The organism is Vibrio sp. MM46 (assembly GCF_027587135.1).
Taxonomy (GTDB): Bacteria; Pseudomonadota; Gammaproteobacteria; order Enterobacterales; family Vibrionaceae; genus Vibrio; species Vibrio harveyi.
In genome coordinates this window covers 1-57671 of record NZ_JAPPTO010000006.1, presented here as the reverse complement: position 1 = coordinate 57671, position 57671 = coordinate 1, and the positions used below count along the sequence as shown (strand labels likewise).

The following is a 57671-nucleotide window of genomic DNA, read 5'->3' as shown; positions in this document are numbered from 1 at the left end:
GCTACGAAGGTCCATGTCTTTTTCTGTACGTACTAGCTCACCACGTAGTGAGTTAGCAAATACATCCGTAATCTTCACGTCAACGAACTGACCGATTAGATCTGCGCTACCTTCAAAGTTTACTACACGGTTGTTTTCTGTACGAGCACGAAGCTCCATTAGGTTCTTCTTAGAAGGACCTTCAACCAGAACGCGTTGCTCAGTGCCTAGCATTAGGCGAGAGTAGCGCATTGCTTGTGCGTTTACGGTTTGTTGTAGCTCGTATAGACGCTCTTTCTTCACTTGCTCTGATAGGTCACAAGGGTAATCTGCCGCTGGCGTACCTGGACGTGGAGAGAAGATGAAGCTGAAGCTCATGTCAAAGTCTACGTCTTTGATTAGCTTCATTGTGTCTTGGAAATCTTTGTCTGTTTCACCAGGGAAACCAACGATAAAGTCTGAACTGATTTGGATATCAGGACGAGCTTTACGCAGTTTACGGATGATCGACTTGTACTCAATCCCAGTGTGAGGACGTTTCATCATAGTCAGCACTCGGTCACTACCACTTTGTACCGGTAGGTGAAGGAAGCTTACTAGCTCAGGTGTGTCTTCGTATACTGCGATGATGTCATCAGTAAACTCTAATGGGTGGCTTGTTGTAAAGCGGATACGATCAATACCATCGATAGACGCAACCAAACGAAGCAGTTCTGCAAATGAACAGATTTCGCCGTCGTGCATAGGACCACGGTATGCGTTTACGTTTTGACCCAGTAGGTTTACTTCACGTACGCCTTGATCTGCTAGCTGTGCGATTTCGAACAGTACGTCATCCATTGGACGGCTTACTTCTTCACCACGAGTGTACGGTACTACACAGTAAGTACAGTACTTAGAACAGCCTTCCATAATAGAAACGAATGCTGTTGCACCTTCAGCACGAGGCTCTGGTAGACGGTCAAACTTTTCGATTTCTGGGAATGAAATGTCCATTACTGGTGCTTCATCCGATTGAGATTGTTTAATCATCTCAGGAAGACGGTGAAGAGTTTGTGGACCAAAAATTACGTCAACGTATGGAGCACGCTGACGGATGTGATCACCTTCTTGAGTTGCTACACAACCACCTACGCCGATAACTACGCCAGGTTTTTTATCTTTTAGTGTCTTCCAACGACCAAGCTGGTGGAAAACTTTCTCTTGCGCTTTTTCACGGATCGAACAGGTGTTAAGTAGAAGTACGTCTGCTTCCTCTGGCTCTTCGGTCAGCTCATAGCCGTTTGCAGCATTAAGCAGGTCGGCCATTTTTGATGAATCGTATTCGTTCATCTGGCAGCCCCAGGTTTTAATTAGCAGTTTCTTACTCATCTCACTTTCGCTCGTTCAGTTGTACTTAAATCGGAGAGCTATTGCTCAAATTATAGCCGCCATCTCGGCGGTAAGCGGCGTATTGTACTGCTTTAAAAAGCACCTGACTAGTGATCTGACGAATTCTCTGCAAACCCTGATGAAATCTAGTTTTTTGCCCTATATACAGCAAGGTTTTTTGTTAAACAATTTTGTAAAAATAGCCATGGAACGTACAATTAAAAAACGCCAATTAATCAATATGATGAAGAGCAAAAAATGAACAAGTATGACATCGCCGTAATCGGTGGCGGCATGGTCGGGGCAGCGGTGGCTGTTGGGTTTGCCAAGCAAGGCAGAAGCGTTGTAATGGTAGAAGGCGCAGAGCCAAAGGCGTTTGAGTCTTCTCAAGCGTTGGATATTCGCGTTTCCGCGATTTCTCATCAGTCGGTGAAGCTACTTGATTCATTAGGTGCATGGTCCGCGATTGAAAGCATGCGTGTGTGCCCTTATCGTCGTTTGGAAACGTGGGAACATCCTGAGTGCCGTACTCGTTTTCACTCTGATGAACTGTCATTGGAGCAGTTAGGATACATTGTTGAAAACCGCCTAATCCAACTGGGGCTTTGGCAAACTTTCGCACAATACGACAACTTAACGGTGATGTGCCCAGAGCGATTGAAAGATATTCAATTTGCCGAAGTAAACTGTGTAACGCTAGAAAGCGGCGAGCAGTTTGAAGCTAATTGGGTGATTGGTGCCGATGGCGCGAACTCGAAAGTTCGTCAATTGGCGGGTATTGGTGTAACCGCATGGGATTACCGTCAACACTGCATGTTGATCAACGTAAAAACCGAACTCCCTCAACAAGACATCACTTGGCAGCAATTTACTCCCTCAGGTCCACGTTCGTTCTTGCCGTTATGTTCACTAACTGAGGATGGTAAAGAAGTCGGGCAGGGGTCGCTGGTGTGGTATGACTCTCCAAAACGCATTAAACAATTGTGTGCGATGACGAAACCTCAGTTAAAAGAGGAGATCCTACGTCATTTCCCTGCTGAGTTAGGCGATATTGAAGTTTTACAATTTGGCTCATTCCCACTCACTCGTCGCCATGCCCAAAGCTATTCAAACAAGAATTGCGTGTTAGTGGGGGATTCTGCTCATACAATCAACCCACTTGCTGGGCAAGGTGTGAATCTCGGCTTCAAAGATGTTGATGTTCTGCTTTCGGTTACCAATCAGCAAGAGCAACTTAATGATGCTTTGCTCGCCAAGTATGAGCGCGCCCGTCGACCAGATAACTTATTAATGCAAACGGGCATGGATGTGTTCTACAAAGGCTTTAGTAATGATTTAGGTCCATTGAAGTTCGCTCGTAATGCAGCATTGAAGCTGGCGGAAAACTCAGGACCGATCAAAGCGCAAGTATTGAAGTATGCGCTAGGTATGTAAAAGACTTCTGATCACATAGAAAGCGGTCGATAGGAAAGCAATAGATAGAAAAAAAGCGAGCCATGAGCTCGCTTTTTTAATTCGATAAATCAGAGATCTACCGAGTCCAGAATCAGAAAAAAGAAAAAACCCAGCAAACTAATGCTGGGTTTCTTAAGAATGGTGCGGAAGGAGAGACTTGAACTCTCACACCTTGCGGCGCCAGAACCTAAATCTGGTGCGTCTACCAATTCCGCCACTTCCGCAACTTATTCTGTAGTTATCAAGGTAATTGGTAAAACCTCAACAACGTTGTGTAATGGCAGGGCTACCTGGATTCGAACCAGGGAATGGCGGCATCAAAAGCCGCTGCCTTACCGCTTGGCGATAGCCCTACTAGTCTTAGCCTTTCAACTAAGTGCTTTCCGATAAAGGAAAGTATGGTGCGGAAAGAGAGACTTGAACTCTCACACCTTGCGGCGCCAGAACCTAAATCTGGTGCGTCTACCAATTCCGCCATTTCCGCAAAGTATAGATTATTTTTAGATGGTGCGGAAGGAGAGACTTGAACTCTCACACCTTGCGGCGCCAGAACCTAAATCTGGTGCGTCTACCAATTCCGCCACTTCCGCATCTAAAATCTATATTAATGGTGGCTACGACGGGATTCGAACCTGTGACCCCATCATTATGAGTGATGTGCTCTAACCAGCTGAGCTACGTAGCCATTCTATATTCTTTAATCAAGTATGGTGCGGAAGGAGAGACTTGAACTCTCACACCTTGCGGCGCCAGAACCTAAATCTGGTGCGTCTACCAATTCCGCCACTTCCGCAACTTGATCTGTAGTTATTGATGTAATTGGTAAAACATCAATAGCATTGAATATGGCAGGTCTACCTGGATTCGAACCAGGGAATGGCGGCATCAAAAGCCGCTGCCTTACCGCTTGGCGATAGACCTACGGGCGATAGTCCTAAGACATATCAAATAATGGTGCGGAAGGAGAGACTTGAACTCTCACACCTTGCGGCGCCAGAACCTAAATCTGGTGCGTCTACCAATTCCGCCACTTCCGCATAATTACTGAGTAAACTCAATAATCAAAATAGTGGCAGGTCTACCTGGATTCGAACCAGGGAATGGCGGCATCAAAAGCCGCTGCCTTACCGCTTGGCGATAGACCTGCAGGCGATAGTCATAAAGACTAATCAAGTTAGAAAAGTATGGTGCGGAAGGAGAGACTTGAACTCTCACACCTTGCGGCGCCAGAACCTAAATCTGGTGCGTCTACCAATTCCGCCACTTCCGCAACTTTTCTGTCGTCATAAAGGTAATTGGTAAAACCTAAACAACGAAATAAATGGTGGCTACGACGGGATTCGAACCTGTGACCCCATCATTATGAGTGATGTGCTCTAACCAGCTGAGCTACGTAGCCAACACAATATTCTTTAAATCAAGATGGTGCGGAAGGAGAGACTTGAACTCTCACACCTTGCGGCGCCAGAACCTAAATCTGGTGCGTCTACCAATTCCGCCACTTCCGCAACTTGATTTGTCGTTACTGATATAATTGGTAAAACATCAATAACATTCCTATGTTTCAAGGAAGAATAATGGCAGGTCTACCTGGATTCGAACCAGGGAATGGCGGCATCAAAAGCCGCTGCCTTACCGCTTGGCGATAGACCTACGGGCGATAGTCCTAAGACATATCAAATAATGGTGCGGAAGGAGAGACTTGAACTCTCACACCTTGCGGCGCCAGAACCTAAATCTGGTGCGTCTACCAATTCCGCCACTTCCGCATAATTACTGAGTAAACTCAATAATCAAAATAGTGGCAGGTCTACCTGGATTCGAACCAGGGAATGGCGGCATCAAAAGCCGCTGCCTTACCGCTTGGCGATAGACCTGCAGGCAATAGTCAAAAGACTATTCAATATATGGTGCGGAAAGAGAGACTTGAACTCTCACACCTTGCGGCGCCAGAACCTAAATCTGGTGCGTCTACCAATTCCGCCATTTCCGCATATATTGTTTAGAGCATTTCAAGATGGTGCGGAAGGAGAGACTTGAACTCTCACACCTTGCGGCGCCAGAACCTAAATCTGGTGCGTCTACCAATTCCGCCACTTCCGCATCTTGAACTCTATAAGTTGTCAGTTAATTGGTAAAAACTAACAACTAAATTTTGTCTTTCAAAAGAAAGAATGGTGGCTACGACGGGATTCGAACCTGTGACCCCATCATTATGAGTGATGTGCTCTAACCAGCTGAGCTACGTAGCCATCTTTTTGAGCGAGACAATATAAACCTTCACGCTCTAAGTGACAACCCTTTTTGTCAAAGGAATCCCACTTTAAATAATGGCAGGTCTACCTGGATTCGAACCAGGGAATGGCGGCATCAAAAGCCGCTGCCTTACCGCTTGGCGATAGACCTGCAGACAGTAGTCGTAAAACTACTTAAAACATGGTGCGGAAGGAGAGACTTGAACTCTCACACCTTGCGGCGCCAGAACCTAAATCTGGTGCGTCTACCAATTCCGCCACTTCCGCATCTATTCCTAATTGCTCTTAAAAAAGAACCTTTAGGAATGGTGGCTACGACGGGATTCGAACCTGTGACCCCATCATTATGAGTGATGTGCTCTAACCAGCTGAGCTACGTAGCCAAAACCATGTTTTCTCGTTCTCGTCGCTAAGTTGCCTTGTCGTCGGGAACGGCGCGCATTATGCGAAGTTGAGTGAGATCCGTCAACAGTTTTTTTCAATAAATCCTGCAAAATCCATCGTTCGCTTCCTTTTTAAACAAAGAGGCGCGTTTATGATCTAAAACTGGAAATAAAATGGCTTGCATTAAGGGACTTAATTTCTTGTTGTTTTAGAAAGGTATAAAAAAAGCCAGCGCTATGGCCGGCTTTTTATGTAAATGAAGTGTTTAGAATTCATTCACTTAATTATACGTTGAAGCGGAAGTGTACAACATCACCATCTTTAACGATGTATTCTTTACCTTCTAGACGCCATTTACCTGCGTCTTTCGCGCCGCTTTCACCGTTGAATTGGATGAAATCGTCGTAACCAACAACTTCAGCACGGATAAAGCCTTTTTCGAAGTCTGTGTGGATCTTCGCTGCCGCTTTTGGTGCCGTAGCGCCAACAGGGATAGTCCATGCACGAACTTCTTTCACGCCAGCTGTGAAGTAAGTTTGTAGGTTCAGTAGTTCGTAACCTGCGCGGATAACGCGGTTTAGACCTGGTTCTTCGATACCTAGGTCTGCTAGGAACTCTTCACGCTCGTCGTCTTCTAGTTCAGCCATTTCTGATTCGATAGCTGCACATACAGGAACAACAACGTTGTTTTCTTTCGCTGCAAACTCACGTACTGCATCTAGGTATGCGTTGTCTTCAAAACCATCTTCGTTCACGTTAGCGATGTACATTGTTGGTTTTAGCGTTAGGAAGTTTAGGTAGCCAATTGCTGCTAGCTCTTCTTTTGCAAGATCAACAGTACGCGCCATGCCACCTTCTGTTAGTACAGGAAGCAGTTTTTCTAGAACCGTCAGTTCGAATTTCGCGTCCTTGTCACCGCCTTTTGCTTTCTTAGCGTTACGCTGGATAGCGCGTTCACAAGAATCAAGGTCAGCCATTGCTAGTTCAAGGTTGATAACTTCAATATCTTCGATTGGAGATACTTTACCTGCAACGTGAACGATGTTGTCGTTTTCGAAACAACGTACAACGTGGCCGATTGCGTCAGTTTCACGGATGTTCGCTAGGAATTTGTTACCTAGACCTTCACCACGAGATGCGCCCGCAACTAGACCAGCGATGTCTACGAATTCCATTGTGGTAGGTAGAACTTTCTGTGGGTTAACGATCTTTGCTAGAGCATCTAGACGTAGATCTGGCACAGGAACCACACCAGTGTTTGGTTCAATGGTACAGAACGGGAAGTTTGCTGCTTCAATACCCGCTTTAGTTAGTGCGTTAAACAGAGTTGATTTACCAACGTTAGGTAGACCAACGATGCCACATTTAAAACCCATGATAGTAACCTTATTCAGCTTTGAACGTGTGGAGGCGATTTTGTGCTTTTGATAGACCATCCTTAATTAGGATATCTAGACAGCGCACTGATTCGTCAGCTGCGGCGTCTAGTAGCTCTTGCTCTTTCGCTGGAGCTTTGCCTAGTACAAAACCCGCCACTTTATCTTTGTGTCCCGGATGGCCAATGCCGATACGAAGACGATAAAAATCTTTGTTATTGCCCAGTTTGCTAATAGTGTCACGCAGACCATTGTGACCACCGTGACCACCACCTTTCTTAAACTTAGCGACACCTGGCGGTAAGTCTAGCTCGTCATGAGCAACCATGATCTCTTCTGGCTTAATTTGGTAAAACTTCGCAAGTGCTGCGATTGCTTTGCCAGAGAGGTTCATGAAAGTGGTTGGGATTAGCAAACGGAGATCCTGGCCATTGACCATAATGCGTCCTGTTAGGCCAAAGAATTTTGGTTCATTCTTCAGGGTAACGTTGTGAACGCGTGCTAATTCTTCTACAACCCAAGCGCCCGCATTGTGGCGAGTTTTGGCGTATTCTGGTCCCGGATTAGCAAGACCAACAAGAAGTTTGATTGGTTGAGTCAAGGTTAGGATCTCTCTGGAATCTCAAAAAGCGCAGTATGATAGCACAGAATTCTCGCAGTGGGCGACCAAGGGATTTTCTGCCTATCGATACAAATAAAAAAACACCCCAAAGAGGGGTGCTTTTGAAATCAGTTTAACTGAAATGTTCGTATTAGTTGAACATTGCAGAGATTGACTCTTCGTTGCTGATACGACGAATCGCTTCAGCTAGCATGCGAGATAGGCTTAGTGTGGTTACTTTGCCAGTTGCAGCCATCTCTTTAGATAGAGAGATAGAGTCAGTCACGATAACTTGGTCAAGAACAGAGTTCTTAATGTTGTCCGCAGCGTTACCAGAGAATACAGCGTGAGTTGCGTAAGCGAATACACGCTTAGCACCGCGCTCTTTTAGCGCTTCAGCTGCTTTACATAGAGTGCCACCTGTATCGATCATGTCATCAACGATCACACAGTCACGACCTTCAACGTCACCGATTAGGTTCATTACTTCAGAAACGTTTGCACGTGGACGACGCTTATCAACGATAGCGATGTCGATGTCGCCTAGCGCTTTTGCAGTTGCACGAGCACGAACAACGCCACCTAGATCAGGAGAAACCACTACTGGGTTTTCTAGACCACGAGATTGCATGTCTTCTAGAAGTACTGGTGTACCGAAGATGTTATCAACTGGTACATCGAAGAAGCCTTGAATTTGCTCAGCATGTAGGTCGATAGTTAGAACGCGGTCTACGCCAACGTTAGATAGGAAATCAGCAACAACTTTTGCAGTGATTGGCACACGCGCAGAACGTACACGACGGTCTTGGCGAGCGTAGCCGAAGTAAGGAATTACTGCAGTGATACGACCTGCTGAAGCACGGCGCATTGCATCAATCATAACAACCAATTCCATTAGGTTGTCGTTAGTCGGTGCACAAGTGGATTGAATGATGAAAACATCACTACCACGAACGTTCTCATTGATTTGAACTGCAACTTCGCCATCAGAAAAGCGAGAAACAGATGCATCACCAAGAGAGATGTAAAGACGATCAGCAATACGTTGGGCTAGTTCAGGTGTTGCGTTACCAGCAAATAGCTTCATATCAGGCACGGTGGAAACCTCGGGTTTGCGTCCAGTTTAAATAGGTCGGTGTGAGGCTGATTGGTATTCAGCCAAAGTCTCTTTTAGTGGCGAAATATTTCGCCCTTGAGCGACAAATGCCGAGACTTTATCAGAGAGTTGTGCAAGGATAGTTTCTGCTTCGGATTTGCTCGAAAATTCAGCAAAAACGCAAGATCCTGTCCCCGTCAATCTTGACGGCGCGTATTGTAGCAGCCATGAAAGTTGCTTATCAACCTCTGGGTAGAGCATTCGTACAATTTTTTCGCAATCGTTTACGCTTGGCGTGTTCAAAAGCGTTTCTAAATCGCGTTTTGGCGTGTTTCGAGTCAAATCCGGATGTCCGAATATGTCGGCGGTTGCAATAGAAACATTTGGACGAACAACTAAATACCATTTCTCATCTGGATGAGCAGGAGAAAGTTTCTCACCAACGCCTTCAGCAAATGCGGCAAAACCACGCACAAATACAGGCACATCTGCACCAAGTGCAAGACCGATTTCGGCTAATTCATCATCACTAAGATGGGTTTGCCATAGGTAATTGAGCGCAACCAAAGTAGTTGCTGCGTTGGATGAGCCGCCGCCAATGCCACCGCCCATAGGTAAGATCTTATGAAGATCGATATGTGCCCCATACGAGCATTTCGCATAACGTTGAAGTGTGGTCGCCGCTTTCCAGATCAAATTGTCTTGCAGAGGAACACCTTCGATCTCTGGCGAAATCGTGATCTCACCTGAATCGTTCGCTTGAATGGTTAGTTCATCGCCGTGATCGACGAACTGGAATAGAGTTTGTAACTCGTGGTAACCGTTTTCGGTCCGACCATTGATATAAAGAAAGAGATTCAATTTCGCTGGTGATGGCCAACGGGTTGAAAGATCGATCATTGGGTGATGTTCCATTTTGTGATCACTAAATTAATTTTTACGTCAGACGTACTTAGTTTTAGCTTGTTTGGGAGAGGTAACGTCTGGTTATGCCACTCAATATCACCGTAACGCTGGTAAGCAATATTCCAGTCGTTCAAACCGATCTGTTTGTCCAGTGCTTGGAGAGTATTGGTCGGTGATAGTTGGAAAGAGTCGGCATCTGTTGGTAAGCCAAGTAGCCAATCTGGTAAATGGTCAACTGGCATCATTAAGCCGGTTAATCGGTAAATCAGTTGGTTAGCGTCACGAGCGGAGAGTACTTGGTCATCATAGGTTTCGACGGTTGCGCCTTGTGGCGTAATAGTGAGCTTTAATGCGGTTTGACCAAGTAAGGTCGTTAAGCGTAACTGGCTTAATGACGAAGAGTGCTTCCAGAAGAAATTCAGGCTTTGTCTTTGATCGGGACCAATGTAGCCAAGTTTACCTGTGGCTTGAAAATTTTTAATGGTTTCAAGTCGCTGCTCGTGTGCCTGCCACTCTACGCTGGTGACACTTTCAGGAACAGAACTACAACCTGCGAGAACAATGCTCGACATGAGCAAGATGAGAAAGGAGCGTAAGGTCATGTTTGATGGCTTATTAATCAGTTTCATCGGTAATCGCTCACAACTATAGCATTGAAAAGCCGAGTGAAGGAAAACAAATCCGGCTTACCCTTTCAATAAATGCGTGCTTACAGTAAAATTCTGAACCTATTTTATAACCGATCTCAGAGATACCACGTTAGATGTCCTTGCTTGCTATTGGAATCAATCACAATACAGCGTCTGTTGACTTGCGAGAGAAAGTGGCGTTCGGACCCGATAAATTGGGACCAGCACTTGAGCAACTCAGAGACCATGAAGCCGTCAATGGCAGTGTGATTGTTTCTACCTGTAACCGTACCGAAGTGTACTGCGACGTAAAGCAAGGAGCGCGAAATAAGCTTATCGACTGGTTAGCCCAGTTCCATCAAGTTAGTCAAGAAGACTTGATGCCGAGCCTTTATGTCCATGAAGAGCAAGCGGCGATTAAGCACTTGATGCGTGTTTCTTGCGGCCTTGATTCACTGGTACTAGGTGAGCCTCAGATTTTGGGTCAGGTAAAACAAGCGTTTTCTGATTCCCGAGATCATCAGGCGGTGGATGCGTCGATTGATAAGTTGTTCCAAAAGACTTTCTCAGTCGCAAAACGTGTTCGAACAGAAACTGATATTGGTGGTAACGCCGTGTCGGTGGCTTATGCTGCCTGTACATTGGCGAAACACATCTTTGAATCACTGTCTGACTCAACCGTACTGTTGGTTGGTGCAGGTGAAACCATCGAATTGGTGGCAAAACACTTAGCGTCGAACGGCTGTACTAAGATGATTGTTGCAAACCGAACTCGAGAGCGAGCTCTTGGTCTAGCAGAACAATTTGGAGCAGAAGTGATCAGCTTGAATGAAATTCCTGACCATTTACCAAGAGCAGACATCGTCATCAGCTCAACGGCGAGTCCTCTACCTATCATTGGTAAAGGCATGGTTGAGACCGCGTTGAAGAAACGTCGTCATCAACCGATGTTATTGGTCGATATCGCAGTACCTCGCGATGTGGAAGCTCAGGTTGGGGAATTGAGTGACGCTTACTTGTACTCGGTGGATGACTTACAGTCGATCATTGATAGCAACATCGAACAACGTAAAGTAGAAGCCATTCAAGCAGAAGCGATCGTTAGCGAAGAAAGCGCGGCATTTATGACGTGGCTGCGTTCACTTCAAGCAGTGGATAGCATTCGTGATTATCGCAAATCGGCCAACGAAATTCGTGAAGACTTACTAAGTAAAAGCCTGCAATCATTGGCAACCGGTGCAGACCCAGAGAAAGTGCTGCGCGAACTTAGTAATAAACTCACCAACAAACTGATTCACGCTCCAACTCGCGCGCTGCAAAGTGCGGCAGAGCAGGGCGAACCAGCAAAATTAACGGTTATCCGCCAGACCCTTGGTTTGGATGATCTGTAACTCACGCTTTTTATTAAGAAAACGACACTATGAAAGCCTCTATTCTGACTAAGCTAGAAACGCTAGTAGAACGTTACGAAGAAGTTCAACATCTTCTTGGTGATCCTGATGTAATTGGAAATCAGGATAAATTCCGCGCTCTATCAAAAGAGTACTCTCAGCTAGAAGAAGTTACTAAGTGCTTCCAAGCGTATCAACAAGCGCAAGACGATCTTGTCGCTGCTGAAGATATGGCGAACGAAGACGACGAAGAAATGCGTGAAATGGCGCAGGAAGAAATCAAAGAAGCAAAAGAAACGATTGAGCGTCTAACTGATGAGCTACAAATTCTTCTTCTTCCAAAAGATCCAAACGATGACCGTAACTGTTTCCTAGAAATCCGTGCAGGTGCGGGTGGTGACGAAGCAGGTATCTTCGCTGGTGACCTGTTCCGTATGTACAGCAAATACGCAGAAAAGCGTGGTTGGCGTATCGAGGTGATGTCTTCAAACGAAGCTGAACACGGTGGTTACAAAGAGATGATCGCGAAAGTGAGCGGTGACGGCGCATACGGCGTGCTGAAGTTTGAGTCAGGCGGTCACCGTGTCCAACGTGTACCAGCGACCGAATCTCAAGGTCGTGTTCATACTTCTGCGTGTACCGTAGCGGTTATGGCGGAAATCCCAGAAGCGGATCTGCCAGAAATCAAAGCAGCAGACCTAAAAATCGATACATTCCGTGCATCTGGCGCGGGTGGTCAGCACGTTAACACCACGGATTCTGCAATCCGCATTACCCACTTACCAACTGGTACAGTAGTAGAGTGTCAAGACGAGCGTTCACAGCATAAGAACAAAGCAAAAGCGATGGCAGTACTTGCTGCTCGCATCGTTCAAGCAGAAGAAGAACGTCGTGCAGCAGAAGTTTCTGATACACGTCGTAACTTATTAGGTTCTGGTGACCGTAGTGACCGTATCCGTACTTACAACTACCCACAAGGTCGTGTTTCTGACCACCGCATCAACCTAACCATCTACCGTTTGAACGAAGTGATGGAAGGTGACCTGCAAAGTTTGATTGATCCTGTGGTTCAAGAGCACCAAGCAGACCAACTTGCGGCGCTCGCAGAGAACAACTAATCGATGAGCCAAGTTCAATCTATTGAGCAAGCGCTGAAAAGTGCGACGGCAATATTGACTGAAGGCGGCAAAGAGTCGCCTTCTCTCGATGCAGCCGTACTTCTTTGCCATGTCCTTGGCAAACCAAGAACCTATCTTCTGACTTGGCCTGAAAAAGCATTGGACCCCGAGCAACAAGCTCAGTTTGATGCGTTATTGGCTCGTCGTATCACGGGTGAGCCTGTGGCTTACATTATCGGTGAACGCGAGTTTTGGTCTTTACCTCTTAAAGTCTCTCCATCCACATTAATTCCAAGACCGGACACGGAACGTTTGGTTGAAGTTGCATTGGATAAAACTTACGAGCAGACAGGACCAATCCTTGATTTAGGCACTGGCACTGGGGCGATTGCATTGGCATTGGCGTCTGAGTTACCCAAGCGTCAAGTGGTGGGGGTTGACCTTAAACATGAAGCGAAAGAGCTCGCAGAGTACAACGCATCGCAGTTAAACATCAAAAATGTGACGTTTGATCAAGGTAGTTGGTTCGAACCTATTGCCAGCGGAACAAAGTTTGCTTTAATTGTCTCCAACCCACCGTATATCGACGAAAAAGATCCACATCTCGCGCAAGGTGATGTGCGTTTTGAGCCAAAATCGGCGCTCGTTGCGGATGAGAATGGCTTGGCGGATATTCGCCATATCTCTGATCTTGCTCGTCAATATTTGGAAGAAGATGGGTGGCTCGCGTTTGAACATGGTTATGACCAAGGCGAAGCTGTTCGTGAGATCATGACTCATTTTGGTTTTGAACAAGTAGTCACGGAAAAAGACTACGGCGGCAACGACCGAGTGACACTTGGTTGTTACAAGCCTTCATAATAACGAGCAAGTCAGCAGTAACTTATAAAAGAGAAATGAAATGTACGTAGCTCTAAAACACATTCACTTAGTAACGATCGCATTGAGCGCGACGCTACTATCGATCCGATTCGTATTGTTGATGATGGATTCTCCAAAGCGCAACAACCGATTCCTAAAAGTTTTCCCACATATTGTTGATACCGCGTTACTCCTTTCCGGTATTGGTCTGATCATGGTGACTGGCTTTATTCCATTTACGGATGCAGCGCCTTGGTTAACCAACAAGATCACTTGTGTGCTTGCGTACATTGCTCTTGGTTTCTTTGCTTTAAAGATGGCAAAGAACAAGCTGCTGAGAATTTTCGCTTTCTTTGGTGCTCTAGGCTGGCTAGTGATGGCCGCTAATATTGCCGTATCTAAAAATCCAAACTTATTTGGGTAATCTTCATGCTTGAGTTTTTTGACGAAGATTTTGACAACATGGCGTTGGTGGAAGGCGCGTTAGAACTGAACCACTCCATCAATCCAGACACTAATGTGCATTGGGCAAAGCAAGAATTAGAACGTCTTTATAAAGAAGCGGAAGCTATTCTGGTTCACGAGACGGACGAAGAACAACGTTTTGATTCGTTTCTCCGTTTGTTCTTTTATGAATGGGGCTTTAAAGGCGACGATCAAGAGTACTTTATCTCTGACAATAGCTTCATTGATAAAGTGTTGGAGCGTAAAAAAGGCATTCCCGTTAGTTTGGGGGCGGTCCTACTTTACTTGGGGAACCGACTTGGTTTTCCGATGAAAGGCGTGACCTTTCCGACGCAATTTTTGATCAAAGTAGATTGGATGCACAAAACGCCGGACTACATTAATCCATTTAACGGTGAATACGTCGGTGAGAAAATCCTTCAAGCTTGGCTGATTGGTCAAGAAGGTCCACTTGCAACCTTGAAGCCTGAGCACTTTGAAGAAGCGGATAACCCAACAGTAATAGGTCGTTGGTTGGCATTAATTAAAAGTGCGATGTTGCGTGAAGAGCGTTATACGTTAGCACTACGGTGCACCAACCTTGCGCTGACTTTCGTACCGGACGACCCATACGAGATTCGTGACCGAGGCTTTATCTTCCAACAATTGGAGTGCCATCAGGTAGCGGTTTCAGATTTTCAGTACTTTATTGACCAATGCCCAGACGATCCGGCATCAGAGCTACTAAAATCACAAGTTAACGCGATGAGCGAAAAGCACGTTACGCTTCACTAAATTTTATCGGCATGCTGAAAGCGGCGTGTTGAAGACAGACAAAAGAGAATCAAAATGGAACAGAAAATCGTTAATATTGGCGACATTCAGGTTGCTAACGACAAGCCATTCACCCTATTTGCAGGTATGAACGTTCTTGAGTCTCGTGATCTTGCTATGCAGATCTGTGAGCACTACGTAAAAGTAACCGACAAACTTGGCATCCCATACGTGTTCAAGGCATCGTTCGATAAAGCAAACCGCAGTTCTGTTCATTCATACCGTGGTCCTGGTCTGGAAGAAGGCATGAAAATCTTCCAAGAGCTGAAAGACACGTTTGGCGTGAAGATCATCACTGATGTTCACACTGAGGAACAAGCTCAACCTGTCGCTGATGTGGTTGATGTTATCCAACTTCCTGCATTCCTAGCTCGTCAAACTGACCTTGTAGAAGCAATGGCGAAAACAGGCGCGGTGATCAACGTTAAAAAACCTCAGTTCATGAGCCCTGGTCAAGTAGGTAACATCGTTGAGAAGTTTGCTGAGTGTGGTAACGAAAACATCATTTTATGTGAGCGCGGCTCTTGCCATGGTTACGACAACCTAGTGGTTGATATGCTTGGTTTTGGTGTCATGAAGAACGCATCAAAAGGCAGCCCAATCATTTTTGACGTAACGCACTCGCTACAAATGCGCGATCCGTCGGGCGCGGCATCTGGTGGTCGTCGTGAGCAAACCGTTGAACTTGCGAAAGCGGGTCTAGCAACAGGCATCGCAGGTCTGTTTATTGAAGCGCACCCGAACCCAGATCAAGCTCGCTGTGATGGTCCGTCTGCACTGCCTCTAGATAAACTTGAGCCATTCCTAGCGCAAATGAAGTCACTAGATGACCTCATTAAGAGCTTCGACAGCATCGATATCAAATAATCAGTTTACTGAATGTTTGTGGGAAATGGTCAGCCAATGTGCTGACCATTTTTGTATTGGCATATTCATTCTGCCAAATTATTCTTTTCTCGCTTCTCGCTTCTCGCTTCTCGCTTCTCGCTTCTCGCTTCTCGCTTACCAATTGCATTGAAATGCCTGCCAATGTCACAGCAAAACGGTTGCCTGTGAATGGGTCTATAATCTGTTGAAACGTAGCGTCAGAGTTGCAGTTGTTAAAATAGTCATTAGTGATCAATGCATCATAATTATGAAATCAATATGTTAGCGTGCAATTCTTCCTATAAACTACGTCAAGTTTTAGCGCTCTTAACTATATGGACGGAGCTCCTTTAAAGGGTTAAGAGCGTCTGCAGTGGACCCCAGACGATAAAAAGGTAAAACAATGAAGCAACGCCTGATTGTAAAAACCGCTTTGAGCGCGGCGATTCTGGCAACTCTTGCCGGATGTGCAACGCAACCAGCACATGAATGGAATGAAGATACAACATACAAACTGACTGTACTGCACACGAACGACCACCACGGTCGCTTCTGGCAAAACAAATACGGTGAGTATGGTATGGCAGCTCGCAAGACATTGATCGACGAGCTACGTACAGAAATTCAAGCAGAGGGTGGCAGCGTTCTTCTACTGTCAGGCGGCGATATCAATACAGGTGTTCCTGAATCAGATCTGCAAGATGCGGAACCAGATTTCAAAGGCATGAGCAAAATTGGTTACGACGCGATGGCGTTGGGTAACCATGAGTTCGATAACCCACTTGACGTGCTATTCAAGCAGCAAGAGTGGGCTAACTTCCCAATGCTGTCTGCGAACATTTACGATAAGGAAACCGGTGAGCGCTTGTTCCAACCTTACGCAATGTTCAATAAGCAAGGCATCAAGATTGCCGTGATCGGTCTAACGACAGAAGACACAGCAAAACTAGGTAACCCAGAGTACATTGGTCAAGTTGACTTCCGTGATCCGAAAGAAGAAGCGAAGAAGCTGATCGCTGAGCTAAAAGAAACTGAGAAGCCAGACCTTATCTTTGCAGTGACACATATGGGTCACTACGAAAACGGCAACCGTGGTGTGAACGCTCCGGGTGATGTTGCGTTGGCTCGCTACCTAAATGAAGGTGATTTGGACATGATTGTGGGTGGTCACTCACAAGAGCCTGTATGTATGGAAGGTCCAAACGTTATTAAGAAGAACTTCAAGCCGGGTGAAGAGTGTAAACCAGATGAGCAAAACGGCACTTACATCGTACAAGCGTACGAGTGGGGTAAGTACGTTGGTCGAGCTGATTACGAATTCCGCAACGGCGAATTGTCTATGGTGAGCTACGATCTGATCCCTGTGAACCTGAAGAAGAAGATCAAAGTTGATGGTAAATCTCAACGCGTGCTTATCCAAGATGAGATCGCGCAAGATGAAGCTATGCTTGATTTCCTACGTCCTTACCAAGAAAAAGGTCAAGGCAAGCTAAACGTTAAGATTGCAGAATCCAATGGCAAACTGGAAGGTGATCGTAATGTGGTACGTTTCCAACAAACGAACCTTGGTCGTCTGATCGCAACAGCACACATGGAGCGTGCGAAAGCAGACTTCGCTGTAATGAACTCAGGTGGTGTTCGTGATTCAATTGAAGCGGGTGACATCACGTACAAAGATGTGCTGACCGTTCAACCATTTGGCAACATGGTTTCTTACGTAGATATGTCTGGTAAAGAAGTACTAGACTACCTAAATGTTGTTGCAACGAAACCTGTTGATTCTGGCGCTTACGCTCAGTTCGCTGGTATTTCAATGACTGTTGAGAATGGCAAAGTAGCAAATGTATTTATCGGTGGCAAACAGCTTCGACTTGATGGTGAGTACCGCTTTACTGTACCAAGTTACAACGCTTCAGGCGGTGACGGCTACCCGAAAGTTAACACTCACCCAGGTTACGTAAATACAGGCTTTACGGATGCTGAAGTACTGAAAGAGTACCTAGAGTCACACAGCCCAATTGACGTAAACGAATACGCGCCTTCAGGTGAGATGGTTTACAAGTAAAAAGCGATTGACTCAAAGTCGCTGATACCATTAACTTAAAGCGCTGCTCCTCACTAGGGGCAGCGTTTTTTGTTTTATAAGGAGAATCTTGATGACTCCGGCCATTAATCTTGCGAAAAAGAAAAAAGTTTCACACACCATTCACCAATATGAGCATGATCCAAGAGCAGACAGCTACGGATTAGAAGCAGCAGAAGTATTGGGACAAGATCCAAAGAAAGTATTTAAGACTTTGCTGTTTTGCTTAAACGGCGAGCCTAAGAACCTTGCCGTTGCGATCATTCCTGTCGATCAAAAATTGAACCTAAAATTGGCGGCGAAAGCTGCGAAAGGTAAGAAAGCGGACATGGCAGATCCTGAAATCGCTCAAAAGACCACAGGTTATGTTGTGGGTGGAATCAGCCCATTGGGGCAGAAGAAAGCGCTGCCTACTTTTCTGCATGAAAGTGCAACACAGCAAGAGACGATCTGTGTGAGCGCAGGTAAGCGTGGTTTAGAAATTGAATTGGCACCCAAAGATTTGTTGAGTCTAACACGTGGTCAATTTGCTCCTCTTTGTCTGTAAATATACCCAAGTGACTTCAAGATGCAGGATTCAGAGCGTTGTCATTGATTCGAGTTCAAGGAAAACAACACCGCGTAATAGCCAGCTCTTTCCAAGTTGTTTGACGCAGAAATCGAGGCAATGACACGCTCCCGAAGGGCGAGTTGTCTTGGCTTGTATACTTTGTTGCCGATTCTTGATTTAGAGTGACTAGATCTTTAAATCGTCGCCGCGTCTACAAACCAAGTCATTCTCGCTGAACCTAGCATCTCGAGGTTACTTGGGTATACATGACCAATAAAAAGGACGCTGATGAGCGTCCTTTTTTGATCTTGTGATGGAGCGAATGGTTACTTCTTCAGGCTCAACGTGCCGCCTGTGCGTTTCGTTGGTTTGCTTGGCTTCGCTGCATTTGGATTCATGTAATGCTGCTTAGGCTTGCTCGGTGATTGAGGTTTATTGTGATCACCTTGAGGCTTACTGCGTTCACCTTGTGGTTTCGCTTTGTAGTGCTCTTTTGCAGGGCGTGCATTCTCATCATCACGTTGGCGACGTTTTTGCTGACCTTTTTTAGAATTTGGCGCATGTCGGAATTCATCCGCGTTGTTACCACGGAAGGTACGTGTTTTTTGGTTACGGCGTGCCGTTGAACCTTGATTTTCTTCGCGGCTATCAAATAGTTTGGCATCGGTCGCTTTACGAATGTTACGACCTTTAGAATCTGTCTTTGACGCTTCCTCTGTGCCCACTGAACCTTCACACATTGCTAGGATCTCTGCCACTTCATCGTCACTCAGGTAACGCCATTTACCATTTGGAATGCCATCAAGTGAGATGTTCATGATACGTACGCGACGCAGTTTAAATACTTCGTAGCCGAGCGCTTCACACATACGACGGATTTGACGGTTCAAACCTTGCGTTAACACGATGCGGAAAGAGAATTTGGTTTCTTTTGTTACCTGACAAGGTAGCGTGACTGTATCGAGGATTTTCACACCGCTCGACATCTGTTTTAGGAATTCGCCAGTAATAGGCTTATCAACACGCACCACGTATTCTTTTTCGTGGTTGTTACCTGCACGCAGAATCTTATTTACGATATCACCATCGTTAGTCAGAAAGATCAAACCATCTGAAGGCTTATCCAGACGACCGATAGGGAAGATACGCTTTTTATGACCGATGAAATCAACGATGTTGCCCGGGATGTCGCGTTCAGTTGTACAGGTGATGCCCGTTGGTTTGTTCAACGCGATATAAATCGGTTTTTCTTTTGCTGCAACAGGGTTTCCATCGACACAAACGTCATCGCCTGGAAGTACTTTTGTTCCCATTTCTGGTTGTTGACCATTAATGGTGACACGACCTTGCTCGATAAGACGGTCGGCTTCACGACGTGAGCAGAAGCCCGTTTCGCTGATGTATTTGTTTAAGCGTTTTGCGTTGTCTTGTGACATGTTGGTCTCCTAACGTTTCACAACGGCGGTTAATAAAGGTTGTCTTGCCGCAGTTAATTGCAGCAAGACAAGATAAGGTCGGGCATTCTAGCACCGAGATTCGAGTTAGCCTAAACGTTTTTGATGACGTTCACGCGTCTCCATTTTCTTTTCAGCACTCTTTCTTAATAGAACGTAAACGGCGCCGCTGCCACCGTGGAATCGTTGTGCACTATGCACGCATTGCACTTCACGGATCTGTTGTAACCAACTGCTGACGAAACTTTTCATTAATGCTGGTGGATTAGAGCGCTCGCCACGACCATGTACGATCACGACGGTACGGATATCCATCTCAATACATTGCTTGAGGAATTTGACTACTTCGTCACGTGCTTCTTTCAGTGTCTTACGGTGCAGATCAAGTCGAGCTTGAATTGGGTATTTACCAAGGCGTAGTTTGCGGTATACACCATCTTGTACACCATCCCGTTTGAATTCGATAAAGTCATCGGGTTTGAGCATTTCTGCATGGTCAATCGACAGGTACTCTGGGTCGTCTTCAGTAAGCCAAATTGCGGCTTCGCGTTTCGCCATCTGAGCGTCCGTCACTTGGTGCACTTTTTTGTGCTCTGCAGTATCGTGGTCGATAGGCTTTACGTCGCCCATCATCTGTTGAAACAGATCAAAATCGTCGTCTTGAGACATAACGGCAATCTCATAAAGAACAGGGTAGGAATAGTAAGATTATATCAATGAGTAGTGCATTGAGATCAAATAAAAAACCGGAGCAGGCAAGTAACCAACTCCGGTGCAAAGCGTTTCTAGAGCTAAGCGAGATCTAGTGAGGAGATTTGTCGTTCATAATCTTGTAAATGAAGAAACCGCCGTAAAACAACATCAGACCAATTGCCCCAAAGATTACTATCATTGACGATAGTCCCACCGCATTACCAAATAGGAGATCAAGCCAAAAGTCCATACGTTTCCTCCAAGATATTTCCGACATGGACAACGTTAATGGGTGGTGTTTTTTTGCACACTGATCTGGATCAATTATGTTGCCAAGGTTAATAAACTGTGTTTTATTGTGGGTTCTTAGTCACATTTCACGTGCTAGTGTTCAGTAAATCGTCAAACGAATTAAGACATTACGTTTTTTTGTAAAAAGCGCTTGCGTCTAACTAAAGAATCCGTAATATACGCATCCGTTGACGGGGATAAGTCCTCAGTTAAACATCTCGGTGAATAGCGCAGCTTGGTAGCGCATCTGGTTTGGGACCAGAGGGTCGGGGGTTCGAATCCCTCTTCACCGACCACTTTCAGAAAGCCTGCTCAATGAGCAGGCTTTCGTCGTTTTAGCGGTCGCAAATTTGGCTTTGATAGTAGTGAACCAAATGGGGTTCGCCTGAAGTTAGAATATGGCTCTTCACCGACCGTATTAGAGAAAGCCGTAGCAGAAATGCTACGGCTTTTTTGCGTTTTACGGCTTTTTGAATCGAGAACGCTTCGCTTCGGGAACAGACTCTGCTCTTCGAGATGCGAGAGAAGGAACGCTTTGAGGCAAATCAGCTTTCATCAACTGGTAAATGAAAACGTAAGAGATCCCCAACTCGCTCGTCCCTCGCTCTTGAGGATGACGAATAAAAAGCACTGAATTCAAAGGCGTCATTCCCGAAAGCGACGAAGGAGCGCAGTCGGGAATCTCTCTATTGTTCTGAGTGATATGATAAAACTGCGCTTCTCGCTAGTTCACATCACAACTAATGTCTTTAATCGGAGTTTCGGACGTCGTGAAACAAACGTAAGCCGTTTTTGGATGATTTGGACCGATTTTAATGTACCCAGCTTTTAGCTCATCTTCATCAAAAGTAGCGGAATGAGACTGACCAGTTTTGCCATCAAAGTAAGTAGCTTCAAAGTTCTGGTTCATCATATGAGCGACGCGGTTACGAGTATGGGCGGTTGAAAAAGTGATGTTTGCACAACGCATCATAGGCTTTTGGTTAATGAGAAACTGTCCACTTTCTTTATCCAAAACACCGCCTTTTGTATCCGGCGTAATATCAATAGGTTGGAAGTCTTCAATCGTACAAGACGATTTTGCATGGGCAAGCGATGGCAAAAGTAGCGCGCTAGCAAGGCATAATAATGAGGCTTTGAACGTCATAAAGGCTCTTATCAAATTTGAAGTTGTTTAAGGATTGACTCGATAGTATCCAATAGGTGACCGCATTTGTCAGCGTGACGTAAGCGTCATTTGCCTACAAATACAACACGATAAGTAGATGTAAGCATACCAGCAAATGGAGCTATCTTCTTTATCCAATATCGCAGTCTGCTTTGTGAGTTTTTGCTAGTGGTTTGACAGTGAAACCGCGTTTTTCTAATAGTTCGATTACATTGTCTTTACCTACTAGATGTAAGCTGCCTACCACCACGGTGTATTTACCGGATTTTTTCGGTAGTACACTACCTGTATCGAGTTTCTGAGCCCAGTCGCGGTTACGGGAATAGAGAAAGGCTTCATTGAACTCATCACTGGATTGTTCACTCGCCGATGCTGCTTCAAGTGAGCTACCATCGCCGCTCTTCCAACTGTCGATTAAGCATTGTACCAGTTTGTCGCCACCGTCATATTCTTCAATAGAAGAGAGCAGAAACTCTTTACCGCCATCTTTTTGTCCTGTGATTAAGTCCAATTGGAATTGCACACTCTCCAAAGCAAGTACTGGTACTTTTTGTTGGTCAGCTAAGTTAATTAGGTGCATGTCGACACCTTGATCAGACGCGTAACCAAGTTTGTTCACCAACATTAATTGGATTGTCAAAGCCGCAGACCATGGCGGTGCATTGAGTAACTGTGCTTCTTGTAGACCTAGGTCATTGGCTATTTCAGCAAGATGTTTGCGCTGTGTTTTATCTAAAACATCCCTAGCGTGAAGCGAGGTTTCCGGGTAAGTCACCCCTTCTGTATTTCGAATGTCTGCTTCGATGATTAAACCATTACTGTTTGTCAGGAACCGAGTCACAGCTTCTGGTAATGGATACATGCTTTTATCGCCGACATGTACAGACCCGATAATCATGTATTCCGTCTCGCCCTTCTTTGCCAGCCAGTGTTGTGGTTCGGCTTGAACAGAATAAGAAGTAAAAAAGACGATCAGAGATGACATCACGGACAAGAGTCGAAACATATTTTGCTCCTCGAATTCAATAGGCACTTTATCTATAACATGGTTCGGCAAAATCGTCATTTTTTAAAAAATTGACGAGTTTTAACGGCTAGGAAATGAGAGGTAATTCACGAAAGTGTTTCAATTGAGTTTGTTGTTAATGGTTCACTTAATAACCAATAGTGATCAGAATCCTACAAAATCAGTCGAAACCCATCGATATTCGTGATTGAGATCGCAACAAACTCGTCAAAAAAAGTTAGCCGCTTTTAACGTAAAGTTTAACTTGTTGAAATTATTATGTTTATATTTTTGAATGCTTGGCTTAATTTGAGCCAGATCACTTCTTAGTTTTATTAATTTTACGCTTAGAAATAACTGCTTGTATGTTGAATGCAACTGTTAAGCGCCTCGCATTTAGGTGCTCACCATTTTTAATAAATGTCGTTTTGAACCACTGACTTTTTGGGGAAAGTAAGATGTTGAAACATAGTCTGATTGCTGCTTCTGTTATCGCTACATTGGCAGGCTGCTCTTCACTACAGAGCTCTGAGCAACAAGTTGTAAACTCACTGGCTGATAACCTTGATATCCAATATGAAGTGTTAACTAACCATGGTGCTAACGAAGGTCTTGCGTGCCAAGATATGGGCGCAGAATGGGCTTCTTGTAACAAAGTAAACATGACGCTTGTTAACCAAGGTGAAGCTGTTGACTCAAAAGATTGGGCTATTTACTTCCACAGCATTCGTCTGATTCTGGATGTTGACAACGAGCAGTTCAAAATCTCTCGTGTAACGGGTGACCTACATAAGCTAGAACCAACAGATAAGTTTGACGGCTTCGCTGCCGGTGAAGAGGTTGTTCTTCCATTGGTTGGTGAATACTGGCAACTATTTGAAACTGACTTCATGCCGGGTGCATTCGTTTCTGCTCCAAACGCAGAACCTAAGATGATTGCTTCTCTAAATACTGAAGATGTTGCGTCTTTTGTGACGGGTCTTGAAGGTAACAACCTAAAACGTACACCAGATGACAACAATGTATTTGCAAACGCTGTGTCTCGTTTTGAGAAAAACGAAGACCTAGCAACACAAGACGTATCAACCACGTTGCTACCAACACCAATGCACGTTGAAGCGGGTAAAGGCAAAGTAGATATCGCGGATGGTATTGCGCTGCCTGAAGACGCATTCGATGCGACTCAGTTCGCAGCGATTCAAGATCGTGCAGAAGTGGTAGGTGTGGACGTTCGTGGTGATCTTCCTGTAAGCATCACTGTTGTTCCTGCAGACTTCACCGGTGAATTAGCAAAATCTGGTGCTTACGAAATGAGCATCAAAGGCGACGGTATTGTGATTAAAGCGTTCGACCAAGCAGGCGCTTTCTACGCAGTACAATCTATCTTTGGCCTGGTAGATAGCCAAAATGCTGATTCTCTACCACAACTGTCTATTAAAGATGCGCCTCGTTTTGATTACCGTGGTGTGATGGTGGATGTGGCTCGTAACTTCCACTCTAAGGACGCAATCCTTGCAACGCTAGACCAAATGGCAGCGTACAAGATGAACAAACTTCACCTTCACCTAACCGATGATGAAGGCTGGCGTTTAGAAATCCCGGGTCTGCCTGAGCTGACAGAAGTGGGTGCTAACCGTTGTTTCGATACACAAGAGAAAAGCTGTTTACTGCCTCAGCTTGGCTCTGGTCCAACGACAGACAACTTTGGCTCTGGCTACTTCAGCAAAGCAGACTACGTGGAAATCTTGAAATACGCGAAAGCACGTAACATTGAAGTGATTCCAGAAATCGATATGCCAGCTCACGCTCGTGCAGCAGTAGTATCAATGGAAGCTCGTTACGACCGCCTAATGGAAGAAGGTAAAGAAGCTGAAGCGAACGAATACCGTCTGATGGATCCTCAAGATACATCAAACGTAACGACGGTTCAGTTCTACAATAAGCAAAGCTTCATCAACCTGGAATCTTCAACTCGCTTTGTTGATAAGGTGATTTCAGAAGTGGCAGCAATGCACCAAGAAGCTGGCGCTCCACTAACAACTTGGCACTTCGGTGGTGACGAAGCGAAGAACATCAAGCTAGGTGCTGGTTTCCAAGACGTTAACGCAGAAGATAAAGTAAGCTGGAAAGGCACGATTGACCTGTCTAAACAAGACAAGCCGTTTGCACAGTCTCCACAATGTCAGACGCTAATCACAGATGGCACAGTCAGTGACTTTGCTCATCTACCAAGCCACTTCGCAGAAGAAGTGTCGAAGATTGTTGCTGAGAAAGGCATTCCAAACTTCCAAGCTTGGCAAGATGGTTTGAAATACAGTGACGGCGAAAAAGCGTTCGCTACAGAAAATACTCGCGTAAACTTCTGGGACGTTCTTTACTGGGGCGGTACTTCGTCAGTGTACGAGTGGTCTAAGAAAGGTTACGACGTGATTGTTTCTAACCCAGATTACGTGTACATGGATATGCCATACGAAGTTGATCCGAAAGAGCGTGGTTACTACTGGGCAACACGTGCAACGGATACTCGTAAGATGTTTGGCTTTGCACCAGAGAACATGCCTCAAAACGCAGAAACTTCTGTAGATCGCGATGGCAATGGCTTTACTGGTAAAGGTGAAATCGAAGCGAAACCTTTCTACGGTCTATCTGCACAACTTTGGTCTGAGACAGTACGTAACGACGAGCAATACGAGTACATGGTATTCCCTCGCGTCCTCGCTGCTGCTGAGCGTGCATGGCACCGCGCTGACTGGGAAAACGACTACAAAGTTGGTGTTGAGTACTCGCAAAACTCTAATCTAGTTGATAAAGCATCGCTAAACCAAGACTACAACCGCTTTGCGAACGTACTTGGTCAACGTGAACTGGCTAAGCTAGAAAAATCAGGTATCGACTACCGCCTACCAGTACCAGGTGCAAAAGTAGAAGATGGTAAGCTAGCAATGAACGTTCAGTTCCCTGGCGTAACGCTTCAATACTCTCTGGATGGTGAGAACTGGTTGACTTATGCAGACAACGCTCGTCCAAATGTAACTGGTGAAGTCTTCATCCGCTCGGTATCTGCGACAGGTGAGAAGGTAAGCCGTATCACTAGCGTGAAATAATAGCGCTCAGTATTCATTAAAATCATAGTTCCTTACTCAAAGCCCTCAACTTATGTTGGGGGCTTTGTTTATTTTTCTTCGGAAAATAAGCGTGATCAATGTCTAATTATTTTTTATTGATAATTAAGTTTCTAATTTAGGGTGTCTGTCATAGTGTGATCTGGATGTGTATTTAACTGTCAAATAAAAGGGGAGATATGCCTTACTTCACACTTTATTTTTTTGACGAATTTTTAGTTTTTATATCAAACCACTGTATTTAATAAACTTTTTTTATTTTCGAAAATCACGATTTGAATTTGATCACTGTTTTAAACGATTTATTTTTCAATGCGAATTAAATTGCGCAGTATTGCCGTCGCCAGGGAGGCACATCCCAAAGTATGTGATGAGAGGCAAGTGATAGCCAAAAAACTCGTCGCATAACGTGAACAAATAAAGGCAGTAATTATGAAAAACGTTTTAGCACTAAGTGCACTTTCTCTTGTTTTCGCTTCAAGCGCTTTCGCGGGTTCATCTTATGTAACTGGTAACATCCAATTCCACGATGACGGTCGAATTCACGGTTCAGACATGACATCTACGCTAGAAGCGGGTCATACGTTTGATAACCAATTCGGCGGTCTTACGGTTTACACTGAGTTTGATGGTATTCAGCTAGGCAAACTAGAAACTGAAAATGGCGGCGCAGGCAACACAACGCCAGCCATCACTGTAGGTGGTGAGCAATCTTTCAACATCACTGATCATCTATGGGTTGCTGCGGGCTACCAACACCTATTCTCTGCTGGTGAGAGCATCCAGTACCGTCCACTTGTAAAGATCGGTTACAACTTTGATAACGGCATCTCACTGAGCAACCGTACTCGCGCGCACATCGATGCAACGTCTGCAGACGCGAAAACAGACTACCGTATGGATAACCGCATTGGTTACGTAATGAACGAAGATGTGACCTTGAGCTACAACAACGTTTACATGATTGAAGCAGAAACGATGGACCACGAGCTACGTGCAACATGGACTCGTAAGGGCGTTCAGCCTTACTTCGAGTTCCGTAGCCAAGCACACGGTGCGGAAAATGCGGTGGGTGATAGCCTAGTGAACAACGCATTCGTATTTGGTGCGTCTTACGGCTTCTAATTAAAGAGTTTTGTCTTAACTGTCCATTAAGAAAAAGCCCAGCGGTATGTCTCGCTGGGCTTTGTTTTTACTGGTCGTTGCCTTTGTGGAAGCGGTATTCGTAAACCTGACCTTTGTCGTTGTAGGCGTAGACGGCGTAACTGTCTTTTTTATCGCCATACTCCATACCCGGTGATCCCATAGGCATGCCGGGTACCGCAAGGCCTTTTGCGTTGCGAGGTGGGTTTTCTAAAAAGGCTTTAATGTCGTCAGCAGGAATATGACCTTCAAATACGTAGCCATTAATTTCTGCGGTGTGGCACGAGTAAAGCTGTTCATTCTTGATGCCCAAGTCGCGTTTAACCGCGTTCATGTCATCGTGCAGCTTTTCTTCGACGGTAAAGCCGTTCTCTTCCATGTGTTTCGTCCATTCTCCACAGCAGCCACAGTATGGCGATTTGTGGTTGATGACATCAGCGGCTAATACGTTCGCCGATGTGACAGCAAGCATTGTAAAGGTCAATAGTTTCAACTTCATAATATCCTCTATAAGAAGTGTCGCTTACTTAATGGTAAACAGTCGTAGTCGATTTGCATTACTCACGACTGTGATTGAAGACAGTGCCATTGCTGCGCCAGCAACAACAGGACTGAGTAGGAATCCGAATGCTGGGTAGAGCACGCCAGCGGCGATTGGAATACCCAACGAGTTATAAACAAAGGCACCAAACAGGTTTTGTTTCATGTTCTTCAATGTTGCACGAGACAGTTCGATGGCATGAACAATTGCCATTGGTGATGTATTAAGAATCGTCATTTGTGAACTTTCGATCGCCACATCACTGCCGCTGCCCATTGCAACGCCGAGATCGGCGAGAGCGAGAGCGGGTGCGTCATTAATACCATCACCAATCATGGCGACAGTTTGTCCCTGTGATTGTAGTTGTTTTATATGTTGCGCTTTCTCATCTGGCATCACCTGAGCAATGACTTCATCAATGCCTAATTCGTTGCCGATGGCTGTCGCTACGTGTTGATTATCACCAGTGAGCATCACTGTGTTGATACCCTGTAATTTTAGTGCAGTGACTGCTTGTTTGGCATCAGATTTAATTGGATCAGCGATGGCAATTAAACCAATCAGTTCGTTGTTGAGGGAAATGGCAACCGGTGTCCATGCGTTGTTGGCGCAATCTTGAATGGCTTGCTCCATCGCGGAAGTATCTACCTGCTCTGTTTGCATAAACTGCAATGAACCAATCAGCAGTGGTTGTGCTTGGTAAGTTGCAAGAATGCCGCGACCGCGAATGTTTTCAAAAGCGTCCAACTCGATATCTTCAGCCGCATTTTCCTTAGCGTAATCACACACGGCTTTTGCTAATGGGTGCTCAGATTGACGCTCTGCTGAGTATGCTAATGCTAACAAGTGTTCTTGGCTGGTGGCGTGAGTAAATACTTGCTGCACACTGGGTTTGCCCTGAGTTAACGTACCGGTTTTGTCGAATACGACGGTGTCGACTTTGCTCGCCAATTGCAGTGCGTCTGCGTCTTTGATCAAGATACCCAGTTCTGCGGCTTTGCCCACGCCTACGGTGACCGACAATGGTGTTGCTAAGCCAAGCGCACAAGGACAGGCAATAATCAGTACAGTCGTCGTTACCACAAGCATGTAGCTGGCTTTAGGTTCTGGACCTACTGCGAACCAAACCAAAGCAGCAAGGATTGCGATACCGACAACCACAGGGACGAATACAGCAGAAATCTGATCCGCTAATTTGGCAATTGCTGGCTTACTGCTTTGTGCGGTGCGCACCATACGGATAATACGCGCTAGCATGGTATTTGCACCGATGCCGGTGGCTTCAATAATTAGAGCGCCATCGGTATTTAGTGTGCCCGCAGAGACTTGAGCCTCTTGCGCTTTTAACACGGGTACGGGTTCACCAGTTAGCATAGATTCATCAATGTATGATTCCCCCTGAATCACGATACCATCAACGGGCACTTTCTCACCCGGTTTGATGCGTAGCTTCATGCCCAACGTGATTTGCTCAACCGCAATTTGCTGATCGCCATTTTCAGTAATGACGGTGGCTTGCTGAGGTTGTAGGTTAATCAGAGCTTGCAATGAGCGTGTTGTATTTGCCTTTGCTTTTGCTTCTATATAGTGACCAAGAGAAATCAGACCGACGATCATCGCACTTGCTTCAAAGTAAACATGGCGAGAGGCGAGTGGGAACCAATCAGGAAAAATCACCACAAGCATTGAATAGAACCACGCGGCACCAGTACCTAGGGCAACTAAAGTGTCCATGGTGGCACGTTTGTGAGTGGCTGCTAACCATGCGTTAGTAAAGAAGTGCTTACCTGCTGTCGCCAGCAATAATAGACAGAGAATACCTATCGCACCCCAAACCATTTGATCACTGGCATCTCGGATAACCATGTTGCCACCAAACACACCCCAGAGCATCAATGGTGCACCAACGACTAAGCCTGCGATAGCATCAAGTTTAAAGCGCTTTTGTTGAGCAAGTTGCTGTGCTGCTTGTTTTTCTTGTTGCGTTGCTGCGTCTTGAAGGATTTCTGCTCGATAGCCCGCTTGTTTTACTGACTCGATGATGGCTTGATGAAGCATTTCACTATCTTGGTTTGCAAATACTAACGCGCTCTGCTCTGCAAGATTGACCTGTGCTTTCTCTATGCCTTCGACATTAGTGAGTGCTTTCTCTACCGAAGATACACAGCTGGCACATGTCATGCCTTGAATCAGCATCTGTAGCTGAACATTGGCAGATTCGGGTTGGTTACGATCGAGATGCGCTTCTTTTATTGCGGGCGTTATTTGCTCTGTGACTTCTTCTTTAGCCTCGATAGTCTCGATGCTAGCGGTATAGCCCAATGTCGCAACGAGATCGATCACTTGTTGCTCAGAGAGTAGGGTTGTGATGTCAAGTTGTGTTGTAGAGGCTTGGAATGTAATGACGTCTTGATTTGATTCTAATAAAGAAGAGAGCTTTTTCACGCAGCCACTACAGCTCAAACCCGTTAAATGGAATTGATATTGGTGACCGGCGTGGTAGCCCAGCGATTCGATGGATTCAATAATAGAAGAGAGTGAAGATTCGGTTTTCACCTCTACCATCGTCGGGGACAAATTAATGATCTCAACACTGTGATTGGCATGTAAAGCTTTCTCAACTTTTCTCGCACAGCCCATGCAGTTGAGTCCCGACATAGGTACAACAAACTGATACATAATTTGTCCTCAATAATAGTAATGTGCAGAGCATAAACCTTCCTGCAAGGGGAAGGTCAAGCTTTTCGACGCGAAACAAATTCGTCAAAATCCACTTTATTGAGCCGACCTTACGCCCCTATTGTTGCGAGTTATCTCAAAGTTTTTTCTCTCTGAATATAAAGTTCCGTTAAAACGCCTAAAACCTAAGTGAAGTCGCTCACGATTTTTGAGCTTTTTATATAAAAACGAAGTTGATTAGAACGATTTTGACGTTTTTATATTTTTATTTGTCACTATAAGTGGCTGTTATTTAAATGTTTATATTCTTTTTGATCTTCTCATTTTGAACTTGCTCAGATTGCCGCTGGGAAAGTTTTTTACTGCGAAAAAAGTTTGTCATATTTGCCCCGTCCACACATTGTTTCAAGTTCCTGCAATGTCCTAGTTAGCGAATTTGAAAATGGAAAAAACTAAAAATATAGGGGTTTAAAATGTCTTACCTAAAGAAAAGCCTACTTGCTACTGCAATCACAGGCATGATGTTCAGTGGTTCAGCTTTTGCTGATGGTGCAAACAGTGATGCAGCGAAAGAGTACCTAACTAAAGACTCTTTCTCTTACGAAGTTTACGGCATTATCGCGATGCAGGCCGCGTACCGCGATTACGATTCTGGTGATGCAAAACAAGATGATAACCTTGGTGGTATGCAGCTAAACAACGAATCACGTATCGGCTTCCGTGGTAAAAAGCAATTCGCTAACTTTGAGCCAACGTTCATTTGGCAAATCGAAGGTGGTTACGTAGACCCAAGCTTCGGTGGTGAAGGTGCAGGTCTTGGTGAACGTGACACATTCGTCGGTTTTGAAAGTGCTTCTTGGGGTCAAGTTCGTCTAGGTCGTGTTCTTACTCCAATGTACGAGTTGGTTGACTGGCCAGCATCGAACCCAGGTCTAGGCGATGTTTACGACTGGGGTGGTGCGATCGGTGGTGCTAAATACCAAGACCGTCAATCAAATACTATTCGTTGGGACTCTCCAATGTACGCTGACAAATTCTCTATCGACGCAGCAGTTGGTGCTGGTGATAAAGCTGGTCTAGGTGCGGGTGATGACTACTGGGGCGGCATCGCGGCTCACTACAAGTTAGGTCCACTACAATTGGATGCAGCTTACGAAGGTAACCGCAACATTGAAGCTGAAGGTCAAACTTGGGAAAACAACACATACCTAGTAGGTGTTCAAGGTTGGTTTGAAAACGGTATCTCTTTCTTCGCTCAATACAAATACATGGAAGCTGACGCAAGCAACGGTGTAAACGAGAAGCAAGATGCAATGTCAGCAGGTCTGATGTACACAACAGGTGACTGGCAGTACAAACTGGGTTACGCAGCGAACTTCGATCTAGAACGTGACGGTAAGACACTATCTAACACGTCTGATGATGTTGTTTCAGCACAGATCATGTACTTTGTTGACCCATCTGCAGTGCTATACGCTCGTGCACGTATGAACGATTTCAACGAAGGTCTAGATGGTCTAGATGATGCAGCTCGCTGGACATCAGGTACTAACGGTGACTACAACGAATACTCTGTAGGTGTTGAATACTACTTCTAATAAAGAAGCAGCTAAAAGGGCGGAAACGCCCTTTTTGTCTTGATACTTATTCACATAAGCCATTGGAATGACTGGCCTGTTAGTTTCAGTGGCTTATCTAAATTGGTATAAAACGAGAAAACCATGATGAAAAAAACAACCACACTATTAGGACTTTGCGCAATCCTTTCTGCGCCTGCATTTGCTGCTCAACTGACTCTGCAAGCGGAATTGGTTCCTCGCGTTCTCAACAGTGAGTTCGTCTACCCTGAGTGGATCTCTGACAACAACAGCATCAAAGTTGAAGATGGTGCAAACCAACTTGCTGTAAATGTTGGTCAAATTGTGTTTGAAGATGGCAAGCGTCGTAAGTTTGATTCACAGCCGCTTTTACTTGAATTTGATGCACCGAAAGATGCTGAGCTTACGCTGACATACAACAAGTTCCGCACTATTGAAGAAGCCAAGGCTTTTGAAATGGACCCTAAACTGACGCTAAAAGATGCGAACGGCAAAGACGTTAAGTTCTCAATGGTTCAACTTCGCAAAGGTGGTTTACAAGGTTTCCGTGACTACGAACGTGAAGTCGCTGACTACAACCAAGCAATGAACAAGCAAACGACAAAAGCGAGCATTGCAGCTTCTCCAGCGGTAACAAAAACACTGAAAGAGTCGTTCAACGATCTAAGCCGTGAAGAGCAGCAAGAGTTCATGCAATGGGCAATGCGTAACCTAAAGTAATCTGGTTTTCTTCTTTTATATAGGCTTTCTATAGCGATAGTAGTTATCTAGCAACAATTGTACTTAAGAGATAAATCAAAGGGCAGCATCGTGTTCGGTGGCTGCCCGTTTTTATTTCTGGCGTTAAACCAAAAGGAAGGATTGTAGTATTGACTTACGGTGGTAAAATGTCGCCACTTTTATCCTTGACATTACAACGAGAGCCTTCTCGTTGCTCATTATCCCTAAGGAACTCAAATGACGGTTAAAACTCGTTTTGCTCCTAGCCCAACTGGCTACCTACACGTTGGTGGTGCTCGTACTGCACTTTACTCTTGGCTATACGCTAAAAACCAAGGTGGTGAATTCGTTCTACGTATCGAAGATACTGACCTTGAGCGTAACTCTCAGGAAGCGGTTGATGCGATCCTAGAAGGTATGGAATGGCTAGGTCTTGAGTGGAACGAAGGCCCTTATTTCCAAACTCAACGTTTTGATCGTTACAACGAGATGGTTGATAAGCTTCTAGAAGAAGACAAAGCATACAAATGTTACGCGTCTAAAGAACTGCTAGACGAAGTTCGTGCAGAGCAAGAAGCAAACAAAGAAATGCCTCGCTACGATGCTAACCATCCAAAAATCAAAGCGGCAAACGAAGCGGCAAAAGATGGCGATCCATGTGTTATCCGTTTCCGTAACCCGAAAGAAGGCAGCGTAGTATTTGATGACCAAATTCGTGGTCGCATTGAAATCCGCAACGACCAAATGGATGATCTGATCATTCGTCGTACTGACGGCTCTCCAACGTACAACTTCTGTGTTGTGGTTGACGACTGGGATATGGGTATCACTCACGTTGTTCGTGGTGAAGACCACATCAACAACACGCCTCGTCAGATCAACATCTACGAAGCGCTAGGTGCGCCAGTACCAACATTTGCGCACTGTGCAATGATCCTAGGTGATGACGGCGCGAAACTGTCTAAGCGTCACGGTGCAGTATCTGTAATGCAGTACCGCGATATGGGTTACCTACCTGCTGCGCTAAACAACTACCTAGTGCGTCTTGGTTGGTCTCATGGTGATCAAGAAATCTTCACTCAAGAAGAGATGATCAACCTATTTAGCCTAAATGCAGTATCTAAGTCAGCGTCTGCATTCAACACTGACAAACTGCAATGGTTGAACAACCACTACATCAAAAACTCAGATCCAGCGTACGTTGCACAGCACCTACAATGGCACCTAGATCAACAAAAACTAGACGTAACTAATGGTCCAGCTATCACGGAAGTGATCAAGCTTGTTGGTGAGCGTTGCAACACGCTTGTTGAGCTAGCTGAGCAGATTCGTTACTTCTACGAAGATTTCTCTGAGTTTGAAGCGGGCGCAGCGAAGAAGCATCTACGCGGCGTAGCTAAAGAGCCTCTAGAGCTTGCTCTAGCGAAAGCTGAAGCACTGACTGAGTGGACGACAGCGAACATCAAAGATGGTGTTATCGCAGCTGTGTGCGAAGAGCTAGAAATCGGCATGGGCAAAATCGGTATGCCACTGCGTGTTGCAGTAACAGGTGGCGGTCAGTCTCCTTCTGTAGACGCAGTAATGGAACTGATTGGCAAAGAGCGTTGTGTTGCACGCATCAAAATGGCTCTTGAGTTCATCGCTGAGCGCGAAGCAAACGCATAATTACTTGAATAAATAATCAGAAAGCCGCGATATATTTCGCGGCTTTTTTGTGCCTGACGTTAAGAAAACATCTTAACTCAACATAAATGACGTCGAAATCTGTATGTTTTCCCAACAATAGTTCGAAAGGTTAATAAGTTTTACTTATCCAAATATATCCTCGACGAATGTTTTTTTGACCTTTTAATACAAAATATCTCTCTGACTTAGCACCAAAATCCATAAAGTTCCTTAAATATCGTCTCATTAATGAGAAGTTAATTTGCTTTACTTATTTTATTTTGAAATGACACGCAAACGTTTGCGTCATTGCTATCACTCGTATTTGAGTGCTCTAGATCACATAAAGTCATGCTTTTCGATGACATTAAATTGACAGTTTTGGGATTTGTCTTGGGATTTCTTGGAGTTATAGTGCTCGCCGTCAGTGAAGCAGCAATATGCATCACTGGTCAGGATCCATACCCAAGTAACTTTTATGCAAAATTGCGGAAGTTACTTCGGTATCAAAATCAAAGGATTTGAATAAAAGAATTGAAATACAACGTCAGTCAGGCGGCGCATTTCGTTACGAACAAGAGAACTTCTTTTAGAGGAATCAATAATGAAAAAACTAGCAGCGGTAATTTCAGCTTCTTTACTTATGGCTTCAGCAGCACACGCAGAAGTGTACGTGGGCGGTAAGATGGGTAAGTCTTGGATGGAAGACGCTTGTGTAGCTGGTCAAGCTTGTGACAAAGATGGCTCTACTCTAGGTGCTTTTGTTGGTTACGAAATGAATGACTACTTCTCAGTAGAAGCAGGCTTCGACAACCTTGGTGATTTTGACCAAACTTCTTTCGGCGGTCACGTAGAAGCAATCACTCTTGCTCCTAAATTCAGCCTACCAATCACTGAAGACATCGCTCTTTACGGTAAAGTTGGTGGCGCATACCTAATGATGAACGACGGTAAAGACGATTACTCTTACCTAGGTGCGGCTGGTCTTGAGTTCAACGTTAGCCAAAACGTAACAGCACGTGCGGAATACCAAACAATCACTGACATCAACAACGATTCAGTAAAAGCAATGGGTAACACAGCAACTCTAGGTGTGTCATTCAAGTTTGGCGGTCAAGACGAAGTGGTTGTTGAAGAAGAGCCAGTAGTTGAAGAAGTAGTAGTAGAAGAAGTTGTTGCACCAGTTGTTGTAACGAAAACTTTCGAAACTCAAACAATCGGTACAGGTAGCTTTGCGCTAAACAGCACAACGCTTAAACCTGCGAGCGCAGCAAAACTAGACGACCTAGTAGCGTTCCTAAACGAATACCCACAAGCAAACGTTGATGTAATTGGCTACACAGATACTTCTGGTCCAGCGGCATACAACCTAAAAGTTTCTGAGAAGCGTGCTGAATCTGTAGCAAATGCTCTTGTAGAGAAAGGTATCGATGCTTCTCGCATTCACGCTCGTGGTGAAGGTGAAAACAACCCAATCGCTTCAAACGACACTCGTGAAGGTCGTGAGCAAAACCGTCGCGTAGAAATCGTTGTTCCTGAGTTTGAATACCAAGTTCAACAATAATCGCGAAATCTAACACTAACCGTTAGAAAGCTAGATACGAAAAGCCCCAAAGAGTTCGCTCTTTTGGGGCTTTTTCTATATACCCAAGTGACTTTAAGATTCCGGATTCAGAGCGTTGTCATTGATTCCCTATTTACCGAAAGCAAGCAAGGAAAACAACGTAGCGTACCTGCTCTTTCCAAGTTGTTTGACGCAGCCATTAGTTTAATAAAAACGCGAGTCAATGACACACACCCAAAGGGTACTCTTTGCAAATAGCAAGAACATTGGCTTGTATACTTTGTTGTCGGTTCTTGATTTAGGTCCACTAGACCTTTAAATCGTCGCCGCGTCTACAAAACAAGTCATTCTCGCTGAACCCTGCATCTCGAGGTTACTTGGGTATATCTGTTTATCAGCGAAGAACACTCAATGAAAGGAAGGAATAAAGGTCACTTGAGGTCAATGCTGTTGAGACGCCCCATAAACGTCAGGATTTCCAGGTTATCTTTGTGTGCATCCAGCAACGCTTTCTTTGTTTGCATATAGGCGGCCAGTTTGCCGTACTTGTTAATAGAGCGCACGACCGTTTTATATTTGTACTCGCCAGCATCGTTAAACTCACGCCATTTCGCAATGTAGCAGGTGTCTCTATTATCAGGATCCTCTAGGGTAGGGTTAGGCTTATGGACAATCTTTGGTTCGACGCTATGCGGCAGTCTGGTCATTAAATAGGGGTCTTTCAGCAGACGACGCCAAAATTTACCCCACAGCTCCCGTCCAAGCTCGTTACGCAGCTTGATAGCCTTTTTAAGCCCTTTCTTTTCTCCAATGCGAACGAAACCTACGGAGCGGTGTAAAACCGTGTCATCCGGTGTGTGGATATGAATCTTGAAGGCCGTTTTGCCCTTCGAGATGAAGCGGTGTCCAGTGTTTGTAATTAAATTGCTCTTAGACATAGTGCTAACTAATAGTTTTGTTAATAGCTAAAAGGGTAAGCAAAACTCATAGATAATTAAAGTAATAAAATACAAAACTGTAAATAGCATGAGTATTGAATCTTTTCTGATACATCTAAATCAAGACAGAATTCTAGAGTTAGGCACTCCCTCAAAGCCGGCAAAAAGTTTGTCTGCTAAGAGTAGTCGATAAAGGCAAGGCGTCATCATACAATCGTTATCCTGATAATCTTAGAAGTGGTGAAGAGTTATGGAGTCGGATGGCTCAGTCGACGTAGGCGTTACGTTTAACACTGATTTGAAGTGGCTGCGATTGATGATGGAGAAAATGGATGAGCGGCTTACTAGACTAGAGAATCAATCAAAGTAATGAAGAAGAGCCCGCATTAAACAAGTGGGCTCTATCTTTGTTATGTCGGGATTTATCAGGCATGGTTATTTTTCTAGGCTTTTTAAAACTGATTCAACATATGAATCTAATCTTGCCAAGTGTTCTTGAAGCTGTGAGCTACTGTCACCTTGTGGGGATATAGCAGTTTCGATCAATTTCAGTACGGCAGTCGTTACGATTACTCGCTTTTCGCTTTTCGCTTTCGCCCATTTTTAGATAAGGAACATACCATTCGTTATTTTGAGTACAGCGCGGGGTGGTCATTGACAGACAGCTAAGACATGTATTGTGCATCGTTATATCTCTCTTTCTAGTTTGATTAAAATCTCACATTCTCGCAGCGCTTTTTCAGATGTATTCTCTTGAAAAATTGTCCACCAACGTTCAAGAACCAAACAAATCTTATTGCCATACATCAAGCGATCGCCAACAGATGGGATATTTACCATTTCAATATCAAAGTCAGGGGAACCGATAAGTTCTTCAAATGAAACATCAGTACCTTCAAAGTAAAAGTTTACGTGCATAAGAAACTACTCCTCCGTTTTGTTTTCAGTTACACAATATATCTTTTTTCTTACCTGTCAATCTAAAAAATCCATTTAAATCAACGCTTTAGTGTCAGTATTGCATCTGCATGGATACAAAGGTTCATTTGTGTTCTGCTCTAATTTTTTAATTGCCAACCAAATCGTTTTTTGTGGATAGTTGGGTATAGAGTCACGACTTGCTAAAGAATATTTGAGGGACTTTTTTTGTTCAGTTACTTGGATGATACTTCCTGTCGAGTAGTCATTTTTAAACAACATGTTAGTTCTCACTGTTCGGGGGGCTTGATTTGCTCGTTTTTCAAACAAGAGAAATTTTGTAAGACTAGTTGTTAACTCAGTTAGAAAGTTTGATTAAGAGTCGGAAGGTGTAGCCATTTTATGGATACAAACAAAAACGCCTTAGCTAAAGTTATAGCTAAGGCGTTGATCTATGTGGCGCCCCCAGTAGGATTCGAACCTACGACCTGTCCCTTAGGAGGGGACTGCGCTATCCAGCTGTGCCATGGGGGCGTAATCAAATAAGATGCGTTGCCTATGATATTCAAAAGTAGGCATATGGCAATGCTTTATACGTGCATCTACAACATCTTGTTCATTACGTCGCCAATTTGCACGCTAGACGCAAGGTTTGGCTGGTCAATCGTGAGCTCCGCTTCGTGTTCGTAAACACGAGAAACCGTTAGGGTAATTTCACTCTGAGATACCTTGTTACGCGGCAAGCCATTTTGATCGATGAACGACGCCGTGTGCCAAAGTTGTAGCTGGTCGCCTTCTTTTACGCCGTGCATACGACCAAGATCCATGGTTACGGTATTGCCAAATACTGCAACGACTTCAGGAAGCGTGATCTTACAAGACAGCTCTGATTCTAGGTCTAGCATGATATTGCGGCTCACACGCAGCATCATCTCACCGTAAGTCGATGCCCAGAAACGTGCGCTACGAGTATCTACTTGACTGGTTTTTGCAAAAGGCCAGTGTGCCACTTCACGATAGTTTTTGTGGTAGACCTCGTGACCTGTTTTGCCATCAAAGACTTTCATCTCTAGTGCAAACTGACGGTTGATCACATCATCTTGGAGTAGTTTGGCATCAATGGTTGCCGTTAAGTCTGTAATCACACCACCGATGATGTACTGAGCGCCATTATCTTGAGCAATCATCTGGGTGCGTTCTGGTGACTTCGCTGAGATCGAATAGTCTGTGGTGCCGACAGAAACAAAGCTGCGCGATGTTTGATCTAACTGGCGGTTGACGACGTGGCTAAAATCATTGCCCACGTTGTAGATCTGTCCCATCACCGCTTGCTGCGGAGAGGCAACATCAATATTGCCGACTAATACCGTCTTCTTGTATTGATTCACGTGGCAACCCGTTGCCGACGGATAGATGTCCACTCGGATCCTCATCTCCATCTTGCCGCCACGTTTACGTTCAGATTCTACCAAGATGTAACGTACTTCATGGTTCGTGAATTGGTACTCTTTACGGCTTTCTTCTAGCAGTGGCATCAAGTTACTGATGCTACCGATATCCGCACCCGAAAAGTTGACGGCTTTAAAGAGTGCGTCCTCTAACGCATGTAGCCTTGCCGCTTCATCTGAAGAAACGATCGTGGCAACGCCTGTCACTTCATACCAAGATGCCACCGCACGAAATGGTAGGATCAATATAAAAGTGATTGATATAAGGCTAAAAAATAATTTTTTCATTGTTTGTAACCGTTCGGGTATAAATATTGCTTTACCAATTTCAGTGAAGTTTGGTGAGCTTTCTTTCGTTCGACAAACAGAAGAAAAGCAAAGACTGTTCCAAGATTGCACTTTATAGAAATGAAGTCAGTAAAGAGCAGTAACACCTAAGATTATCTGGAGAATCAAACCATGAAAAGATGGCTTGTTGCCGCATCGATGATGACGCTTTTAACATCGTGCGCATACTCACCAATTTATAATGGTAAAGAACCGTACTCTGGCAGTCAGTTCATGTTAATGGACAGTCCACGCCATACGATGGATTTCTTTATTGAAAGCATGACTGAAGAGTTGATGGTTTCAAACGTTGCAGTGTCGTCACGTACGCCCGTTGCGATTACTTCTTTTGTCGACCTGCAAAACATGGATTCAACCAATTGGTTGGGTAACTCAGTATCGGAAGGGTTTATCCACCAGTTCCAACGTCGCGGTTTTAAAGTTGTCGACTTTAAAACGACAGGTTCAATCCAAGTAACCCAACAGGGTGATTTCGCTCTGAGCCGAGATTGGCAAGATCTGGCACAAGAGCAAGAGATCCAGTACGTATTGACGGGCACAATGCTACGTCAAGAAGGCGGTGTCCTCGTCAACGCACGCATTGTCGGTATGCAGAGCCGCATTGTTGTTGCTACGGCGCAAGGCTTCTTACCTGCGGACCGTATCGGTCGTGATCTGGATACGCTTAATAGCATCCGTACTCAAGATGGTGTGTTGATTCGTTCTGACCCAACCATCCGTCAGCCATACACAGTGATTCTCCGCCCGTAGGAAACAGACATGAAGAAGTTATTATTTATTATCGCGACCTTAGTGCTGGTGGGTTGTCAGCCTCTGCAGCAGATGCGTCAAGACGAAATTTTAGTGGCGGTGGGTTATGCAAGCGTTAGTGAGCAAACCGGTCGCACAATGGAAGAGAAGCGCGTTCGTGCAATGCGTGCATCTAAGATCGATGCGTACCGCGAACTTGCCGAGCAAGTATATGGCATGCGTGTAAGTGGTCGTGCGCAGTTGGAAGACCAACGTTTAGGCATTGAAAGCACAAGCGGTGCTGTAGACGGTGTGATTCGTGGTGCAGAAGTGGTACGTAGTTACTTAGTTGAAGACAGCTATGTGACAGAGTTGCGTTTGGATATCCGTAAGATGGATAAATTGCGCGACTACGGTGAAGTGCAGCAGGTGCCTGAGAAGCGTCAGCAGACCTTGTTCTAATTCAATCTTCACTAAACAGATGATCTTTTTGAGCGGCTGATTGGCAACAATTGGTCGCTTTTTTATTCGTGATACTTTTTGGGAATGAGTGAAGCTAATAAGCTTGCTGTATTAGACGGCAGTTTAAATAGACTGAGGGACAGAAGAAAAGGGCTAGGCTTTGATGTTGGTGCCTAGTGTGGAGATGGTGTGAGTTTTACCGCCGGAGTTGTAAGTCATGCCGACCTTTCCGTGCGTGCGTTGAAGCATGTTGTTGAGTTTATTGAAACTCGATTGGGCGCGATTGAGCGATTCACCATTCATTTGGTTTACTTGCTGACAATCGAGAACGATAGATTGGATTTGAGCGACAACCTGACTCAGGTTTTCATCTTCGGTAAGTTGATTGACGTGCGGGTGAGAGGCGATTCGCTGGTCGGTGGTTCTTAGTTGACCAATGAGTGTCATCTTTTCCTTGGCGAGTTTTTCGATCTCAGTAGACACACGAGCGCTGATCGCCTGTGTTTCTTGACGTAACACACCAGAAAGTGCTTTTGCATTTTCTAGTTGGAAGTTTACAAGATCGACTAATGCTGCCATGAATACTTACCTTGGGCCTAAGTCAGTTAGCTTTTGCCTTGCAATTCATTTTCAAACTTAATCATATTGTCAGCCAGTTTTTCTGGGTCAACTTTGTATGAACCGTTTGCAATTGCTTCTTTAATTGCCGCCACTTTCGCGCTGTCATAAGCCGGAGAAGCTGCCATATCCTTTTGGAGTTTGCTGACTGCTTTGCCTTGTTGGCTTAATGATACCGCGTCTTGTTGTGCTGGCGCTTTCTTTGATTCTGTTGTGCTGGTCGCACTAGAATCAGTACGTGCAGGAGCGCGACTTGTCGTCGTCATCATCTGACCTGAACGTATATTATCTATACCTGCCATATCTCAACCTTAAACTCGTATCGTAATACTGGTATCCAGACTATCGACCAAGCGCAAAATAACTTTAGAGATTTTTTGCATTTTTATTGATCGATTTGCCGTACACCAGCCTACCTTAGAAGGTGATGGTGATTTCCGCAATACCTGTCACAATTCCTTCTATTATACGTTGGGACTTATCATTTTTCACTCTTACTTGATCACCAGATGATCCATCTTGCAATGCCGTACCCTGTGTGGTGATGGTCATGCCGCCTTTTACGGCTCGAATCGTCACTTTTTCATTTCGGCAAACTACGCACACATCGTTACGTTCGACCACGTCACCCAAGCGAACATTGCGTTTTAACTTTGCGCCAACTACTTGCTCAAAGTTAGTAAAGCCATCTTTGCGAAAACGCTGAAGCTCGATCATTGATGTGGTGACATCTGAAGCGCTAATGATCTCGCCGCGACCCAATTGGCGGGTAGAAACGATCATTGGCACTGACGCTGAGATCCTAACTGGGACATAAACTTTCCAGTTGTCAGCCAGACATTCGACTAAGACGTTGATGTTGCTACGTGTGCTACTGGTTGATGATGCAGACGTTTCCAGTGGCTCTGGGCAATCCGTGGCTTTGATACGTGGATCAATATTTGCCGCATTGACTGTTAATTTCCCTCCCGCTGGCTGCTCTACCGTGCTAAGAATGTGCTGTTCAGCGGCGGTTCTGATTTGCTCAATTTGACTTTCCGTTGCTGAATGAACAAAAAAGCTAAACATACTGAGCAAAATGCCGATAAACTTAGCGTACTTTGTAAATAACGCTCTACATATTGTCATAGTAAATGGTGTCGAATTCATATTATGATACGCCATACTGTTTCTCTGGTATTATGCCTGCCAGTGGTAGAGTATCATTTAAAAACAAAAAGTTTGAGATGGAGATGAGCATATGACGGGGATTCTTGACTCGGTGAATCAGCGTACGCAACTCGTCGGCCAAAACCGATTGGAGCTACTTACTTTCCGATTGATGGGTCGACAGCGCTACGGCATTAACGTATTCAAAGTAAAAGAAGTACTTCAGTGCCCTAAGCTGACTTCGATGCCAAATCTACACCCGCTGGTTAAAGGTGTCGCTCATATCCGTGGCCATACCGTGTCAGTGATCGATTTAAGCTTGGCTATTGGTGGTCGTCCGACAACTGATATCGACAAGTGTTTTGTTGTGATCGCTGAGTTCAACCGAACAATCCAGGCGTTCTTGGTATCTTCTGTTGAGCGTATCATTAACATGCACTGGGAAGCGATTTTGCCGCCGCCAGATGGCGCAGGTAAAGCACACTACCTAACGGCAGTCACTAACATCGACAACGAGCTAGTTGAAATTCTGGACGTTGAGAAGATCTTGGCTGAGATTGCACCAGTAGATGAAACCATGGATTCAACCATCGGTGAGGAAATTGCAGTCGCAGAGCAAGAAAAGCCAATCGTACGTCGTATTTTGATTGCGGATGACTCTACGGTTGCGCGTAAACAGGTTGAAAGAGCAATTACTTCTATCGGATTTGAAGTTGTCTCTGTGAAAGATGGTAAAGAAGCGTACAATAAGCTGATCGAAATGGCACAAGAGGGTAGTATCTACGATCAGATCTCCTTGGTGATTTCGGATATCGAGATGCCAGAGATGGACGGCTATACCTTAACAGCTGAAATTCGCAGAAATGCAGATTTGAAGAACCTTTATGTTATCCTTCACTCCTCATTGAGTGGCGTCTTCAACCAAGCCATGGTTGAGCGTGTAGGTGCGAACACCTTCATAGCGAAATTTAACCCAGACGAATTGGGTAACGCGGTTAAATCTGCTTTAACACAATAAAAGAGACATTAATGACTGCTATTACAATCAGTGATCAAGAGTATCGTGACTTTAGCCGTTTTCTAGAATCACAATGTGGCATCGTATTAGGTGACAGCAAACAGTACCTAGTGCGCAGTCGACTGAGCCCGCTTGTGACTAAGTTCAAGCTTGCTTCTTTGTCGGATCTGCTGCGTGATGTCGTGACAGGTCGCAATCGTGAGCTGCGTATTGCTGCTGTTGATGCAATGACGACTAACGAAACATTGTGGTTCCGAGATACTTATCCGTTCACGGTATTAGCTGATAAACTATTGCCGGAGATGGCGGCAAACAAACGACCAATCAAAATTTGGTCTGCAGCCAGCTCGTCAGGTCAAGAACCTTACTCAATGGCGATGACTGTTCTGGAAACACAACAGCGTAAACCAGGACTGCTTCCGAACGTATCGATTACGGCTACGGACATCTCATCGAGCATGTTGGATATGTGTCGTGCGGGTTTGTACGACAACCTAGCATTGGGACGTGGTCTTTCTCCTGAGCGTCGCCGCACCTTCTTTGAAGATGCGGGAGACGGCCGCATGAAAGTGAAAGACAACGTAAAACGCCTAGTGAACTTCCGTCCTCAGAACTTGATGGACAGTTATGCACTTATGGGCAAATTCGACATCATCTTCTGTCGCAATGTACTGATTTACTTCTCGCCAGAGATGAAGTCTAAAGTACTAAACCAAATGGCAAACAGCCTTAACCCCGGTGGTTACTTATTGCTTGGTGCGTCAGAATCGCTAACAGGTTTGACTGACCGATTTGAAATGGTGCGCTGCAACCCTGGCATTATTTACAAGTTAAAATAGCGGACTCTTTAACCCATTCCAAAGCCTGACCTTGTGTCAGGCTTTTCTTTTTTATTCGATTTTCTTTTTCCTTGTCTTTTTCACGTCTCTTATTCTTACATCGCTTTTTCGCGCCCTTGTTCTAAAAGCTCACGCCATTTTTGCCTGCTCCCGACCATAGGGTGTATATTTTTTAAAGAGTCGAGCTGATTACTCGATTCGTATGACACTCCATCAATAACATTGGCTTGCTTATTGCAAACCATTACGTCGATAACTGAAGCGGCAAAATGGCATGTTCTATTTTTGGCACGCTAATTGCTTTTTAGTTATTAATTACGGTCAGTTCTTAATGTAGAGGCAAACATGGCTATATCTTTTGACAACGCACTAGGCATCCACCAGTACACGGTGGGCGTACGTGAGCGCAACGCGGAGGTGATTTCCACCAACATCGCGCAAGCAAACACGCCTGGTTATAAAGCAAGAGGTTTAGACTTTGCCAAGGAATTGCAGGCGGCAACATCTGGGGCAAGCATTGGTCTTAGTCGCACAGATGGTCGGCACATTCCTGCCACTACAACGTTGGTCGGGGACAAGTTATATCGTCTACCTACGCAACCAGATACGGGCGATGGCAACACGGTTGATTTGGATTTAGAGCGTAACTTGTTTATGCAAAACCAAATTAGACACCAAGCATCACTCGACTTTCTAGGCAGCAAATTCAAGAACTTAACCAAAGCAATCAAAGGGGAATAATTTAGATGAGCTTATTTAACGTTTTCAATGTGACAGGTTCCGCAATGAGCGCTGAGTCCGTTCGTCTGAATACTACCTCAAGCAACTTGGCGAATGCCGACAGTGTCAGCAGTTCTGCGAAAGACACTTATAAGGCTCGTCATGCTGTGTTTGGTGCTGAGTTAAGTAACGCCATGCGTGGCGGTGATACGGTGCCAGTGAAAGTGATGGGTATTGTAGAAAGCGATAAACCGCTTAGTGCGGAGTACAACCCTGACCATCCCCTTGCAAACGAGGAAGGCTACATCTACAAGCCTAACGTGAATGTAATGGAAGAAATGGCAAACATGATTTCAGCTTCTCGCGCATACCAAACTAATGTGCAAGTGGCTGATTCTAGTAAACAAATGCTGCTGCGTACGCTGCAGATGGGTCAATAAGGATAAGGGGGTAGCGTATGGCCGGAATTAACAACGTTGGTCAAAGCGGCTTGTCCTATATCGACCAGCTTAAAAGCCTACAAGAGAACAAGAAGACTGAAGAGAGTACTGGTAAGCAGGACCTGAAACAGGAAGACTTCCTATCTTTGCTCACTAAGCAATTGTCTCAACAGGACCCTTTTAAGCCGGTAAGTAATGACCAGATGATTGCGCAAATGGCGTCATTTGCGACCGTAGATGGCATTGGCAAGATGAACTCTCAGTTCGAGAGCTTAAACTCGTCAATGACATCAAACCAAGCGTTACAAGCTTCCTCTTTGGTTGGTCGTGACGTATTGGTCCCAGGTGCGGCGGGTGTGAAGCAAGACAATGCGGCAATGGCGGCAATGGTTAAGCTAGCACAACCGATCGACAACTTATTTGTCCGAGTAGAAAACGAAGCGGGCCAACTGGTGCGTACTTTTGAGGTAGGTGCGAAACCAGCCGGTGATACTCGTGTACTTTGGGACGGTAATGATGAAAACGGTAATCCGATGCCTGCTGGCAAATACAATGTGAAAGCGTCTGGCTTGGTAGAAGGGGAGTCTCAAGAGTTCCCAGTATCTACTTACGCGAACGTGAACAGTGTGTTGCTAGGCAAGGGTGACGGTAACGTATTACTCAATCTGGCAGGCTTTGAATCGCCAGTTCGACTTGCAGAAGTTTTGGAAGTTGGCAAAGCGTAATCAATAGCACGTCAGGTTAGGAGATTTTGGAATGTCATATGTATCTTTAAGCGGTTTGTCCTCCGCTCAACTGGATTTGAACACCACCAGTAACAACATTGCGAACGCCAACACGTACGGCTTTAAAGAGTCTCGTGCGGAATTCAGCGATGTGTACTCAAACTCTTTGTTCACTAACGCAAAAACCACTCCGGGTGGCGGTGCACAAGCGAACCAAGTGGCGCAACAGTTCCACGAAGGTTCAAGCATTTACACTAATAACCCAATGGATTTGCGTGTATCGGGTACGGGCTTCTTCGCGGTAGCGAAAGATCGTCTTATCCCACAACAAAATGAAATGACACGTAACGGTGCATTCCATTTGAACAAAGACAACTACATGGTAACAGCGAACGATGAGTTCCTACTAGGTTACCAAGTAAACCCAGAGTCTGGTGAGGTTTCATCTTACGAGCCACAACCAATCAATATTCCTGCAGAATTTGGTAAGCCAAAGCAAACAGCGAACATTGAAGTGGGTGTGAACTTACCTGCTAACGGTGATTTGAAAGATCCAACTCAGTTTGATTTTTCTGACCCGGATACATATAACCGCTCTACGTCTTCGACGATTTATGACTCAATGGGTCAGTCTTACAAGTTAACTACGTACTACTTGAAAGACCAAACTCAACCGAACACGTGGCAAACCTACTACACCGTGACAGATAAAGGTGGTGAGAAGCCATTGAACATCGCAAACGGTGATGCGGCAACGCCAACGGGTCATGTTGGTCACACAATGAAGTTCAACAACGACGGTACATTGGCGAGCCTAAACAATGGTCAGCCAATCACATCGGTAGCGTTGGGCGATCCTGCGACAAACACGACACCACTTGATCTGAACGGTGCGGACATTGCGCAAACACTTAACTTTGGTCTAGGTTCAGCAACACAGTTTGCCGCTCCATTTGAGCTAACTAAGTTCGATGAAGATGGTGCGACAACAGGCTTCCTAACCAAAGTCGACTTTGATGAGAACGGTAGCGTGTTGGGTACTTACTCAAACGGTGAAAACGTAACATTGGGTCGTGTAGCGCTGGTTCGTGTTCCTAACGAGCAAGGTTTGGATAAAAAAGGCGGTACTCAATGGGATTCAACACAGTTCTCTGGTGACAAGATCTGGGGTGAATCTAACAAGGGCTCTTTCGGTACTATTAACAACGGTATGCTAGAGCAATCAAACATTGATATGACTCAGGAGCTGGTGGATCTGATCTCTGCTCAGCGTAACTTCCAAGCGAACTCTCGTGCGCTAGAAGTACATAACCAGCTACAACAAAATATCCTGCAGATTCGCTAGAGCGCTAGTTGATAGCTCACTAGGTAATCTGTTTAATCAAACGCTGCGCTTGCCGCTTCGTTTGATAACATCATGACATTCATCTGATGCTCAACCTGAAATTACCTCAATTCAGGTTGGGCATGCTTTGATCTCCAGCTTGCCGCTATTGCCGCTAAGCGGATCAAAACATTGCCTCTCTTTTGGTTGATTCTCATTGAATTGCCATCTTAAAGACTGCATTTCATATTCAAGTCTTTGATTAATAACATCATTTTAATGTTGGCATAACTATTGCTTTTACTCCTTCGTACAGAGAATTTTTGGAGTAATTTATGGATCGCGCACTGTTTCTCGCAATGAGCGGCGCCAAGCAAAATATGCAGGCCCTGCAATTGCGTGCCAACAACTTGGCAAACGTGAGTACAACGGGTTTCCGTGCTGACTTGGCACAAGCTCGTTCTATGCAAGCTTATGGTGAAGGTTTACCTTCACGTGTATTCAGCATGACGGAACGTCCAGGGCACAACTTTGCGCAAGGTAGTGTGATCACTACAGGTCGCGATCTTGATATTACAGTGGAAGGCAGCGGTTGGATTGCGGTTATGGACCAAACTGGTAAAGAAGGTTTGACGCGTAACGGTAACCTAAAAGTTGATCAAAATGGCTTACTGACAAACGCTAGTGGTCATGTGGTACTAGGCGAAAACGACGCGCCAATTACGTTACCCATTCCAGTCTCCAAAATCGAAATCGGTCGTGATGGCACCATCTCTGTACTGCCTCAAGGTGCGCCGGCCGAAGAATTAGAAGTGGTTGATCGTATTAAGCTTGTACGCACAGACGATCAAAGCTTATTTAAAGATACCAATGGCTTATTCCGCCATAAAACTCCAAACCAGCCTTACGAAGCAGACGGCACTATCAGCATCCAAACTGGTGCAATTGAAGGTAGTAACGTAAATGCCGTGGGTGAAATGACTGCTCTGATTGACCTTCAGCGTCAGTTTGAAATGCAAGTCAAGATGATGAGCACCGCTGAAGAGATGGATAAATCTTCAGATTCATTGCTTCGTATGAGTTAACAGAGTTAGAGGTTCACAATGCATCCAGCACTATGGGTAAGTAAAACGGGTCTAGATGCCCAGCAGACCAACATCGCAACGATTTCGAACAACTTGGCGAACGCCTCTACCGTGGGCTACAAAAAAAGCCGCGCGGTATTCGAAGATCTTTTCTACCAAAACATTAACCAGCCTGGCGGTCAATCGTCTCAAAACACTGAACTGCCAAGTGGTTTGATGCTGGGTGCCGGCTCTAAAGTGGTTGCGACACAAAAAGTGCACACGCACGGTAACGCGCAAACTACAACTAACGCTCTCGATATGATGGTAGAGGGTGATGGCTTTTTCCAAGTGACACTGCCAGACGGCAACATTGGTTACACTCGTAACGGTCAGTTCACGCTAAACGGCGAAGGTACGCTAGTGACCTCTGGCTCCGGTTACCCAGTTGAGCCAGAGATCGTGATTCCTGAAGATGCTATCTCGATTACTGTCGGTACTGACGGTGAAGTCTCTGTACGTATCCGTGGTGAGCAAAACAACGTTGTGGTTGGTCAGTTAACCATTACCGATTTCGTAAACCCTGGTGGTCTAGAGCCAATCGGTCAAAACCTTTACCTACCAACAGGCGCAAGCGGTGACCCACAAGAAGGTGTCCCAGGTCTTGATGGTTTGGGCGAAATTCGTCAATCCATGCTTGAAGCATCAAACGTGAACGTAACTGAAGAGTTGGTCAACATGATCGAAGCGCAGCGCGTGTATGAAATGAACTCAAAAGTGATCTCATCTGTCGACAAGATGATGAGCTTCGTTAACCAGCAGCTTTAATCGCTAGAATCGGGATTTAGGAGCCAATGATGAAACGTATTTGTCTACTTGCACTTATCGCTACGATGTCTGGCTGTACGATGCTAGAGCCTATCGAAACAGATGAAGTCAGCCAAGCAACAACAGTGGTTGATGCGGTTGAAGGCGATAAGTCGAAAGACGAGAGCAGCGGCATCATTGATACTCTGCGTGGCAGAAGCGATCCAGTAGCAGGCGATCCGGCATGGGCCCCGATTCATCCTAAGCAAAAGCCAGAGCATTACGCGGCGGCAACGGGCTCTTTGTTTAGCGCAGAACACATTACTGACCTGTACGATGACTCTAAACCTCGTGGCATTGGTGACATCATTACCGTGACGCTCGATGAGACGACTCGTGCGACTAAGAGTGCAAATGCGGATCTATCGAAAACCAACGACGCGAAGATGGAACCGCTGTCGGTGGGTGGTCAAGAGCTGCAAGTGGGCGGTAAGTACAACTTCTCTTACGATTTGAACAACACCAACACGTTTGCTGGCGATTCTTCGGCGAAACAGAGTAACAGCATCAGCGGTTACATTACGGTGGAAGTGATTGAGGTGCTGGCAAACGGCAACCTAGTGATCCGTGGCGAAAAGTGGATGACGCTAAATACGGGTGACGAGTACATTCGCCTGAGCGGCACAATTCGTCCTGATGACATCAACTTCGACAATACTATTGCGTCAAATCGCGTATCTAACGCAAGAATTCAATACTCTGGCACGGGTCTACCACAAGATATGCAAGAGCCTGGTTTCTTGGCACGATTCTTTAATGTAGCCCTATAAAACGCCGCATTGACGGCAATTTGACGGCAAGAGATTAAGTAAGCATGAAAAGAATCCTATTAGCACTGATGAGCGTTGCACTGTTCGCAACCACAGCCCAAGCTGCACGTATCAAAGACGTCGCGCAGGTGGCAGGTGTGCGTAGTAACCAACTCGTGGGTTATGGCTTGGTTTCAGGCTTACCAGGAACGGGTGAATCCAATCCGTTTACAGAACAAAGCTTCGCGGCAATGCTGCAAAACTTCGGCATTCAGATGCCGCCGGGCACAAAGCCAAAGATCAAAAACGTTGCCGCAGTAATGGTAACGGCTGAACTACCTGCGTTTTCGAAACCGGGTCAGCAAGTTGACGTGACGGTTTCTTCAATCGGCAGCGCGAAAAGTTTACGTGGCGGTACCTTGTTACAAACTTTCCTAAAAGGTCTAGATGGACAAGTTTATGCCGTTGCTCAAGGTAATCTTGTTGTCAGTGGTTTCAGTGCAGAAGGTGCCGACGGCTCAAAAATCGTTGGTAACAACCCGACGGTCGGTCTTATCTCTAGCGGTGCAACAGTAGAGCGTGAAATCCCAAACCCATTTGGGCGTGGCGACTACATCACATTTAACCTACTGGATTCTGATTTCACGACTGCGCAGCGTATGGCTGATGCGGTAAACAACTTCCTTGGTCCTCAGATGGCAAGTGCTGTCGATGCCACGTCTGTGCGTGTTCGTGCTCCACGAGACATCAGCCAACGCGTTGCATTCCTATCGGCAATTGAGAACCTAGAGTTTGACCCGGCAGATGGCGCAGCAAAGATCATTGTTAACTCTCGCACTGGCACTATCGTGGTCGGTAAGCATGTCCGTCTTAAACCAGCGGCCGTAACGCATGGTGGTATGACCGTCGCAATCAAAGAAAACCTTAACGTTAGTCAGCCGAACAGCTTCTCTGGTGGTCAAACGGTTGTCGTGCCGGATTCTGATATCGAAGTGAGTGAAGAAAAAGGCAAGATGTTCAAGTTTGAACCGGGTTTGACACTGGATGATCTCGTTCGTGCAGTTAATGAAGTTGGTGCAGCACCTTCTGATTTAATGGCGATTCTGCAAGCATTAAAACAAGCTGGTGCCATTGAAGGCCAGTTGATCATCATCTAATCGATTAGGAGGCAAACCATGGTGAACAATCCTAACGATATCGGCTTTATTCACGACATCAGCTCCCTTGATACGCTGCGTCAGAAAGCCGTAAAAGAAGGCAAAGACGGCGAGCATGAAGCACTGCGTGCGGCTGCTCGTCAGTTTGAATCTATCTTTACGTCGATGATGCTGAAATCAATGCGCGAGGCGAATGAAGGCTTCGAATCGAACTTCATGAATAGTCAGAACGAAAAGTTCTACCGCCAAATGCTTGATGAACAAATGGCAAGTGAACTGAGTGCTTCAGGTTCAATGGGGCTAGCTGACATGATTGTTAAGCAGTTGACGGTAGGCCAGGGCGATGACAAGAGTGAAACAGCAATGCGCGATGCGGCAAACAATGCTGTGGAATATCGTCGTGTAGACCCTAAAAAAGCGCGCGAGATTGAGCAGCGCTTGATTGAATCGGGTCAGTTGTCTCGTCCTAGTTCAGAGCCGTCACGTTTTGATACACCAGAATCCTTCGTTAACTCGATGAAGCCTTACGCTGATCGCGCAGCAAAAGCACTGGGTGTCGAGCCGTCATTACTGCTTGCTCAAGCCGCGCTAGAAACAGGCTGGGGGCAAAAGGTGGTGAAGAATGCGCGTGGTAGCAGCAACAACTTATTCAACATCAAAGCGGACAGAAGCTGGCAGGGTGATAAGGTAACGACTCAAACCTTGGAATTCCATGACAATACGCCAGTGAAAGAGACTGCAGCATTCCGCTCTTACTCTAACTACCAAGACAGCTTTAATGATTATGTGCGTTTCTTGAATGAAAATCCGCGCTACGAAACCGCTCTTCAACAGAAAGGTGATTCGGAATCATTTATTCGTGGTATCCATAGTGCAGGTTACGCAACCGATCCAAATTACGCAGACAAAGTACTGCAGGTGAAGCAGAAAATCGAGAGCATGTAATTCATAACGATTTTGAATGCTTAAGACACTTCTTGATAAGGCTTGCTATGGTGCAAGCCTTTCTTTTTTCCTAGGTTTCTCTTTCTTTTCTAAACTGGCACATCTTTTGCTAAATGCTAACTAGGTGATCGGTCAATACCGATTTTATTTCGTTTTTGGGGGCATGTATGGCGTCAGATCTGTTGAATGTGGGTACACAAAGTGTGCTTACTGCTCAGCGACAGTTGAATACGACTGGTCATAACATTTCTAATGCTAATACAGAGGGTTACAGCCGTCAGTCTGTTATCCAAGGCACCAATGACCCACGCCAATTTGGCGGCTCTACCTACGGCATGGGCGTGCATGTGGAAAATGTTCGCCGCTCATGGGATGAATTTGCCGTTAAAGAGCTTAATTTGTCCACCACCAACTACGCCAATAAGCTAGATAACGAAAAGAACCTCGATTTGCTGTCTGGCATGTTGTCTTCTGTGGCATCGAAAAAGATCCCAGAGAACATGAACGAATGGTTTGATGCTGTGAAAACCATGGCGGACACTCCCAATGACATGGGGGCGCGTAAAGTAGTGTTGGAAAAAGCCAAACTGCTTAGCGATACCTTAAACGAATTCCACGAAACCGTACGTCAGCAATCCGATGTGACGAATAAGTCACTGGATATGGGCATTGAACGCGTGAACCAACTTGCCGTTGAGATCCGCGATGTTCATCGATTGATGATGCGAACTCCAGGTCCTCATAACGATTTGATGGACCAACATGAAAAGCTGATTAAAGAGCTGTCTGAATACACCAAAGTTACCGTGACCCCGCGAAAAAACGCTGAAGGTTTCAATGTGCATATTGGTAACGGACATACGCTTGTTTCAGGCACGGAAGCTAGCCAGCTGAAGATGATTGATGGCTTTCCTGACGTCCATGAACGTCGTCTTGCTATGGTTGAAGGTGGCGGCATTAAAGCGATCAAATCGGACGATATTGACGGCAAAATTGGGGCACTATTGAAAATGCGCGACGAGCACATCCCTCAAGTGATGGATGAACTTGGTCGCCTATCGGTTGCTTTTTCAAGTGAAGTGAACCACTTGCAATCACAAGGTTTGGACCACTACGGCAATGTCGGTGACCCTTTGTTTACCGATGTGAACTCAGAGCCGTTAGCGAAATCTCGTGTAGTAGCCGGACCTCAATCTACTGCTGATATGGCGGTATACATCAACGACATTAGTGCGCTGAAAGGCGGTGAGTATTCGCTTCGTTACGATGGCGACAGCTACAGTGTGACGAAGCCGAATGGTGAAACCGTTAAGCTGAACACTGATTCAGGGAATGCGTTCTATCTTGATGGTATGCGAGTGGAAGTGCGCAATGAACCTAAAGTCGGTGAGCACATTTTACTTCGCCCAACGCGCAGCAGTGCGGCACAAATAAAAGTTGAAACCAACGACCCAAAAGCCATTGCAGCGCAAAGCTATGAAGCGTCAACCACATTCGCTCAAGGCAACGCGAAGTTTGAAATCGTTGACGCAGGTGACCTACGAGAGTTTGAGGTAGTGGTTTCTCCTACCGGCGATCAATTTGCTGTTACGGACACCAAAGGCAATGTGCTTATGGCTCCGCAGCCATACCCACCAACTGGACCTGTGTCGGTAAGCCTACCAAGTAACCATCCGGGTTATAAAAATGGTGGCGCAACGGTATTTGAGCTCACGAGTGGTGCATTACCTAACGATAAGTTTACGGCCAACCTTGTGCCTTCTGAAGGTGATAACGGCAACTTACGTAAGATGCTGAATATTCAAACCGACAAGAAGATGAACGGCAATGAGTCGACTCTGGTTAGTCTTTACTACAACTTGAACACAGATGTGGGTTTGAAGACATCCACTGCAAGTCGCTTAGCCGATGTTGCTCAATTAGAAAGTGAAGCAGCGCAAGAGCGAGTGGCGTCGATCTCGGGGGTAAACCTCGATGAAGAAGCGGCAAACATGATGAAGTTCCAACAGGCGTATATGGCCTCTTCTCGTGTGATGCAGGCGGCAAATGACACCTTCAACACCATCTTGCAATTGCGATAACAGGAGGCCGTAGATGTTAACTCGAATTTCCAGCTTCCATAACTACCAGTCGGTGCAAAACGATTTGCGCCGTCAGGAAAACAAAGTTCACCACAATCAGGAGCAACTTGCTTCTGGTAAGCAGTTGACCAAGCCGAGCGATAACCCGTTGGCGACGCACTACATACAGAGTATTGGTCAACAAGAAGAACAGCTAAAGCAGTACCTTGATGCAATCGTTCTGGTTCGTAACCGACTAGAAAACCAAGAGGTCGTGATTGCCAATGCTGAGGAGTTCACCGATGAATCGAAGCGTATTTCGATGGAAATGATCAACGGTGCTTACTCTCCAGAAGACCGTGCCGCGAAAAAGCGCGAGCTTGAAGAGATTGCCAATAACTTCTTGGCGCTAGTGAACACTCAAGATGAATCAGGTAACTACGTTTTTGCCGGTACTAAGCCGAAAACTCAGCCGTTTTTTAGAGATAACGATGGCAGCGTTGTGTACACCGGCGATGATTACCAACGCAAGATGAAGATTGCGAGCAATATTGAGCTAGGCATCAACTACCCGGGTAACCACTTGTTTTCAGAGATCCCGAATCCGTTTGGTGATTTCGAACCACAATACGATTTACAAGAAGGCTCTGAGTTGTTGCTTGGTCAAGCAACGAGTGCGTCAGAAGATAACTCAAACTACAAAGTGACCTTTGTGGATATGAGTAACGGCAAGTTTGGTTATCAGTTAGAAAAAGATGGCAGCATCGTGCAGGTTGATGATTATTCACCTGTTGATGGCATCAAATACGAAGGCGTGAATATTCAGCTTAAAGGTCAAGTATCGGCTGGCGACAGCATTGCGTTAGAGCCACGCCAAACCTTTAGTATTTTTGATGCGTTTAGAGAAACCATGCAATGGTCGGAGAGCTCAGTATCAGACGCTTCGGCGACCGCGAAGCTGCATCAAATGACAGAAGAATTCCAAGCGGCATTTGTTCATATGAACAAAGTAAGAACCGATTTGGGTGCTAAGTTGAGCACGCTCGATATTCAAGAGCAAAACCACGAAGATTTTAATTTGTCTCTGGCGAAAGCGAAGAGCAATTTTGAGGATTTGGATTATTCCAAGGCGGTCATCGAGTTCAGCGAGAACTCACGTGCACTGCAAGCCTCGCAACAGGCTTTTGGTAAAACCAAAGACCTAACGCTATTTAACTATATTTAGCGACACTTAATTCGATCTAGCGCTGCTGAAACCTAGCGAGATGCCCATAGCATCTGAATGGAAGAGTAACGCCTTTAATCCGTAATTTTAATGCCTTATGTGCAAAGCCTTAAGCGCGAGAAATCAACGGAAAATGCCGAGTAATGCGAGCCAAGCGGCACGATTTTACCGAAAGCGGCAATGAGGTTCGCGGCAAATCAAGCGGCAATAGATCAACAACTGGCTGATAACGTAACTCAGCAGAAGGAAAAGGCGAATACGCCCTTTCATTGCTGAACTAACTTGTTGTTTATTTGCTCGTTTTTAAAAGAGTGAGTTATTAAACTCAAGTTGGCACACAAATTGTATTGATGTTGTCAGAACAGACTTACGAGATTCTAAACCCTGCCATATAGGCAGATTTAGCAAGTAATTTTTACGGTCAGTGCTTATCCAAATGAGAGTAAAGCTGGCCGCTTCGCAAAAGCTTGCGAACTCAAAAGGAGAGCAAAATGGCTGTAACAGTTAGTACTAACGTCTCCGCGATGACCGCGCAGCGTTATTTAAACAAGGCGACCAACGAACTTAATACTTCGATGGAACGTCTTTCATCTGGTCACAAGATTAACAGTGCAAAAGACGACGCAGCAGGTCTACAGATCTCTAACCGTCTAACGGCTCAGTCTCGTGGTCTAGATGTGGCAATGCGTAACGCAAATGACGGTATCTCGATTGCCCAAACGGCAGAAGGTGCGATGAACGAAGCGACGTCAGTAATGCAACGTATGCGTGACTTGGCGATCCAATCTTCAAACGGTACTAACTCTCCGGCTGAGCGTCAGGCGATCAACGAAGAATCATCAGCGTTGACGGATGAACTAAACCGTATCGCAGAAACGACATCATTTGGTGGTCGTCGTCTATTGAACGGTTCGTTTGGTGAAGCAGCATTCCAAATTGGTTCAAGCTCTGGTGAAGCAATGATCATGGCCCTAACAAGCATCCGTGCGGATGACCAACGTATGGGCGGTGTGACTTTCTTCTCTGAGAATGGCAAAGACAAAGACTGGGGTGTTGATCCTGCTAAAGCAGATCTAAAAATCACACTACCAGGTATGGGTGAAGATGAAGATGGCAACCCAGATGATCTAGAAATCAGCATCAATGCGAAAGCAGGCGATGATATTGAAGAGTTGGCAACGTACATCAACGGCCAATCTGATATGATTAACGCATCGGTGAGTGAAGACGGCAAGCTGCAAGTATTTGTAGCGCACCCGAACGTTCAAGGTGAGATTTCAATCTCTGGTGGTCTAGCTTCTGATTTGGGTTTAAGTGACGAGCCAGTACGTACATCAGTACAAGACATCGATATGACAACCGTGCAAGGTTCTCAAAACGCGATTTCAGTATTGGATTCAGCACTTAAGTATGTTGATTCACAACGTGCAGACCTAGGTGCGAAGCAAAACCGTCTAAGCCACAGCATCAACAACTTGGCAAACATCCAAGAAAACGTCGATGCGTCTAACAGCCGAATTAAAGATACGGACTTTGCGAAAGAAACAACGCAAATGACCAAAGCGCAAATTTTGCAACAAGCAGGTACTTCGATTCTTGCTCAAGCGAAACAATTGCCAAACTCTGCGATGTCACTATTGCAGTAGTTTACCTAGCCTGTACTCAATACATTCAGACGTGGATGGGAATGCAGGCTTTTGGCAAGCAACTTTATAATAGAATGTGCGGCTCTCTCATCTCTCACCTGCCAATCATTTTCAATGTAAGGTTGCACCCGGTGTGTCGGATATGTGTTCATTTCTCTTGATCTCCACATAGGCTCTGGCTACCAACCTAGCCCCGGTTCTCTCAAAGGAAAAGGGGCTTTTTCTTTTCTATCTTCCAGCAAATCTCCTTACTGATACCGCTCTAACTGACTGCTTTTATTCGCTTTTGGTTGTTTTATGTACAAAACATTCCGCTCGGCGTGAATCTAAGAAACTTGAGCGCTTTTTTCTACTTTTCTCCAATTTTTCTAGCCAAATCTCGCTAATTCACTTTTTTTTATTTTTTTCTAAAGCTTCTGAAATCCGAGTCGTTAATAG

The 57671-nt window shown here is 45.3% G+C and carries 50 protein-coding genes and 23 tRNA genes (1 of these 73 running past the window's edge); 32 read left to right on the top strand and 41 right to left on the bottom strand.

Annotated features, from left to right (window positions below):
• A protein-coding gene (miaB, locus tag OH459_RS08620) for a tRNA (N6-isopentenyl adenosine(37)-C2)-methylthiotransferase MiaB (protein WP_005438595.1) crosses the window boundary here: on the bottom strand, window positions 1-1350 show its 5' portion. Its footprint begins 75 nt before the window's first position; the window shows 1350 of its 1425 coding nt (coding positions 1-1350); it begins with the start codon at window positions 1348-1350; its stop codon lies off the left edge, out of view.
• Window positions 1351-1608: 258 nt separating this feature from the next.
• Here miaB and OH459_RS08615 point away from each other — a divergent pair, with 258 nt between their 5' ends.
• Entirely contained in the window at window positions 1609-2784 is a 1176-nt protein-coding gene (locus tag OH459_RS08615; protein WP_053053229.1) for a 2-octaprenyl-3-methyl-6-methoxy-1,4-benzoquinol hydroxylase, read from the top strand.
• Window positions 2785-2944: 160 nt separating this feature from the next.
• On the opposite strand, the gene OH459_RS08610 is transcribed toward OH459_RS08615, so the two are convergent.
• From OH459_RS08610 to lolB, 26 genes are all read right to left on the bottom strand, one after another.
• Window positions 2945-3029: transfer RNA gene (locus tag OH459_RS08610), tRNA-Leu, on the bottom strand.
• A 54-nt stretch (window positions 3030-3083) separates the two neighbouring features.
• A tRNA-Gln gene (locus OH459_RS08605) sits at window positions 3084-3158 on the bottom strand.
• A gap of 46 nt (window positions 3159-3204) precedes the next feature.
• A tRNA-Leu gene (locus OH459_RS08600) sits at window positions 3205-3289 on the bottom strand.
• Between the two features lie 21 nt (window positions 3290-3310).
• A tRNA-Leu gene (locus tag OH459_RS08595) sits at window positions 3311-3395 on the bottom strand.
• Window positions 3396-3413: 18 nt separating this feature from the next.
• Window positions 3414-3490, bottom strand: a tRNA-Met gene (locus OH459_RS08590).
• A gap of 23 nt (window positions 3491-3513) precedes the next feature.
• Window positions 3514-3598: transfer RNA gene (locus tag OH459_RS08585), tRNA-Leu, on the bottom strand.
• A 53-nt stretch (window positions 3599-3651) separates the two neighbouring features.
• A tRNA-Gln gene (locus OH459_RS08580) sits at window positions 3652-3726 on the bottom strand.
• A gap of 31 nt (window positions 3727-3757) precedes the next feature.
• Window positions 3758-3842: transfer RNA gene (locus OH459_RS08575), tRNA-Leu, on the bottom strand.
• Window positions 3843-3875: 33 nt separating this feature from the next.
• Window positions 3876-3950: transfer RNA gene (locus OH459_RS08570), tRNA-Gln, on the bottom strand.
• Between the two features lie 40 nt (window positions 3951-3990).
• Window positions 3991-4075: transfer RNA gene (locus OH459_RS08565), tRNA-Leu, on the bottom strand.
• Between the two features lie 52 nt (window positions 4076-4127).
• Window positions 4128-4204 (bottom strand) — tRNA-Met (locus tag OH459_RS08560).
• Between the two features lie 24 nt (window positions 4205-4228).
• Window positions 4229-4313: transfer RNA gene (locus tag OH459_RS08555), tRNA-Leu, on the bottom strand.
• A gap of 70 nt (window positions 4314-4383) precedes the next feature.
• Window positions 4384-4458, bottom strand: a tRNA-Gln gene (locus tag OH459_RS08550).
• A 31-nt stretch (window positions 4459-4489) separates the two neighbouring features.
• Window positions 4490-4574: transfer RNA gene (locus OH459_RS08545), tRNA-Leu, on the bottom strand.
• A 33-nt stretch (window positions 4575-4607) separates the two neighbouring features.
• Window positions 4608-4682 (bottom strand) — tRNA-Gln (locus OH459_RS08540).
• 31 nt (window positions 4683-4713) lie between these two features.
• Window positions 4714-4798: transfer RNA gene (locus tag OH459_RS08535), tRNA-Leu, on the bottom strand.
• 25 nt (window positions 4799-4823) lie between these two features.
• A tRNA-Leu gene (locus tag OH459_RS08530) sits at window positions 4824-4908 on the bottom strand.
• Between the two features lie 72 nt (window positions 4909-4980).
• Window positions 4981-5057 (bottom strand) — tRNA-Met (locus OH459_RS08525).
• A 79-nt stretch (window positions 5058-5136) separates the two neighbouring features.
• Window positions 5137-5211, bottom strand: a tRNA-Gln gene (locus OH459_RS08520).
• A 31-nt stretch (window positions 5212-5242) separates the two neighbouring features.
• Window positions 5243-5327 (bottom strand) — tRNA-Leu (locus tag OH459_RS08515).
• A gap of 39 nt (window positions 5328-5366) precedes the next feature.
• Window positions 5367-5443, bottom strand: a tRNA-Met gene (locus OH459_RS08510).
• A gap of 285 nt (window positions 5444-5728) precedes the next feature.
• Window positions 5729-6820, bottom strand: a complete 1092-nt coding sequence (ychF, locus tag OH459_RS08505; protein WP_005449255.1) for a redox-regulated ATPase YchF — start codon at window positions 6818-6820, stop codon at window positions 5729-5731.
• Between the two features lie 10 nt (window positions 6821-6830).
• A complete protein-coding gene (gene pth / locus OH459_RS08500; protein WP_005438598.1) occupies window positions 6831-7421 on the bottom strand; it encodes an aminoacyl-tRNA hydrolase in 591 nt (196 codons plus the stop codon).
• A gap of 151 nt (window positions 7422-7572) precedes the next feature.
• The gene (locus tag OH459_RS08495; protein ID WP_005449254.1) at window positions 7573-8517 is read right to left on the bottom strand and encodes a ribose-phosphate pyrophosphokinase; all 945 of its coding nucleotides are present in this window, start codon (window positions 8515-8517) and stop codon (window positions 7573-7575) included.
• Between the two features lie 27 nt (window positions 8518-8544).
• Complete coding sequence (gene ispE, locus OH459_RS08490) at window positions 8545-9417, bottom strand: 4-(cytidine 5'-diphospho)-2-C-methyl-D-erythritol kinase (RefSeq protein WP_029789167.1); 873 nt, start codon at window positions 9415-9417, stop codon at window positions 8545-8547.
• Window positions 9414-10052, bottom strand: a complete 639-nt coding sequence (lolB, locus tag OH459_RS08485; protein ID WP_005449252.1) for a lipoprotein insertase outer membrane protein LolB — start codon at window positions 10050-10052, stop codon at window positions 9414-9416. The genes ispE and lolB overlap by 4 nt, the downstream gene beginning before the upstream one ends.
• Window positions 10053-10186: 134 nt before the next feature.
• Between lolB and hemA the strand changes: the two genes are divergently transcribed.
• The 8 genes from hemA (at window position 10187) to ybaK (ending at window position 18197) form a co-directional block, all read left to right on the top strand.
• Window positions 10187-11443: a glutamyl-tRNA reductase gene (gene hemA / locus OH459_RS08480; protein WP_005449251.1), complete on the top strand. Its 1257-nt coding sequence runs from the start codon at window positions 10187-10189 to the stop codon at window positions 11441-11443.
• Between the two features lie 29 nt (window positions 11444-11472).
• Window positions 11473-12561 (top strand): peptide chain release factor 1, encoded by a 1089-nt coding sequence (prfA, locus tag OH459_RS08475; protein WP_005449249.1) that lies wholly within the window; start codon window positions 11473-11475, stop codon window positions 12559-12561.
• A 3-nt stretch (window positions 12562-12564) separates the two neighbouring features.
• Window positions 12565-13422, top strand: coding sequence for a peptide chain release factor N(5)-glutamine methyltransferase (prmC, locus tag OH459_RS08470; RefSeq protein ID WP_038898457.1), 858 nt, complete (start codon window positions 12565-12567; stop codon window positions 13420-13422).
• A 40-nt stretch (window positions 13423-13462) separates the two neighbouring features.
• The gene (locus OH459_RS08465; protein WP_005449241.1) at window positions 13463-13846 is read left to right on the top strand and encodes a SirB2 family protein; all 384 of its coding nucleotides are present in this window, start codon (window positions 13463-13465) and stop codon (window positions 13844-13846) included.
• 5 nt (window positions 13847-13851) lie between these two features.
• Window positions 13852-14661 (top strand): SirB1 family protein, encoded by an 810-nt coding sequence (locus OH459_RS08460; protein WP_005449240.1) that lies wholly within the window; start codon window positions 13852-13854, stop codon window positions 14659-14661.
• A 54-nt stretch (window positions 14662-14715) separates the two neighbouring features.
• Complete coding sequence (gene kdsA / locus OH459_RS08455) at window positions 14716-15567, top strand: 3-deoxy-8-phosphooctulonate synthase (RefSeq protein ID WP_005449239.1); 852 nt, start codon at window positions 14716-14718, stop codon at window positions 15565-15567.
• A 403-nt stretch (window positions 15568-15970) separates the two neighbouring features.
• Window positions 15971-17632 (top strand): bifunctional UDP-sugar hydrolase/5'-nucleotidase UshA, encoded by a 1662-nt coding sequence (gene ushA, locus OH459_RS08450; RefSeq protein WP_009696822.1) that lies wholly within the window; start codon window positions 15971-15973, stop codon window positions 17630-17632.
• 91 nt (window positions 17633-17723) lie between these two features.
• The gene (gene ybaK / locus OH459_RS08445) at window positions 17724-18197 is read left to right on the top strand and encodes a Cys-tRNA(Pro) deacylase (RefSeq protein WP_005449237.1); all 474 of its coding nucleotides are present in this window, start codon (window positions 17724-17726) and stop codon (window positions 18195-18197) included.
• A gap of 329 nt (window positions 18198-18526) precedes the next feature.
• On the opposite strand, the gene rluF is transcribed toward ybaK, so the two are convergent.
• From rluF to OH459_RS08430, 3 genes are all read right to left on the bottom strand, one after another.
• A complete protein-coding gene (gene rluF, locus OH459_RS08440) occupies window positions 18527-19636 on the bottom strand; it encodes a 23S rRNA pseudouridine(2604) synthase RluF (protein WP_009696823.1) in 1110 nt (369 codons plus the stop codon).
• A 105-nt stretch (window positions 19637-19741) separates the two neighbouring features.
• On the bottom strand, window positions 19742-20323 hold the full coding sequence (gene smrA / locus OH459_RS08435; RefSeq protein WP_005449235.1) for a DNA endonuclease SmrA: 582 nt from the start codon (window positions 20321-20323) through the stop codon (window positions 19742-19744).
• Window positions 20324-20456: 133 nt separating this feature from the next.
• Window positions 20457-20597 carry a DUF3149 domain-containing protein gene (locus OH459_RS08430; RefSeq protein ID WP_005382236.1) on the bottom strand — a complete coding sequence of 47 codons (141 nt, stop codon included), beginning with the start codon at window positions 20595-20597 and terminating at the stop codon, window positions 20457-20459.
• A 260-nt stretch (window positions 20598-20857) separates the two neighbouring features.
• Here OH459_RS08430 and OH459_RS08425 point away from each other — a divergent pair.
• A tRNA-Pro gene (locus OH459_RS08425) sits at window positions 20858-20934 on the top strand.
• Between the two features lie 428 nt (window positions 20935-21362).
• Here the strand turns inward: OH459_RS08425 and OH459_RS08420 are convergent.
• Together OH459_RS08420 and OH459_RS08415 are read right to left on the bottom strand one after the other, a co-directional pair.
• Complete coding sequence (locus tag OH459_RS08420) at window positions 21363-21785, bottom strand: hypothetical protein (RefSeq protein ID WP_005449234.1); 423 nt, start codon at window positions 21783-21785, stop codon at window positions 21363-21365.
• Between the two features lie 151 nt (window positions 21786-21936).
• Window positions 21937-22812 (bottom strand): TraB/GumN family protein, encoded by an 876-nt coding sequence (locus tag OH459_RS08415; protein ID WP_009700726.1) that lies wholly within the window; start codon window positions 22810-22812, stop codon window positions 21937-21939.
• Window positions 22813-23270: 458 nt separating this feature from the next.
• On the opposite strand from OH459_RS08415, the gene OH459_RS08410 reads away from it, so the two are divergent.
• Window positions 23271-25916: a beta-N-acetylhexosaminidase gene (locus OH459_RS08410; RefSeq protein WP_269986375.1), complete on the top strand. Its 2646-nt coding sequence runs from the start codon at window positions 23271-23273 to the stop codon at window positions 25914-25916.
• 450 nt (window positions 25917-26366) lie between these two features.
• Window positions 26367-27059 carry an oligogalacturonate-specific porin KdgM family protein gene (locus OH459_RS08405; RefSeq protein WP_172580414.1) on the top strand — a complete coding sequence of 231 codons (693 nt, stop codon included), beginning with the start codon at window positions 26367-26369 and terminating at the stop codon, window positions 27057-27059.
• 67 nt (window positions 27060-27126) lie between these two features.
• On the opposite strand, the gene OH459_RS08400 is transcribed toward OH459_RS08405, so the two are convergent.
• Window positions 27127-27576 carry a DUF411 domain-containing protein gene (locus OH459_RS08400; RefSeq protein ID WP_005449230.1) on the bottom strand — a complete coding sequence of 150 codons (450 nt, stop codon included), beginning with the start codon at window positions 27574-27576 and terminating at the stop codon, window positions 27127-27129.
• Between the two features lie 24 nt (window positions 27577-27600).
• Complete coding sequence (locus OH459_RS08395) at window positions 27601-30297, bottom strand: heavy metal translocating P-type ATPase (protein WP_172580415.1); 2697 nt, start codon at window positions 30295-30297, stop codon at window positions 27601-27603.
• Window positions 30298-30770: 473 nt separating this feature from the next.
• On the opposite strand from OH459_RS08395, the gene chiP reads away from it, so the two are divergent.
• The 4 genes from chiP to OH459_RS08375 all read left to right on the top strand — a co-directional run bounded on the left by chiP (window position 30771) and on the right by OH459_RS08375 (window position 35844).
• Window positions 30771-31895: a chitoporin gene (gene chiP, locus OH459_RS08390; RefSeq protein WP_005449228.1), complete on the top strand. Its 1125-nt coding sequence runs from the start codon at window positions 30771-30773 to the stop codon at window positions 31893-31895.
• Between the two features lie 123 nt (window positions 31896-32018).
• Complete coding sequence (locus tag OH459_RS08385; protein WP_009696827.1) at window positions 32019-32615, top strand: YccT family protein; 597 nt, start codon at window positions 32019-32021, stop codon at window positions 32613-32615.
• 237 nt (window positions 32616-32852) lie between these two features.
• Window positions 32853-34280 carry a glutamate--tRNA ligase gene (gene gltX, locus OH459_RS08380; RefSeq protein WP_005449225.1) on the top strand — a complete coding sequence of 476 codons (1428 nt, stop codon included), beginning with the start codon at window positions 32853-32855 and terminating at the stop codon, window positions 34278-34280.
• Between the two features lie 604 nt (window positions 34281-34884).
• Window positions 34885-35844 carry an OmpA family protein gene (locus OH459_RS08375; RefSeq protein ID WP_005449221.1) on the top strand — a complete coding sequence of 320 codons (960 nt, stop codon included), beginning with the start codon at window positions 34885-34887 and terminating at the stop codon, window positions 35842-35844.
• Between the two features lie 431 nt (window positions 35845-36275).
• On the opposite strand, the gene OH459_RS08370 is transcribed toward OH459_RS08375, so the two are convergent.
• The 4 genes from OH459_RS08370 to OH459_RS08355 all read right to left on the bottom strand — a co-directional run bounded on the left by OH459_RS08370 (window position 36276) and on the right by OH459_RS08355 (window position 39436).
• Window positions 36276-36782, bottom strand: coding sequence for a Fe3+-citrate ABC transporter substrate-binding protein (locus tag OH459_RS08370; RefSeq protein WP_269986371.1), 507 nt, complete (start codon window positions 36780-36782; stop codon window positions 36276-36278).
• Between the two features lie 687 nt (window positions 36783-37469).
• Window positions 37470-37700: a hypothetical protein gene (locus OH459_RS08365; protein ID WP_038898465.1), complete on the bottom strand. Its 231-nt coding sequence runs from the start codon at window positions 37698-37700 to the stop codon at window positions 37470-37472.
• Window positions 37701-38157: 457 nt separating this feature from the next.
• A tRNA-Arg gene (locus OH459_RS08360) sits at window positions 38158-38234 on the bottom strand.
• Window positions 38235-38302: 68 nt separating this feature from the next.
• Window positions 38303-39436 (bottom strand): flagellar assembly protein FlgT, encoded by a 1134-nt coding sequence (locus OH459_RS08355; protein WP_047514822.1) that lies wholly within the window; start codon window positions 39434-39436, stop codon window positions 38303-38305.
• Window positions 39437-39607: 171 nt separating this feature from the next.
• Here OH459_RS08355 and OH459_RS08350 point away from each other — a divergent pair, with 171 nt between their 5' ends.
• Window positions 39608-40246 (top strand): FlgO family outer membrane protein, encoded by a 639-nt coding sequence (locus tag OH459_RS08350; RefSeq protein WP_005449216.1) that lies wholly within the window; start codon window positions 39608-39610, stop codon window positions 40244-40246.
• 9 nt (window positions 40247-40255) lie between these two features.
• On the top strand, window positions 40256-40687 hold the full coding sequence (gene flgP / locus OH459_RS08345; RefSeq protein ID WP_005449214.1) for a flagellar assembly lipoprotein FlgP: 432 nt from the start codon (window positions 40256-40258) through the stop codon (window positions 40685-40687).
• Window positions 40688-40840: 153 nt separating this feature from the next.
• Here the strand turns inward: flgP and OH459_RS08340 are convergent, their stop codons facing one another.
• The 3 genes from OH459_RS08340 to flgA form a co-directional block, all read right to left on the bottom strand.
• Complete coding sequence (locus OH459_RS08340; protein ID WP_005449212.1) at window positions 40841-41266, bottom strand: flagella synthesis protein FlgN; 426 nt, start codon at window positions 41264-41266, stop codon at window positions 40841-40843.
• A gap of 26 nt (window positions 41267-41292) precedes the next feature.
• Entirely contained in the window at window positions 41293-41607 is a 315-nt protein-coding gene (gene flgM, locus OH459_RS08335; RefSeq protein ID WP_005425628.1) for a flagellar biosynthesis anti-sigma factor FlgM, read from the bottom strand.
• A 115-nt stretch (window positions 41608-41722) separates the two neighbouring features.
• Complete coding sequence (flgA, locus tag OH459_RS08330) at window positions 41723-42469, bottom strand: flagellar basal body P-ring formation chaperone FlgA (protein ID WP_017818938.1); 747 nt, start codon at window positions 42467-42469, stop codon at window positions 41723-41725.
• Window positions 42470-42545: 76 nt separating this feature from the next.
• Between flgA and OH459_RS08325 the strand changes: the two genes are divergently transcribed.
• The 14 genes from OH459_RS08325 to OH459_RS08260 all read left to right on the top strand — a co-directional run bounded on the left by OH459_RS08325 (window position 42546) and on the right by OH459_RS08260 (window position 57233).
• Window positions 42546-43472, top strand: coding sequence for a chemotaxis protein CheV (locus OH459_RS08325; protein ID WP_005449208.1), 927 nt, complete (start codon window positions 42546-42548; stop codon window positions 43470-43472).
• Between the two features lie 11 nt (window positions 43473-43483).
• A complete protein-coding gene (locus OH459_RS08320) occupies window positions 43484-44311 on the top strand; it encodes a protein-glutamate O-methyltransferase (RefSeq protein ID WP_009696835.1) in 828 nt (275 codons plus the stop codon).
• A 345-nt stretch (window positions 44312-44656) separates the two neighbouring features.
• Complete coding sequence (gene flgB, locus OH459_RS08315) at window positions 44657-45052, top strand: flagellar basal body rod protein FlgB (protein ID WP_005449205.1); 396 nt, start codon at window positions 44657-44659, stop codon at window positions 45050-45052.
• 5 nt (window positions 45053-45057) lie between these two features.
• Window positions 45058-45471: a flagellar basal body rod protein FlgC gene (flgC, locus tag OH459_RS08310; protein WP_005393132.1), complete on the top strand. Its 414-nt coding sequence runs from the start codon at window positions 45058-45060 to the stop codon at window positions 45469-45471.
• Between the two features lie 17 nt (window positions 45472-45488).
• Entirely contained in the window at window positions 45489-46196 is a 708-nt protein-coding gene (gene flgD, locus OH459_RS08305) for a flagellar hook assembly protein FlgD (protein ID WP_005449203.1), read from the top strand.
• Between the two features lie 31 nt (window positions 46197-46227).
• Window positions 46228-47541, top strand: a complete 1314-nt coding sequence (gene flgE / locus OH459_RS08300) for a flagellar hook protein FlgE (protein WP_005449201.1) — start codon at window positions 46228-46230, stop codon at window positions 47539-47541.
• A gap of 314 nt (window positions 47542-47855) precedes the next feature.
• Window positions 47856-48605 (top strand): flagellar basal body rod protein FlgF, encoded by a 750-nt coding sequence (locus OH459_RS08295; protein ID WP_005449199.1) that lies wholly within the window; start codon window positions 47856-47858, stop codon window positions 48603-48605.
• Window positions 48606-48623: 18 nt separating this feature from the next.
• Window positions 48624-49412, top strand: a complete 789-nt coding sequence (gene flgG / locus OH459_RS08290; protein WP_005449197.1) for a flagellar basal-body rod protein FlgG — start codon at window positions 48624-48626, stop codon at window positions 49410-49412.
• A gap of 29 nt (window positions 49413-49441) precedes the next feature.
• The gene (gene flgH, locus OH459_RS08285) at window positions 49442-50221 is read left to right on the top strand and encodes a flagellar basal body L-ring protein FlgH (protein ID WP_005449195.1); all 780 of its coding nucleotides are present in this window, start codon (window positions 49442-49444) and stop codon (window positions 50219-50221) included.
• 44 nt (window positions 50222-50265) lie between these two features.
• Window positions 50266-51357 (top strand): flagellar basal body P-ring protein FlgI, encoded by a 1092-nt coding sequence (locus OH459_RS08280; protein ID WP_005449193.1) that lies wholly within the window; start codon window positions 50266-50268, stop codon window positions 51355-51357.
• A gap of 18 nt (window positions 51358-51375) precedes the next feature.
• Complete coding sequence (flgJ, locus tag OH459_RS08275) at window positions 51376-52302, top strand: flagellar assembly peptidoglycan hydrolase FlgJ (protein ID WP_101904152.1); 927 nt, start codon at window positions 51376-51378, stop codon at window positions 52300-52302.
• A gap of 167 nt (window positions 52303-52469) precedes the next feature.
• A complete protein-coding gene (flgK, locus tag OH459_RS08270) occupies window positions 52470-54383 on the top strand; it encodes a flagellar hook-associated protein FlgK (protein ID WP_005449189.1) in 1914 nt (637 codons plus the stop codon).
• Between the two features lie 13 nt (window positions 54384-54396).
• Window positions 54397-55587 (top strand): flagellar hook-associated protein FlgL, encoded by a 1191-nt coding sequence (gene flgL / locus OH459_RS08265; RefSeq protein ID WP_038898467.1) that lies wholly within the window; start codon window positions 54397-54399, stop codon window positions 55585-55587.
• Window positions 55588-56078: 491 nt separating this feature from the next.
• Window positions 56079-57233: a flagellin gene (locus OH459_RS08260; RefSeq protein WP_005449185.1), complete on the top strand. Its 1155-nt coding sequence runs from the start codon at window positions 56079-56081 to the stop codon at window positions 57231-57233.
• Window positions 57234-57671: the final 438 nt, after the last annotated feature.

Excerpts from the sequence above, each read along its gene's own strand:
- OH459_RS08615 (WP_053053229.1), top strand. The coding sequence starts at position 1,609 with ATGAACAAGTATGACATCGCCGTAATCGGTGGCGGCATGGTCGGGGCA.
- ychF (WP_005449255.1), bottom strand. The coding sequence starts at position 6,820 with ATGGGTTTTAAATGTGGCATCGTTGGTCTACCTAACGTTGGTAAATCA.
- ispE (WP_029789167.1), bottom strand. The coding sequence starts at position 9,417 with ATGATCGATCTTTCAACCCGTTGGCCATCACCAGCGAAATTGAATCTC.
- lolB (WP_005449252.1), bottom strand. The coding sequence starts at position 10,052 with ATGAAACTGATTAATAAGCCATCAAACATGACCTTACGCTCCTTTCTC.
- hemA (WP_005449251.1), top strand. The coding sequence starts at position 10,187 with ATGTCCTTGCTTGCTATTGGAATCAATCACAATACAGCGTCTGTTGAC.
- prfA (WP_005449249.1), top strand. The coding sequence starts at position 11,473 with ATGAAAGCCTCTATTCTGACTAAGCTAGAAACGCTAGTAGAACGTTAC.
- prmC (WP_038898457.1), top strand. The coding sequence starts at position 12,565 with ATGAGCCAAGTTCAATCTATTGAGCAAGCGCTGAAAAGTGCGACGGCA.
- OH459_RS08465 (WP_005449241.1), top strand. The coding sequence starts at position 13,463 with ATGTACGTAGCTCTAAAACACATTCACTTAGTAACGATCGCATTGAGC.
- OH459_RS08460 (WP_005449240.1), top strand. The coding sequence starts at position 13,852 with ATGCTTGAGTTTTTTGACGAAGATTTTGACAACATGGCGTTGGTGGAA.
- kdsA (WP_005449239.1), top strand. The coding sequence starts at position 14,716 with ATGGAACAGAAAATCGTTAATATTGGCGACATTCAGGTTGCTAACGAC.
- ushA (WP_009696822.1), top strand. The coding sequence starts at position 15,971 with ATGAAGCAACGCCTGATTGTAAAAACCGCTTTGAGCGCGGCGATTCTG.
- ybaK (WP_005449237.1), top strand. The coding sequence starts at position 17,724 with ATGACTCCGGCCATTAATCTTGCGAAAAAGAAAAAAGTTTCACACACC.
- rluF (WP_009696823.1), bottom strand. The coding sequence starts at position 19,636 with ATGTCACAAGACAACGCAAAACGCTTAAACAAATACATCAGCGAAACG.
- smrA (WP_005449235.1), bottom strand. The coding sequence starts at position 20,323 with ATGTCTCAAGACGACGATTTTGATCTGTTTCAACAGATGATGGGCGAC.
- OH459_RS08430 (WP_005382236.1), bottom strand. The coding sequence starts at position 20,597 with ATGGACTTTTGGCTTGATCTCCTATTTGGTAATGCGGTGGGACTATCG.
- OH459_RS08420 (WP_005449234.1), bottom strand. The coding sequence starts at position 21,785 with ATGACGTTCAAAGCCTCATTATTATGCCTTGCTAGCGCGCTACTTTTG.
- OH459_RS08415 (WP_009700726.1), bottom strand. The coding sequence starts at position 22,812 with ATGTTTCGACTCTTGTCCGTGATGTCATCTCTGATCGTCTTTTTTACT.
- OH459_RS08410 (WP_269986375.1), top strand. The coding sequence starts at position 23,271 with ATGTTGAAACATAGTCTGATTGCTGCTTCTGTTATCGCTACATTGGCA.
- OH459_RS08405 (WP_172580414.1), top strand. The coding sequence starts at position 26,367 with ATGAAAAACGTTTTAGCACTAAGTGCACTTTCTCTTGTTTTCGCTTCA.
- OH459_RS08400 (WP_005449230.1), bottom strand. The coding sequence starts at position 27,576 with ATGAAGTTGAAACTATTGACCTTTACAATGCTTGCTGTCACATCGGCG.
- OH459_RS08395 (WP_172580415.1), bottom strand. The coding sequence starts at position 30,297 with ATGTATCAGTTTGTTGTACCTATGTCGGGACTCAACTGCATGGGCTGT.
- chiP (WP_005449228.1), top strand. The coding sequence starts at position 30,771 with ATGTCTTACCTAAAGAAAAGCCTACTTGCTACTGCAATCACAGGCATG.
- OH459_RS08385 (WP_009696827.1), top strand. The coding sequence starts at position 32,019 with ATGATGAAAAAAACAACCACACTATTAGGACTTTGCGCAATCCTTTCT.
- gltX (WP_005449225.1), top strand. The coding sequence starts at position 32,853 with ATGACGGTTAAAACTCGTTTTGCTCCTAGCCCAACTGGCTACCTACAC.
- OH459_RS08375 (WP_005449221.1), top strand. The coding sequence starts at position 34,885 with ATGAAAAAACTAGCAGCGGTAATTTCAGCTTCTTTACTTATGGCTTCA.
- OH459_RS08370 (WP_269986371.1), bottom strand. The coding sequence starts at position 36,782 with ATGTCTAAGAGCAATTTAATTACAAACACTGGACACCGCTTCATCTCG.
- OH459_RS08365 (WP_038898465.1), bottom strand. The coding sequence starts at position 37,700 with ATGCACGTAAACTTTTACTTTGAAGGTACTGATGTTTCATTTGAAGAA.
- OH459_RS08355 (WP_047514822.1), bottom strand. The coding sequence starts at position 39,436 with ATGAAAAAATTATTTTTTAGCCTTATATCAATCACTTTTATATTGATC.
- OH459_RS08350 (WP_005449216.1), top strand. The coding sequence starts at position 39,608 with ATGAAAAGATGGCTTGTTGCCGCATCGATGATGACGCTTTTAACATCG.
- flgP (WP_005449214.1), top strand. The coding sequence starts at position 40,256 with ATGAAGAAGTTATTATTTATTATCGCGACCTTAGTGCTGGTGGGTTGT.
- OH459_RS08340 (WP_005449212.1), bottom strand. The coding sequence starts at position 41,266 with ATGGCAGCATTAGTCGATCTTGTAAACTTCCAACTAGAAAATGCAAAA.
- flgM (WP_005425628.1), bottom strand. The coding sequence starts at position 41,607 with ATGGCAGGTATAGATAATATACGTTCAGGTCAGATGATGACGACGACA.
- flgA (WP_017818938.1), bottom strand. The coding sequence starts at position 42,469 with ATGGCGTATCATAATATGAATTCGACACCATTTACTATGACAATATGT.
- OH459_RS08325 (WP_005449208.1), top strand. The coding sequence starts at position 42,546 with ATGACGGGGATTCTTGACTCGGTGAATCAGCGTACGCAACTCGTCGGC.
- OH459_RS08320 (WP_009696835.1), top strand. The coding sequence starts at position 43,484 with ATGACTGCTATTACAATCAGTGATCAAGAGTATCGTGACTTTAGCCGT.
- flgB (WP_005449205.1), top strand. The coding sequence starts at position 44,657 with ATGGCTATATCTTTTGACAACGCACTAGGCATCCACCAGTACACGGTG.
- flgC (WP_005393132.1), top strand. The coding sequence starts at position 45,058 with ATGAGCTTATTTAACGTTTTCAATGTGACAGGTTCCGCAATGAGCGCT.
- flgD (WP_005449203.1), top strand. The coding sequence starts at position 45,489 with ATGGCCGGAATTAACAACGTTGGTCAAAGCGGCTTGTCCTATATCGAC.
- flgE (WP_005449201.1), top strand. The coding sequence starts at position 46,228 with ATGTCATATGTATCTTTAAGCGGTTTGTCCTCCGCTCAACTGGATTTG.
- OH459_RS08295 (WP_005449199.1), top strand. The coding sequence starts at position 47,856 with ATGGATCGCGCACTGTTTCTCGCAATGAGCGGCGCCAAGCAAAATATG.
- flgG (WP_005449197.1), top strand. The coding sequence starts at position 48,624 with ATGCATCCAGCACTATGGGTAAGTAAAACGGGTCTAGATGCCCAGCAG.
- flgH (WP_005449195.1), top strand. The coding sequence starts at position 49,442 with ATGAAACGTATTTGTCTACTTGCACTTATCGCTACGATGTCTGGCTGT.
- OH459_RS08280 (WP_005449193.1), top strand. The coding sequence starts at position 50,266 with ATGAAAAGAATCCTATTAGCACTGATGAGCGTTGCACTGTTCGCAACC.
- flgJ (WP_101904152.1), top strand. The coding sequence starts at position 51,376 with ATGGTGAACAATCCTAACGATATCGGCTTTATTCACGACATCAGCTCC.
- flgK (WP_005449189.1), top strand. The coding sequence starts at position 52,470 with ATGGCGTCAGATCTGTTGAATGTGGGTACACAAAGTGTGCTTACTGCT.
- flgL (WP_038898467.1), top strand. The coding sequence starts at position 54,397 with ATGTTAACTCGAATTTCCAGCTTCCATAACTACCAGTCGGTGCAAAAC.
- OH459_RS08260 (WP_005449185.1), top strand. The coding sequence starts at position 56,079 with ATGGCTGTAACAGTTAGTACTAACGTCTCCGCGATGACCGCGCAGCGT.